The organism is Streptomyces zinciresistens K42 (assembly GCF_000225525.1).
In the GTDB taxonomy this organism is placed as follows: Bacteria; Actinomycetota; Actinomycetes; order Streptomycetales; family Streptomycetaceae; genus Streptomyces; species Streptomyces zinciresistens.
Window position 1 is genome coordinate 1 of the sequence record NZ_AGBF01000038.1, and the last position, 47,412, is coordinate 47,412.

38 protein-coding genes, 1 tRNA gene and 1 pseudogene are annotated in these 47,412 nt (G+C 73.3%); 18 read left to right on the forward strand and 22 right to left on the reverse strand.

What is annotated here, in order from left to right; all coding sequences use genetic code 11:
- Window positions 1-87: 87 nt before the first annotated feature.
- Complete coding sequence (locus tag SZN_RS14340; RefSeq protein WP_043730608.1) at window positions 88-603, reverse strand: NUDIX hydrolase; 516 nt, start codon at window positions 601-603, stop codon at window positions 88-90.
- A 51-nt stretch (window positions 604-654) separates the two neighbouring features.
- Entirely contained in the window at window positions 655-1,554 is a 900-nt protein-coding gene (locus SZN_RS14345; protein WP_007495555.1) for a DMT family transporter, read from the reverse strand.
- A 536-nt stretch (window positions 1,555-2,090) separates the two neighbouring features.
- On the opposite strand from SZN_RS14345, the gene SZN_RS14350 reads away from it, so the two are divergent.
- Window positions 2,091-2,831, forward strand: a complete 741-nt coding sequence (locus tag SZN_RS14350; protein ID WP_007495556.1) for a molybdopterin-dependent oxidoreductase — start codon at window positions 2,091-2,093, stop codon at window positions 2,829-2,831.
- Complete coding sequence (locus tag SZN_RS14355) at window positions 2,815-3,441, forward strand: cytochrome b/b6 domain-containing protein (protein WP_007495557.1); 627 nt, start codon at window positions 2,815-2,817, stop codon at window positions 3,439-3,441. Before SZN_RS14350 ends, SZN_RS14355 begins: the two co-directional genes overlap by 17 nt.
- A 31-nt stretch (window positions 3,442-3,472) precedes the next feature.
- Here SZN_RS14355 and SZN_RS14360 read toward each other — a convergent pair whose 3' ends face one another.
- The 3 genes from SZN_RS14360 to SZN_RS14370 form a co-directional block, all read right to left on the reverse strand.
- The gene (locus SZN_RS14360) at window positions 3,473-3,703 is read right to left on the reverse strand and encodes a hypothetical protein (RefSeq protein ID WP_139063550.1); all 231 of its coding nucleotides are present in this window, start codon (window positions 3,701-3,703) and stop codon (window positions 3,473-3,475) included.
- Between the two features lie 46 nt (window positions 3,704-3,749).
- Window positions 3,750-5,147 (reverse strand): GntP family permease, encoded by a 1,398-nt coding sequence (locus tag SZN_RS14365; RefSeq protein WP_007495559.1) that lies wholly within the window; start codon window positions 5,145-5,147, stop codon window positions 3,750-3,752.
- 88 nt (window positions 5,148-5,235) lie between these two features.
- Window positions 5,236-5,754, reverse strand: a complete 519-nt coding sequence (locus SZN_RS14370; protein ID WP_007495561.1) for a gluconokinase — start codon at window positions 5,752-5,754, stop codon at window positions 5,236-5,238.
- A gap of 137 nt (window positions 5,755-5,891) precedes the next feature.
- On the opposite strand from SZN_RS14370, the gene SZN_RS14375 reads away from it, so the two are divergent.
- The gene (locus SZN_RS14375) at window positions 5,892-6,593 is read left to right on the forward strand and encodes a FadR/GntR family transcriptional regulator (RefSeq protein ID WP_007495563.1); all 702 of its coding nucleotides are present in this window, start codon (window positions 5,892-5,894) and stop codon (window positions 6,591-6,593) included.
- A 2-nt stretch (window positions 6,594-6,595) separates the two neighbouring features.
- On the opposite strand, the gene SZN_RS14380 is transcribed toward SZN_RS14375, so the two are convergent.
- The 4 genes from SZN_RS14380 to SZN_RS14395 form a co-directional block, all read right to left on the reverse strand.
- Window positions 6,596-6,973 (reverse strand): YchJ family protein, encoded by a 378-nt coding sequence (locus SZN_RS14380; protein ID WP_007495565.1) that lies wholly within the window; start codon window positions 6,971-6,973, stop codon window positions 6,596-6,598.
- The gene (locus SZN_RS14385) at window positions 6,970-8,328 is read right to left on the reverse strand and encodes a M1 family metallopeptidase (RefSeq protein WP_043730616.1); all 1,359 of its coding nucleotides are present in this window, start codon (window positions 8,326-8,328) and stop codon (window positions 6,970-6,972) included. The genes SZN_RS14380 and SZN_RS14385 overlap by 4 nt, the downstream gene beginning before the upstream one ends.
- A gap of 77 nt (window positions 8,329-8,405) precedes the next feature.
- On the reverse strand, window positions 8,406-12,275 hold the full coding sequence (locus tag SZN_RS14390) for a Pls/PosA family non-ribosomal peptide synthetase (protein ID WP_007495569.1): 3,870 nt from the start codon (window positions 12,273-12,275) through the stop codon (window positions 8,406-8,408).
- Window positions 12,276-12,546: 271 nt separating this feature from the next.
- Window positions 12,547-12,634, reverse strand: a tRNA-Leu gene (locus SZN_RS14395).
- A gap of 188 nt (window positions 12,635-12,822) precedes the next feature.
- Here SZN_RS14395 and SZN_RS14400 point away from each other — a divergent pair.
- From SZN_RS14400 to SZN_RS41935, 3 genes are all read left to right on the forward strand, one after another.
- Window positions 12,823-14,148, forward strand: a complete 1,326-nt coding sequence (locus SZN_RS14400; RefSeq protein ID WP_007495570.1) for a M20/M25/M40 family metallo-hydrolase — start codon at window positions 12,823-12,825, stop codon at window positions 14,146-14,148.
- 167 nt (window positions 14,149-14,315) lie between these two features.
- Window positions 14,316-14,549: a chaplin ChpH gene (gene chpH / locus SZN_RS14405; RefSeq protein WP_007495571.1), complete on the forward strand. Its 234-nt coding sequence runs from the start codon at window positions 14,316-14,318 to the stop codon at window positions 14,547-14,549.
- Window positions 14,550-14,716: 167 nt separating this feature from the next.
- Window positions 14,717-15,583, forward strand: a complete 867-nt coding sequence (locus SZN_RS41935; RefSeq protein WP_007495572.1) for a chaplin — start codon at window positions 14,717-14,719, stop codon at window positions 15,581-15,583.
- Window positions 15,584-15,753: 170 nt separating this feature from the next.
- On the opposite strand, the gene SZN_RS14415 is transcribed toward SZN_RS41935, so the two are convergent.
- Window positions 15,754-15,942: a DUF5703 family protein gene (locus SZN_RS14415; RefSeq protein WP_005485166.1), complete on the reverse strand. Its 189-nt coding sequence runs from the start codon at window positions 15,940-15,942 to the stop codon at window positions 15,754-15,756.
- Window positions 15,943-15,989: 47 nt separating this feature from the next.
- Here SZN_RS14415 and SZN_RS14420 point away from each other — a divergent pair, with 47 nt between their 5' ends.
- Window positions 15,990-16,724, forward strand: a complete 735-nt coding sequence (locus tag SZN_RS14420) for a hypothetical protein (protein WP_043730620.1) — start codon at window positions 15,990-15,992, stop codon at window positions 16,722-16,724.
- 83 nt (window positions 16,725-16,807) lie between these two features.
- Here SZN_RS14420 and SZN_RS14425 read toward each other — a convergent pair whose 3' ends face one another.
- A complete protein-coding gene (locus tag SZN_RS14425; protein WP_007495575.1) occupies window positions 16,808-19,039 on the reverse strand; it encodes a helix-hairpin-helix domain-containing protein in 2,232 nt (743 codons plus the stop codon).
- Window positions 19,036-20,019: an aldo/keto reductase gene (locus SZN_RS14430; protein ID WP_007495576.1), complete on the reverse strand. Its 984-nt coding sequence runs from the start codon at window positions 20,017-20,019 to the stop codon at window positions 19,036-19,038. Before SZN_RS14430 ends, SZN_RS14425 begins: the two co-directional genes overlap by 4 nt.
- 184 nt (window positions 20,020-20,203) lie before the next feature.
- Here SZN_RS14430 and SZN_RS14435 point away from each other — a divergent pair, with 184 nt between their 5' ends.
- Complete coding sequence (locus SZN_RS14435) at window positions 20,204-21,259, forward strand: LLM class F420-dependent oxidoreductase (RefSeq protein WP_007495577.1); 1,056 nt, start codon at window positions 20,204-20,206, stop codon at window positions 21,257-21,259.
- A 247-nt stretch (window positions 21,260-21,506) separates the two neighbouring features.
- Window positions 21,507-22,295 carry a hypothetical protein gene (locus SZN_RS14440; protein ID WP_007495578.1) on the forward strand — a complete coding sequence of 263 codons (789 nt, stop codon included), beginning with the start codon at window positions 21,507-21,509 and terminating at the stop codon, window positions 22,293-22,295.
- Between the two features lie 3 nt (window positions 22,296-22,298).
- Here SZN_RS14440 and SZN_RS14445 read toward each other — a convergent pair whose 3' ends face one another.
- Entirely contained in the window at window positions 22,299-23,297 is a 999-nt protein-coding gene (locus SZN_RS14445) for a magnesium and cobalt transport protein CorA (protein ID WP_043730642.1), read from the reverse strand.
- Window positions 23,298-23,359: 62 nt separating this feature from the next.
- Here SZN_RS14445 and SZN_RS14450 point away from each other — a divergent pair, with 62 nt between their 5' ends.
- The 5 genes from SZN_RS14450 (at window position 23,360) to SZN_RS41375 (ending at window position 27,338) form a co-directional block, all read left to right on the forward strand.
- Window positions 23,360-24,046 carry a histidine phosphatase family protein gene (locus SZN_RS14450; protein WP_007495580.1) on the forward strand — a complete coding sequence of 229 codons (687 nt, stop codon included), beginning with the start codon at window positions 23,360-23,362 and terminating at the stop codon, window positions 24,044-24,046.
- A 118-nt stretch (window positions 24,047-24,164) separates the two neighbouring features.
- Window positions 24,165-24,755 (forward strand): DUF3090 domain-containing protein, encoded by a 591-nt coding sequence (locus SZN_RS14455; RefSeq protein WP_043730625.1) that lies wholly within the window; start codon window positions 24,165-24,167, stop codon window positions 24,753-24,755.
- The gene (locus SZN_RS14460; protein ID WP_050815063.1) at window positions 24,719-25,537 is read left to right on the forward strand and encodes an SCO1664 family protein; all 819 of its coding nucleotides are present in this window, start codon (window positions 24,719-24,721) and stop codon (window positions 25,535-25,537) included. The genes SZN_RS14455 and SZN_RS14460 overlap by 37 nt, the downstream gene beginning before the upstream one ends.
- A 129-nt stretch (window positions 25,538-25,666) precedes the next feature.
- Complete coding sequence (mshC, locus tag SZN_RS14465; RefSeq protein WP_007495584.1) at window positions 25,667-26,896, forward strand: cysteine--1-D-myo-inosityl 2-amino-2-deoxy-alpha-D-glucopyranoside ligase; 1,230 nt, start codon at window positions 25,667-25,669, stop codon at window positions 26,894-26,896.
- 286 nt (window positions 26,897-27,182) lie between these two features.
- Complete coding sequence (locus SZN_RS41375; protein ID WP_007495585.1) at window positions 27,183-27,338, forward strand: hypothetical protein; 156 nt, start codon at window positions 27,183-27,185, stop codon at window positions 27,336-27,338.
- A 41-nt stretch (window positions 27,339-27,379) separates the two neighbouring features.
- Here the strand turns inward: SZN_RS41375 and SZN_RS14470 are convergent, their stop codons facing one another.
- From SZN_RS14470 to SZN_RS14500, 7 genes are all read right to left on the reverse strand, one after another.
- A complete protein-coding gene (locus tag SZN_RS14470; RefSeq protein WP_007495586.1) occupies window positions 27,380-28,402 on the reverse strand; it encodes a PAC2 family protein in 1,023 nt (340 codons plus the stop codon).
- Window positions 28,403-28,613: 211 nt separating this feature from the next.
- The gene (locus tag SZN_RS14475; protein WP_007495587.1) at window positions 28,614-29,285 is read right to left on the reverse strand and encodes a FadR/GntR family transcriptional regulator; all 672 of its coding nucleotides are present in this window, start codon (window positions 29,283-29,285) and stop codon (window positions 28,614-28,616) included.
- A gap of 136 nt (window positions 29,286-29,421) precedes the next feature.
- A complete protein-coding gene (locus SZN_RS14480) occupies window positions 29,422-32,346 on the reverse strand; it encodes an NACHT domain-containing protein (protein ID WP_007495588.1) in 2,925 nt (974 codons plus the stop codon).
- A 326-nt stretch (window positions 32,347-32,672) separates the two neighbouring features.
- Window positions 32,673-34,289 (reverse strand): glycerol-3-phosphate dehydrogenase/oxidase, encoded by a 1,617-nt coding sequence (locus SZN_RS14485; protein WP_007495599.1) that lies wholly within the window; start codon window positions 34,287-34,289, stop codon window positions 32,673-32,675.
- Between the two features lie 39 nt (window positions 34,290-34,328).
- Entirely contained in the window at window positions 34,329-35,870 is a 1,542-nt protein-coding gene (gene glpK, locus SZN_RS14490) for a glycerol kinase GlpK (protein ID WP_007495601.1), read from the reverse strand.
- A gap of 96 nt (window positions 35,871-35,966) precedes the next feature.
- Window positions 35,967-36,761 (reverse strand): MIP/aquaporin family protein, encoded by a 795-nt coding sequence (locus SZN_RS14495; RefSeq protein WP_007495608.1) that lies wholly within the window; start codon window positions 36,759-36,761, stop codon window positions 35,967-35,969.
- Between the two features lie 489 nt (window positions 36,762-37,250).
- Window positions 37,251-38,015: an IclR family transcriptional regulator gene (locus SZN_RS14500; protein ID WP_007495609.1), complete on the reverse strand. Its 765-nt coding sequence runs from the start codon at window positions 38,013-38,015 to the stop codon at window positions 37,251-37,253.
- Window positions 38,016-38,301: 286 nt separating this feature from the next.
- Here SZN_RS14500 and metH point away from each other — a divergent pair, with 286 nt between their 5' ends.
- The 3 genes from metH (at window position 38,302) to SZN_RS14515 (ending at window position 44,737) form a co-directional block, all read left to right on the forward strand.
- Window positions 38,302-41,832, forward strand: coding sequence for a methionine synthase (metH, locus tag SZN_RS14505; RefSeq protein ID WP_043730634.1), 3,531 nt, complete (start codon window positions 38,302-38,304; stop codon window positions 41,830-41,832).
- A gap of 177 nt (window positions 41,833-42,009) precedes the next feature.
- A complete protein-coding gene (locus SZN_RS14510; RefSeq protein ID WP_007495611.1) occupies window positions 42,010-42,705 on the forward strand; it encodes an HAD family hydrolase in 696 nt (231 codons plus the stop codon).
- Between the two features lie 427 nt (window positions 42,706-43,132).
- Entirely contained in the window at window positions 43,133-44,737 is a 1,605-nt protein-coding gene (locus SZN_RS14515) for an ABC transporter substrate-binding protein (protein ID WP_007495612.1), read from the forward strand.
- Between the two features lie 86 nt (window positions 44,738-44,823).
- Here the strand turns inward: SZN_RS14515 and SZN_RS14520 are convergent, their stop codons facing one another.
- Together SZN_RS14520 and SZN_RS14525 are read right to left on the reverse strand one after the other, a co-directional pair.
- A complete protein-coding gene (locus SZN_RS14520) occupies window positions 44,824-45,495 on the reverse strand; it encodes a response regulator (RefSeq protein ID WP_007495613.1) in 672 nt (223 codons plus the stop codon).
- Window positions 45,496-45,570: 75 nt separating this feature from the next.
- Window positions 45,571-46,551 (reverse strand): RecB family exonuclease, encoded by a 981-nt coding sequence (locus tag SZN_RS14525; protein ID WP_007495621.1) that lies wholly within the window; start codon window positions 46,549-46,551, stop codon window positions 45,571-45,573.
- 173 nt (window positions 46,552-46,724) lie between these two features.
- On the opposite strand from SZN_RS14525, the pseudogene SZN_RS14530 reads away from it, so the two are divergent.
- Window positions 46,725-47,412 (forward strand): annotated as a pseudogene (locus tag SZN_RS14530) (hypothetical protein); the annotation flags it as partial.

Consider the following 47,412-nt stretch of genomic DNA (forward strand, 5'->3'; position numbering starts at 1 on the left):
CGCCGGCCGCGGCAGCTGCGGCGGCGGCTGTCGCTGCGACTGGTACACCCCGCGCGCGGGCTGCCGGCCGGGGGCGCGCGGGACGGGTCAGCCGCCCGCCCGGTGGGCCCGCAGCCGCTCGTGCGCGGCCAGCCCGTCCGGTACCCACTCCCACTCCGTGAGCCGCCGCGCCACCTCGGCGTCGGTCAGGAAGGCGTGCCAGGCGACCTCCTCGGCCTGCGGGCGCACCGGCAGCGGGCAGCGCACCTCGTACACGGCCGACCACCAGCTCTGCCCGGCGCCGCCGTCGTAGAGGAACGTGAACAGGTGCGTCGGCCGCGGCAGCCCGCTCACCCCCAGCTCCTCCTCGGCCTCCCGCAGCGCGGCGTCGTCGTAGGACTCGCCCGCGCCGACCACACCGCCGACGAACAGGTCGTGGCGGGAGGGGAAGACCAGCTTGCCGGCGGTGCGGCGGTGCACGAAGAGGCGGCCCAGCTCGTCGCGGACCTCGACGAAGACGCAGCGGTGGCGCAGTCCCCGGGCGTAGGCCGCGCCGCGGGGGGATCGGCCCACGACCCGGTCCTGTTCGTCGACGATGTCGATCATCTCGTCAGCAGCGCTCATGTGGCCATCCAAGCAGCCGTCCCCGGGCGCGGGCGGACCCCGTCGGGGAGGTCAGCCGGCCCGCACGGGCACCGGCACCGCGCGGGGGGCGCGCACCGCCCCGCTGGGCATCGCCTGGTGCGTGCCGAGCATGATGATGCCGACCACGATCCCGGCGAGCCCCGCCGCTTCCCAGGCCAGCGCCCCGGCGTCGGTGCGCAGGCGGTCGCCGAGGAAGCCCACGCCGCACAGGATGCCGGCCAGCGGCTGGGCCGCGGTCAGCGCGGGCAGGGACATCCGCAGGGACGCCGTCTCGAAGGCGCTCTGGACCAGGATCAGGCCGGTGAGGCCCAGCGCGACCACCGCGTACGGCTGCCAGCCGGTCAGGACCGCCATGATGCCGCCGTCGCTGAAGCGCTGCCCGGTCATCCGGGTCAGGGCGTCCTGGACGCCGTACAGGAGGCCGGCGGCCGTCGCCAGCAGCGCGGGGCCCGCGCGCAGCCGCGAGCGCTTGGCGTACCCGGTCAGGAGCAGGGCCGTGCCGACCATGGCGCCGATGATCAGCCACTGCATGAAGGGGTCGCTGTTCGCCGTGCCGCCCCGAGGCTGTCCGGCGACGATGAACGCCGTCACACCGCCCGCGAGGAGCGCGAGACCCGCCCAGCCCTGGCGGCCCAGCGGCTGCTTGGTCTGGCGGCGGGAGAGCATGAGCGCGAACAGCAGGTTCGTCGCCAGCAGGGGCTCCACCAGCGAGATCTCGCCCTGGCCGAGCGCCATCGCGCCGAGGGCCATGCCGACCACCATCAGGCCGATGCCGCCGAGCCAGCGCGGCACCTTCATCAGGTCGAGCAGCAGCCGGGGCGAGAGATAGTCGTTGAGCGGTGCGCGCCGGGCGGCGTCCTGCTGGAGCACGAAGCCGAAGCCCAGAGCGCAGGCGGCGCCGATGGCGAGTATCAGGATCTGGAGCGACACGCTGCGTACCTCGATCATCCTGCCGGGGAAGGGGACGGGGGGGGGACGGGGTGCGTGGAGGCCGACTGGAGCGGCCCTGGGCCCGGCATGCGCGTCCCACCATCCTGCGCCGCCGCGACGCGAAGCACCATGACGTACGCCACACACTTTCGACAAATCCGACATCACGGGCGCCTCGATTGTCACAACCGCCCCCTCGGTCACGCAAGTTGACGGGTGTAACGCATCGGTGGCCCTTTGATCTGAACCCTGGGTGGGGATTCACTGCGAGTGATCGCCCGATGACAGGCGATGACATGCCGACCCTGCCGACCCTGCCGGCCTGCGGGGATGTCCCTCCTCGCCGCCGACGTGGCCCAGGGCCCGCCGCTGCGCTCGCGCGCCCCGCGGGTCCACACCGCACCGGGCCCGGCAACGGGGCGTTCCAGCTGGAGAAGGCCGCGGAGGGGACGCCGTGACGGCCCCGCGCGCCGCGAAATCCGACGAGAACCCGCGTTCCCCGGCCTCCGGGGGGCCGCGGGTGTTCGAATGAGGGGGTGAACCCCGAACAGCCCGAGGACGAGCAGGGCGAGGGCAAGGGCACACCGATCGGCCGCCGGGTCCTCCTCGGCACCCTCGGTCTGGGCGCCCTCGGCGTGCTCGCCGCACCGGCCCTCCAGCGCGGCACCGAGTCCTTCCTCGCGGGCGCCTCCGACAAGGACCCCACCGGCCTCACCGACCTGCTGCCCAACGGCGGCGGCTTCCGCTACTACTCGGTGACCTCCTCCGTACCCCGCAAGGACGCCGCCGACTACCGCCTGAAGGTGGACGGACTCGTCGCACGCCCCGGCACCTACACCCTCCCCGACCTGCGCGCCCTGCCGCAGACCCGGCTCGTGCGCGACGTCCAGTGCGTCACCGGCTGGCGGGTGCCCGGCACGCCCTTCGAGGGAGTGCGGCTGTCCCGGCTGCTGGACGCCGCCGGTGTGCGCGAGGGCGCCGGCGCGGTCCGCTTCACCTGCTTCGACGGCGCCTACTCCGAGAGCCTCACCCTGCGCCAGGCACGCCGCGCGGACGTCCTGGTCGCCCTGCGGATGCAGGACAAGGACGTCAGCCACGCCCACGGCGGCCCCGTCCGCCTCTACGTCGCCCCCATGTACTTCTACAAGTCCGCCAAGTGGCTCTCCGGCATCACCGTCACCGAGGACGTGCGGCCCGGCTACTGGGAGCGGCGGGGCTACGACGTGGACGCCTGGGTCGGCCGCTCGAACGGACGCGGCGATGCCCCCACGAGCTGACACCCCCGAGCGGACCGAGGCCCGCGTCCACCGCTTCGGCCCCGCCGCCCGCGCCGTGCACCGCGCCACGGCCCTCCTGATGGGCCTGTGCGTGGCGACCGCGGCCTTCCTCTACGTCCCCCAGCTCGCCGAACTCGTCGGCCGCCGCGCCCTGGTCGTCCGGATCCACGAGTGGTCCGGCCTCGCCCTGCCGGTGCCCGTGCTGGTGGGCGCCGCCGCCCGCGCGTTCCGCGCCGAACTGGGCTTCCTGAACCGCTTCGGCCCCCACGACCGGGTCTGGCTGCGCGCCGTCCTGCGCCGCGACAGACGGCCCGCGTCCCGCCCGGCCGGGAAGTTCAACGCCGGCCAGAAGCTCTACGCGGCCTGGATCGCGGGCGCGACCCTCGTGATGCTCGGCACCGGCCTGCTCATGTGGTTCACCCGGCTCACGCCCCTCCAGTGGCGCACCAGCGCCACCTTCGTCCACGACTGGCTGGCGCTGACCATCGGCGTCGTCCTCGCCGGGCACATCGGCATGGCCCTGGGCGATCCGGAGGCCCGCCGGGGGATGCGCACCGGCCGGGTCGGCCGCGCCTGGGCCGAGCGCGAGCACCCCCTGTGGCGGCCCTGACGGCGCGCACCGCCCGGCGGCCCGGCGCCGGTCAGCCGCCGAAGTCCAGCAGCACCTCGCACGACCGGCCGCGGTCCGTCGCTGGCTCGAACGCCGGCGCGGCCTCCGGCACCGCGTGCGGCGCGGCCTCCGGCACCGCGTGCGGCTCGGCCTCCGGCACCGCGTGCGGCGCGGCCTCCGGCACCGCGTGCGGCGCGGCCGACAGGGGCTCGGCGAGCACCGCCCGCCGTACGCGGGCTTCCGGCCGGCACGGCGAAAGCACGCACCGGACGCCGCTCCTTGACGGACGAACCCTGCCCGCCACAGCCCTAGATGACCAGGGAGAGCAGCAGGACCAGGGCGCCCGCGACGACCGAGATGATCGTCTCCATCACGGACCAGGTTTTGAGCGTCTGCCCGACGCTGAGCCCGAAGTACTCCTTGACCAGCCAGAATCCGGCGTCGTTGACATGGCTGAAGAACAGCGAGCCGGCGCCGATGGCGAGGACGAGCAGGGCCGCGTGGGTGGTCGACATGTCGGCCGCGAGGGGGGCGACCAGACCGGCCGCCGAGACCGTGGCGACCGTCGCCGAGCCGGTCGCGAGCCGGATCGCCACCGCGATCAGCCACGCCAGCAGCAGCGCCGGGATCGACCAGTCCTTGGAGAGGTCCAGGACCATCCGGCCCACCCCGGTGTCGATCAGCGTCTGCTTGAAGCCGCCGCCCGCGCCCACGATCAGCAGGATGCCCGCGATGGGGGCGAGGCCCTTCTCCACGAGCGGCGTCAGGCGCTCCCTGCCGAACCCGGCGGGCCGCAGCAGCGTGAAGATGCCGAGGAGCACCGCGGCCAGCAGCGCGATCATCGGGGAGCCGACGACGTCGAACACGCGCTGCACGGTGTTCCCGGGATCGTCGACGACGATGTCGACGAGCGCCTTGGACAGCATCAGCACGACGGGCAGCAGGATCGTCGCCAGCGTCGGACCGAAGCCGGGACGCGTCTTCAGGTCCTCGGAGACCCGCTGGGGGATCATCCGCTCGGGGACGGGGACGTCGACCCAGCGGGCGGCGAACTTCGAGAACACCGGACCGGCGATGACCACCGTCGGGACGGCGACGAGCACACCGAGCGCCAGGGTGACACCGAGGTCGGCGCCGACCGCGTCGATCGCCACCAGCGGGCCGGGGTGCGGCGGGACCAGGCCGTGCATCACGGACAGGCCGGCCAGGGCCGGTATGCCGATGCGCATCAGGGAGTAGTTGCCGCGCTTGGCGACCATCAGCACGACCGGGATCAGCAGGACGACGCCGACCTCGAAGAACAGCGGCAGACCGATCACCGAGGCGATCAGCACCATCGCCCACGGCATCGACCGGCCGCCCGCCCTGGCGAGGATCGTGTCGACGATCTGGTCGGCGCCGCCGGAGTCGGCGAGCATCTTGCCGAGGATCGCGCCGAGCGCGATCAGCACGCCGACGCCGGCGACCGTGGTGCCGAGTCCGGCGGTGAAGCTGAGGATGGCCTTGTCCAGCGGGGCTCCGGCGATCGCTCCCAGCACCAGCGACCCGAGGGTCAGGGCCAGGAAGGCGTGGAGCTTGAACCGGGTGATGAGCAGCACGATGACGGCGATGCCCACCAGGACGGCGATGCCCAGCTGAGCATTGCCGGCCGAGGTGATGGGCTCGGCGGTGTCCGCTGCCAGCATCTCGGCGCTGAGTCTGGTCACGGGGGTTCCCTTGCAGGTACGGAGGCGGGGAAAAGGAGGGCGGCGAAAGGAGGGCGGGGGTGGGAGGCGGGCTTGAGGGCGAGCGGGGCTACACGGTCGGCCCGGAGAGCGCCGTCAGGGCCTCGGCGGCCCGCCCGGCGATCTCCTCGGGGCCGCCCGACACGTCCACGACGACTCCCGCCTCGTCCGCCCCGAGCGGCTGGAGCGTGGCGAACTGGGAGTCGAGCAGCGCGGTCGGCATGAAGTGCCCCTGCCGGTGCGACATCCGGTCCTCGACGACCGCGCGGTCCCCCGCGAGGTGCACGAACACGACGTCCGGCGCGGCGGCCCGCAGCCGGTCGCGGTACGCGCGCTTGAGCGCGGAGCAGCTGACGACCCCGCCGAGCCCGGCCCGGCCGTGCGCCCAGGCGCCGATGGCGTCCAGCCACGGCCACCTGTCGTCGTCGTCGAGCGGGACGCCGGCCGTCATCTTGGCGATGTTCGCCGACGCGTGGAAGTCGTCGCCCTCGGCGTAGGGCACACCGAGCCGGGTGGCGAGCAGGGCACCGATGGTGGTCTTCCCGGTGCCCGCGACGCCCATGACCACGACGACCTGGGGGGTCCTCATCGCTGCCTCACCGTCCGCTGTCCTCGTCGACACGTGATGTCGAGCCACACTGAAGCCCATGAGGTACGACGAATTCAAGAGGCTGTGATGAATAAGTCTGACTTTTTGAACCGTGACCCAGCCCGTACGCTGAGTGCATGAGCACAACGGGCCGGGGGCTGCACGGCCGAGTCCTGGAAACCCTCGGCCCCGCGATCACCGCGGGGGAGTACCCGCCGGGCAGCGTCCTGCGCACCGACGAACTGGCCCAGCGCTTCGACGTGTCCCGCTCCGTCATGCGCGAGGCGGTGCGGGTCCTCGAGTCCATGCACCTGGTGGAGTCCCGCCGCCGCGTCGGCGTGACCGTCCGCCCCGAGGCCGAGTGGAACGTCTACGACCCCCAGGTCATCCGCTGGCGGCTGGCCGGCGCCGACCGCCCCCGGCAACTGCGCTCGCTGACGGTCCTGCGCTCCGCGGTCGAGCCCGTCGCGGCCGGCCTCGCCGCCAAGTACGCCACCGCCGAGCAGTGCGCCGAACTCACCCGCTGCGCCCTCGGCATGGTCGCGCACTCACGCGGCCACCAGCTGGAGGGCTACCTCGTCCACGACATCGCCTTCCACCGCGTCGTCCTCAACGCCTCCGGGAACGAGATGTTCGCCCGCCTCGGCGACGTCGTCGCCGAGGTCCTCGCCGGCCGCACCCACCACGAGATCATGTTCGAGGACCCCGACCCGGCCGCCGTCACCCTGCACGTCCAGGTCGCCGAGGCCGTCCGCACCGGCGACGCCGCCCGCGCCGAGCACCTGACCCGCGAGATCACGGTCGGCGCCCTCCAGGAACTCGACATCCTGGCGCCGTAGCCCTACCGGTCCGTGACGTCGCCGTCCACGTACACCCAGGCCCCGCCGGATCGCTCGAACCGGCTGCGCTCGTGCAGCGCGCCACCGCGGTAGGACGCGCGGAAGGTCACCGTGCCCGTGCTGTGGAACGCCGAGCCGTCCGCGCTCTCCAGGACCTCCAGCCCCGTCCACCGCATCCCCGGGTCCAGCTCCAGCCGCGCCGGACGCGTCCTCGGATGCCAGGTCCGCAGCAGATAGGCGGCGTCGCCCCGGACGAACGCGCTGTAGCGCGCACGCATCAGCGCCTCGGCGGTCGGCGCCGCCGCCGTACCGCGATGGAAGCGGCCGCAGCACTCGCCGTAGGCCCCGGGCAGCCCGCAGGGGCAGTCGCGCGTCGTCATGAGCGCCATTGTCCCGCGGCCGGGTCCGCGCCCGGACCGGGCAGCGGCGGCAGAACCGCACCCTGCACCCACGCCCGGACCAGCTCGTCCACCGGCTCCGCCGCGAACCGGGCCACGTGCGCGGCGAACGCGGCCGTCGTCACCGTGCCGCCCCGGTGCAACTGCGCCCACGCCCGCAGCATCCGGAAGAACGCGGCGTCACCCAGCGCGCACCGCACCGTGTGCAGCACCAGCCCGCCCCGCTCGTAGAGCCGGTCGTCGAACATCGACTTGCGCCCGGGATCAGCCAGCCGCAGATCCTGCGGCAGCGACGCCAGCAACCGGTGCGCCGACGCGGCGAGTTGACGGGCGCTCCGACCGCCCGAGCGCTCCGACCACAGCCACTCCGCGTACTTCGCGAAGCCCTCGTTCAGCCAGATGTGCCGCCAGTCGGCGATGGACACGCTGTTGCCGAACCACTGGTGCGCCAGCTCGTGGGCCACCAGCCGCTCCGAACCCCGCGACCCGTCCACGTGGTTGGCGCCGAACAGCGACAACCCCTGCGCCTCGACCGGCACATCGAGTTCCTCCTCGGTCACCACCACCGCGTACTCGTCGAACGGGTAGGGCCCGAACAGCTCCTGGAAGAAGTCCATCATCTGCGGCTGGCGCGCGAAGTCCCGCGAGAAGTCGCCCAGCAGCTGCGCCGGGATGTGCCCGTGCTGCGGCACCCCGCCCAGCCCCGGATCGCCCAGCAGCACCGTCTGGTACTTGCCGATCGACAGCCCGACCAGATAGCTGGAGGTCGGCGCGGGCTGCTCGTACACCCAGGTCGTCGTGGACGCCTTCGTCGTCCGCGTCAGCAGCCGGCCGCCCGCCACCACGGCGTACGCCGACGGCGTGGTGACCGAGATCTGGTACGACGCCTTGTCCGCCGGCCGGTCGTTGCACGGGTACCACGAGGGCGCCCCGATCGGCTGGCTCGCCACCAGCGCCCCGTCCTCCAGCTCCTCCCAGCCCAGCCCGCCCCAAGGACTGTGCACCGGACGGGGGTTGCCCGACCACTGCACCTCCACCGTGAACGCGGCACCCGCCCGCACCGGCTTGGCCGGCCGCACCCGCAGCCGCCCGCCGCGATGCGTGTAGTGCGGCTGGCGCCCGTCCACCCGCACCCGCCCGACCTTGAGATCGGCCAGGTTCAGCACGAACTCGCCCAGCGCCGCCCGGCCCGCGATCGCGTTGATCCGGGCCGTGCCCGAGAGCCGGTTCGGGCCCGGACGGTAGTCCAGCGCCAGCTCGTAGCGGTGCACCCGGTACCGCGGGTCACCGTGCTCCGGGAAGTACGGGTCCACGCCCGACGCCTGCTGAACTGCCACCGCTGTCTGTGCTCCCTGCGCCGTACCGCTGCCACTCCGTGCCGGCCCGCCCTCCTCCGGCTCCGAGCGGGCCGCGCTCAGCGGCGCCATGCCTCGATCGGATTGCCCAGCCAGCGGGTGTCGTCGGGGACGCTCTCCGCGGCCATGACGAGCGAGGCGGGACCCAGGGTCGTACGGGCCCCGACGGTGCTGCCGGGCAGGACGATCCCGCCAGGACCCAGCGTGGCGCCCTCACGGAGGACCACAGTATCCGTCCGCAAGATCCGGTCGTGGAAGAGGTGCGTCTGCAGCACACAGCCCCGGTTCACCGTCACGGCGTCCTCCAGCCGCACCAGGTCCGCCTCCGGCAGCCAGTAGCTCTCCACCCACGCGCCCCGGCCGATCCGCGCGCCCAGCCCCCGCAGCCACAGCGTCATCAGCGGCGTACCCGGCACCGAGCCCGCCAGCCACGGCACCGCCAGCACCTCCACGAAGGTGTCGGCCAGCTCGTTGCGCCACACGAACGGCGACCACAGCGGATGCTCACCCCTGCGGTGCCGCCCCACCAGCAGCCACTTCGCGACGACCGACCCGGCCCCGGCCGCGGCACCCGCCGCCAGCAGCACCGGCCCCGCCAGCAGCGGCGCCCACGCGCCCAGCGCGCACAGCGCGGCCACGGTCAGCACCGCGAGCCCCGCCGAGCACAGCACCGGCACGATCCGGCACAGCTCCACCAGCCCCCGCGCCCACAGCAGCCGGGCCGGCGGATGGTACGTCCGGCTCTGGTCGCCGCCCGCCGCGGCACGCGGCAGCCGCACCGGCGGCAGCCCCAGGTACGAGGTCCCCTTCTTCGCCTTCTTCGGCGTCGCCGACAGCACCCCGACCAGCCCGCCGTCCGGCACGCTCCGCCCCGGCGCGGTCATCCCCGAGTTCCCCAGGAACGCCCGCCGCCCGATCTCGGCCCGGCCGATCCGCATCCAGCCCCCGCCGAGCTCGTACGGCGCGGTCAGCGTGTCGTCGGCCAGGAACGCGCCCTCGCCCACCGTGGTCAGACCCGGCAGCGCCAGCACGGTCGACACCTCCGCGCCCCGCCCGACCCGCATCCCCAGCAGCCGCAGCCACACCGGTGTCACCAGCCCCGCGTACAGCGGGAACAGCGTCTCGCGCGAGCGGTCCATCAGCTGCGTGACCGTCCACGCCTGCCACCCGGTCCGGCTGTGCGTCGGATACGTCCCCTCCCGCAGCCCCACGCTCAGCACCCGCACCCCCACCACGATCAGCAGCGCGTACGCCAGCCCGAACGCCAGCGTCGCCGGCACCAGCGCCCGCGCGGCCCCGGCCAGCGCGGCCTCCGGCGTGAAGAACACCCGGCCCACGAGGAACGCGGCCAGCCCCGCCGCCACCGGCAGCGCGCCCAGCGCGAACCCCGTGACGCCGTACATCACCCGCCAGTACGTCCCCCGGCGCGGCCGCTCACCGGGCCAGTTGCGCTTCGCCCTGCCCAGCTTCACCGCGGGCGCGCCCGCCCAGCGCTGCCCGGTCGGCACCTGCCCCGTCACCGCCGAACCCGGCGCCACCTCGGCCCGCTTGCCCACCCGGGCCCCCGGGAAGAGCACACTGCGCGTCCCGACGACCGCGTGCGCCCCCACCTTCACCGCGCCGATCTCCAGCCGGTCCCCGTCCAGCCAGTACCCCGACAGATCCACCTCGGACTCCACCGCCGCCCCGCGCCCCAGCTTGAGCAGCCCGGTGACCGGCGGCAGCGAGTGCAGGTCCACGTCCTGCCCGACCTTCGCGCCCAGCGCCCGCGCGTACCGCTCCAGCCACGCCCCGGTCAGCGAGGCCGCCCCGCTGAACTCGGCCAGCCGCTCGGCCGTCCACAGCCGCAGATGCACCCGGCCCCCGCGCGGGTACCGGCCCGGCCGCACCCCCCGCAGCAGCAGCCGCGCCCCGCCCGCGGCCAGCGCGAGCCGCCCCGGCGGGCTGAACAGGACGACCGCCCCGGCCAGCACCAGCCACCACGGCGCCGTCGGCAGCCACCCGTAGGCGGGCAGCAGATTGCCGAGCGCGGCCAGCGCGAGAGTCCAGCGCAGCCCCAGCAGGCCGAACAGCGGCACGAGGAGCAGCGTCTGGGCCACCTGCGTCCGGCGCGGCACCGGCACGACCGTGCGCCGCGCCCCGTCGTCGTGCGCCGACGCCTCCAGCCGCCGGGCCAGCTTGCGCAGCACCGGCTGCTGGTAGACGTCCAGCACGGCGGCGGCCGGATAGCGCGTGCGCAGCCGGCTCGTGAGCTGCGCCGCGGCCAGGCTGCCGCCGCCGATCGCGAAGAAGTCGTCGGACGCGGCGGTCACGGGCACGCCCAGCACCTGCGTCCACTGCTCGGCGAGCCACGCCTCGGTGCCGTGGAGCCGCTGCGCCGGGCCGTCCTGCTCCAGGTCCGCCAGCGGCCAGGGCAGCGCGGCCCGGTCCACCTTGCCCGACGTACGCGTCGGCAGCTCCGCCACCGGCGCGAGCAGCGGCACCAGCGCCGCGGGCAGCGCCGCCCGCAGCCTCTCCACGGCCGCCGCCCGGTCCCAGCCCTCCTGGGTGACGACGTACCCGACGAGCAGTTCGTTGCCGCCGCGCGCCGTGCGCACCGCGGCCGCCGCCCCGGCGACCCCGGGCAGCGCCTGGAGCGCCGCGTCCACCTCGCCCAGCTCGATCCGCCGCCCGCCCAGCTTGATCTGCTCGTCGGCCCGCCCGAGGAACACCAGCCCCTCGGGCTCGGCCCGCACCAGGTCACCGCTGCGGTACGCCCGCTCCCAGCCCAGCGACGGCAGCGGCGCGTACTTCTCCGCGTCCTTCCCGGCGTCCAGGTACCGGGCCAGCCCGACCCCGCCGATCACCAGCTCCCCGCTGCCGCCCATCGGCACCGGCTCCCCGGCCCCGTCGACGACGGCCAGCTCCCAGCCGTCCAGCGGCAGCCCGATGCGCACCGGCTCCGCCCCGCTCATCAGCGCCGCGCAGGCCACCACGGTCGCCTCGGTGGGCCCGTAGGTGTTCCAGACCTCGCGGCCCTCGGTGACCAGGCGCTGCGCCAGCTCCGGCGGGCACGCCTCACCGCCGAAGATCAGCAGCCGTACGTCGTTGAGGGTCTCCGGCTCCCACAGCGCCGCCAGCGTGGGCACCGTGGACACCACGGTGATCTCCTGCTCGACCAGCCAGGGCCCCAGATCGGCACCGCTCCTGACCTGGGAGCGCGGCACCGGCACCAGGCAGGCGCCGTACCGCCAGGCCAGCCACATCTCCTCGCAGGACGCGTCGAACGCGACCGACAGCCCCGCCATCACCCGGTCCCCGGGCCCGATCGGCTCCTCGGTGAGGAACAGCGCGGCCTCGGCGTCCACGAAGGCGGCGGCGCCGCGGTGGGAGACGGCGACCCCCTTCGGCCGGCCGGTGGAGCCGGAGGTGAAGATGATCCACGCGTCGTGGTCGGCCCCGGGCCGCCCGGCGGGGCGCCCGGCCCCGCCGCCGCGCACGGCGATCTCGTGCCGGGCGCCGATCACCGCCCGTACCCCCGCCTCGCCGAACACCAGCTCGGCCCGCTCGTCGGGGTCCTCGGCGTCGACGGGGACGTAGGCGGCGCCTGCGGCGAGCACGGCGAGGATCGCCACGTACAGATCGTTGGTGCCGGAGGGGACCCGTACGCCCACCCGGTCGCCGAGCCCGACCCCCGAGGCCGCCAGCCGGCGCCGCAGCCGCTGCACCTCGACGGCCAGCTCGCGATAGGTGAGCACGGTGGTGCCGTCGTCCAGGGCGGGCTCCTGCGGGCAGGACCGCACGGACGCCTCGAAGATGTCCACGAGCGTGCGCGGCGAGGCCGCCGGACGTCCGGAGAAACGGGCCGTGTCCCCCAACCGCCGGTGGATCCCGTCGCCGAGCTCGTCGTCGAGCAGGCCGAGAGCGTCGCTCTCCTGTATGGCTGCCATCCGGTCCTCGCGTCTAGAGCCCGGATGCCTCCGGGGCGCTGGCGGGCCCGCAGGTTTGCCTGGGGTTGTCCGGGTCCAGCTCCGTAACAAGCCGGAAATTTTAGTACGACGCTAGGTTCGCCCCCCGGTGACGGCCACCCGGGGCGGCCGTCCGAGGGGCGGGAAGGCACCGGGGGAGCGGCGCTGACCTGGCGATCTTCACGGCGGACGAGACTTCGCCCACACACGGCGAAAAGGGCCCCGACCTCACGGCCGGGGCCCTTTTCCCGTCTGGTGTCCGAGGGGGGACTTGAACCCCCACGCCCGATAAAGGGCACTAGCACCTCAAGCTAGCGCGTCTGCCATTCCGCCACCCGGACCAGGTGTCTGCCGCGCGGGTCCTGCCCGCGGCGACAGGGAAACAGTACCAGGCTTTCCAGGGGCGCCCGATCACTCCTGTCGCGGCGTGAACAGGGTGTGACGTGCCGCTGCCGGTCTTGGGCGAGGCCGCGGGGAGGGGGAGGATGAGGGGGGAACCACCAGCAGCGACAGCGCGGGAGGAAGCAGCGTGAGCGAGACGGACACGGCCAGGGGCGTCACCGGCGAGGACGAGGTCGTGGACCTCTGCCGCGAGCTGATCCAGATCGACACCAGCAACTACGGCGACCACTCCGGCCCCGGTGAGCGCGCGGCCGCCGAGTACGTGGCCGCGAAGCTCGCGGAGGTCGGACTCGAACCGCGGATCTTCGAGTCGCGTCCGGGACGCGCCTCCACCGTGGCGCGGATCGAGGGGGAGGACCCGTCCCGGCCCGCGCTGCTGATCCACGGCCACACCGACGTGGTGCCGGCCAACGCCGCCGACTGGACCCACCACCCCTTCTCGGGCGAGATCGCCGACGGGTGCGTGTGGGGGCGCGGGGCCGTCGACATGAAGGACATGGACGCGATGACCCTGGCGGTCGTCCGCGACCGGCTGCGCAGCGGGCGCCGGCCGCCGCGGGACATCGTGCTCGCGTTCCTCGCGGACGAGGAGGCGGGCGGCACGTTCGGCGCCCGGTTCCTCGTCGACGAGCACCCCGACCTCTTCGAGGGCGTCACCGAGGCGATCAGCGAGGTCGGCGGGTTCTCGTTCACGGTGAACGAGCAGCGGCGGCTCTATCTGATCCAGACGGCCGAGAAGGGCATGCACTGGATGAAGCTGACCGTGGCCGGCACGGCCGGGCACGGCTCGATGATCCACCGGGACAACGCCATCACCGAGCTCTCCGAGGCCGTCGCCCGGCTGGGCCGGCACCGCTTCCCGGTGCGCGTCACCAAGACCACCCGCGCCTTCCTCGACGAACTCGGCGACGCCCTCGGCATCGCACTCGACCCGGAGGACATGGAGGGCACGCTCGCCCGGCTCGGCGGTATCGCCAAGCTCATCGGCGCCACCCTCAGCAACACGGCCAACCCCACCCAGCTGAACGCCGGCTACAAGGTCAACGTCATCCCCGGCGAGGCCACCGCGCACGTCGACGGCCGCTTCCTGCCCGGGTACGAGGAGGAGTTCCTCGCCGACGTCGACCGCATCCTCGGTCCGCACGTGCGCCGCGAGGACGTGCACGCCGACAAGGCCGTCGAGACCGGGTTCGACGGGGCGCTGGTGGCGGCGATGCAGTCCGCGCTGGTGGCCGAGGACCCGGCCGCCAGGGCGATCCCGTACATGCTCTCCGGCGGCACCGACGCCAAGTCCTTCGACGACCTGGGCATCCGGGGCTTCGGCTTCGCCCCGCTGAGGCTGCCGCCGGAGCTGGACTTCGCCGGCATGTTCCACGGCGTGGACGAGCGGGTGCCGGTGGACGGCCTGAAGTTCGGGGTCCGGGTGCTCGACCGGTTCCTCGACGCGTCCTGATACGGCACGGAACGACCCGCTGAATCGACACTTCCGAATTCGCCCAGGCGTACGGGACATGGCTGGAGAGGGTGAACGCACTCGTAGGGTCGTAGCCCTATTAATTCCTCCTCGTTACAGGTGATGCGATCAGCTACACGAGATCGCATTGCCAACAAGGAGGAACAATGATCAAGAAGGTCGTCGCCGCTGCGGCTGCCACCGGTGGACTGGTTCTCGCGAGCGCGGGCCTGGCCGTCGCCGACTCGGGTGCCCAGGGTGCCGCGCTGGGTTCCCCGGGCGTCCTGTCCGGCAACGTCGTCCAGGTGCCGGTTCACGTCCCCGTGAACGTCTGCGGCAACACGGTCTCCGTGATCGGGCTGCTGAACCCCGCCTTCGGCAACACCTGCATCAACAAGTGACGTTGTGTCTCGCCCCCTGAGCCGGGGCTGAGCCCGTCGGCCCCGGAGCGCGTGCCATGCGTTCCGGGGCCGACCGGCCTTTTCGGGGCGCCGGTCGAACGGCCGGCGTCGTCTTTTCGGAACAAGGTCGAATTTTCGGAACAAGGTCGAAGGCAGGTAAGCAGCACATGCGACAGGTCACCCGCAAGGGCCTGATGACCGTGGCCGCCGCGACGGGCGTCCTCGCCGCCGCGAGCGGTGCCGCCCACGCCACCGGTTCGGGTGCGCACGGCTCCACCTCGAACTCGCCCGGCGTGCTGTCGGGCAACACCGTGCAGGTGCCGGTGTACGCGCCGGTGAACGTCTGCGGCAACACCGTGAACGTGGTCGGGTTGCTGAACCCGGCGAGCGGCAACAGCTGCTCCAACCGCGGCGGGTCCGGCGGTGGCCCGGGGGCGCAGGCGCACGGCGGTGCCAAGAACTCGCCCGGCGTCGGCTCGGGCAACACCGTGCAGGTACCGGTCAACGTCCCGGTCAACCTGTGCGGCAACACCGTGGACATCGTCGGTATCGGCAACCCCGCCACGGGCAACTCCTGCTCCAACGGCGGCGGCAAGGGAGGAAACCCGGGGCACCCTGGGAATCCGGGGAACCCTGGCAACCCGGGGAACCCCGGCAACCCTGGTAATCCGGGGAACCCTGGCAACCCGGGTAATCCGGGTAACCCCGGGAACCCGGGTAACCCCGGCAACCCTGGCAATCCGGGGAACCCGGGTAATCCTGGCAACCCCGGCAACCCCGGCAACCCCGGCAACCCCGGCAACCCCGGCAACCCCGGCAACCCTGGTAACCCGGGCAACCCCGGTACCCCCAGCAACCCGGGCACGCCGGGTGGCAACCAGCCGGGTACCGACCTCGTCACCCAGCCGAAGGGCGGGGCGCAGCTCGCCCAGACCGGAAGCGGCCTGCCCATGGGCCTGGTCCTGCCGGCCGGCGCGGGCACGCTCATCGCGGGAGCGGTGCTCTACCGCAGGGCGCGCGCCTCTGCGTCCTAGGGCGTGTCGAAAGTCCCACCTGCCCTGCGGGCGGACGACGCTGCTTTCGAAACACGCCGTAGCGCCGCGACGACCTGGTGCCGCGGACGACCCCGGGCCCGGCGCGGACGGAGCGGGCACCGCTGTGCGCGGTGCCCGCTCCGGCGTCGTCCGCTCCCGTTCGCCTCAGGTCACCAGGTGGCCCGGACCTGGCGGATGATCCGGCGGCGCAGCCGCACCCTGCGGCTGCCGTCGCGCAGCAGGCTCAGGCGGTCCAACTCCCAGTGTCCGTACTCGGCATGGTCCGTCAGCAGGCGCGTGGCGTCCTTGCGGGAGACCCCGCGCGGCACGTACACGTCGACAAATTCGTATTCCGGCATCGCATCTATTGTGCGGGCTGGGGCCCGGTACGGATAGCGTCTGCACTATGTCTGATGCTGTGCAGCCCACCGCTGCCGAGGTACGCGCCGCCGCCGAGGCGGTCAAGACCGCGCTCGACCGCCACCTGGCCGCCGTCGAAAGCCGGTCGGGGGAGGACGACCCGGCCGTCTACGAGGCGTTCAACGAGCTCGCCGCGGCCGCCGAGGTCTACGACGAGCTGCTCTACGACCGCTACGACGAGGTCACCCCCTTCGAGATCCCCGGTACCGAGGACGCGCTGCCGCCCTACACCGGCCCCGAGGAGCCCGGCGCGGTGAGCGTGCTCATCCGGCGCGACTACGCCGTGGCGGAACCGCAGCGGCTGATGGCGCAGGCCGGGCGGGTCGAGGCCGCGGACTACGACGAGGGCACGGACGGGGAGGTCTCCGGCACCGTGCACGGCGCGCTGGGCATCCTGTTCGGCGAGTTCGAACCGGACGAGATCGCCTCCCGGCACAAGGAGTTCGGACTGGAGGAGGGGGACTCCACCCTCTGGGTCACCGCCTCCGACGAGCAGCCCGAGCCCGGTGAGTGGCTGGAGGCGCCCTTCGACGCCGTCGACCCGCAGCGCGTGGTCTGCCGCTTCGACGTCAGCACGGTCTTCGACGACGAGATGGACGCCGACCTCGACGAGGACGCCGAGGAGGACCTGGACGAGGACGCCGAGGAGGATCTGGAGGACGCCCTCGACGCCGAACTGGACGAGGACGACCTCGAACCCCTGGACGCCGACCGCCGCTGAGGCGGACGGCACCCGACCGGCCACGGCGGGGGCGGGCCCGGAACCACTCCGGGGCCGCCCCCGCCGTCCGCCGGCGGGGTCCGTCAGGCCGTCGGCGGCACCTGCGGCGCAAGCAGGGCCGGCAGCCGGGTCGTGCGGGGCTTCGCCGGCACCTCGGCGACGGCCCGGGGAAGCGCCTGCTCGACACCCTGGACCACGGACAGATGGCGCTCGGCCAGGCCGAAGGCCGTGTAGACCCACGGGCGGCTCAGGGCCTGGACCGCGTCGCCGGGCAGGACCGCGACCACGGCCGGCCACCGGCCGCCCGCCGCCTGGTGCGCGGTCAGCGCCCACCCGTGGCGTACGGACTGCTCCACCCGGTCCTTCGGCACGACCACGGCCTCACCGCCGCACGACAGATGCAGCCCCGCGGCGTCGGCCTTGACCACCTGCCCCAGCACCGTACGGCCAGGCGCGGGGGAGTGGGCCACCCGGTCGCCGGGATCGAACCCGCCGAAGCGCCCGGGGCCGGGGTTGAGCCGCTCCTTGAGCGCCGCGTTCAGGGCGCGCGTCCCGGCGGCCCCGCCGTGGCCCGGCGTGATCACCTGGGTCTGCTCGGCCGGGACCCCGATCGCCCTGGGCACCGAGTCCGCGACGAGCTGCACCGTGCGGTGCACCGCCTCGCCCGCGTCCCGCACCGGCACGATCACGATCTCCTTGCCGGGCGCCTCGACCTGGTTCAGCTCGCCGACGCCCACCCCGGACACCAGCTCGCCGAGCGGCCCCGGATCGGGGCACCGCGAGGCGATCTGCGGGCAGGCCCGCGCCGTCAGCAGATCGGCGAACACCCGGCCGGGCCCCGCCGACCACAGCACGCCCGGATCGCCCGCCAGCACCAGCCGCGCACCGTCCGGCAGGGACTCCGCCAGCAGGGCCGCGCTCTCCACGTCCAGCTGCGGCGCGTCGAGCACGACCAGCAGATCGAGGTCGAGGGCGCCGTCGGCGTCGCGGCCGGGGCCCTCCGACCCGGACAGCAGCCCGGCGAGCGTGGCGACGGCCGGTGCGGCCTCCGGCTCCGGGCCGCCTGACGCAGCGAGCAGCGCCCCGAACCGGGTCCGGCCGAGGGCGCTGTGGGTGGCCGCCCAGGCGCGCAGTCCGAGGCCGCGCGCCGTGCGCAGCAGCGCCGCGGGTTCGGCGCGGGACGCCTCCCCGCCGGTGTGCAGCACCAGGCCGTTCGCCGCGACGGCGCGGATCAGGTCGGCCGCGGAGTCCGCGCCGGCCGCGGCCCGCTCCCAGTCCTCGGCCGAACCGTCCTGCCTCGGGGCCGAGTTGACCAGCCGGGCCAGCGCGTCGGCGAGGCTCTCCTCGGCGAGGGCGTAGCGCTCCAGGCCGACGAGGACACGCACCGGCCGCTCCGCCTCCTGCCCGGACTCCTCCTCCTCGCCCCGCGCGGCGGGGGCGCCGGGCTCGTCCAGGGCGTCCTGGAAGGCCAGGGCGTCCCCCTCGGCCAGCGCGTGCTGGACGGCCTCGCCGGGATCGGGCACCCCCTGACCGGCGAGCGCGGCGGTGAGCGCCGGCATCTCCAGCGCCGTGTGCCCGGCGAGCGCGGCCTGCTCCAGCAGCCACACCGTGACCGCGCGCCCGCGCCGCTCGTCGTCCGGCCCGCACTCCGCCCCCAGAAGCGCCCGCGCGAAACCGTCCGCCTGGTCGGGGCGGACGCCCGCGACGCGCAGCAGCTGCCAGGGGTCCCCACGCAGCAGGTCCGCCGCGCCCTCGCCGAACAGTGCCGCGACCTGCGGGGCGAGCGCCTCCGGAGCGCCTCCGTCCGCCAGGGCCCGGCGCACCGCCTCGACGGTCTCCGGCGCGGTCGCCGCGGGCGCCCCGGGCTCGGCCCGCGGCCGGCGCACCGGCTCGGGGGCGGGGCGGCGCGGCGGCTCCGGCTCACCGAACACCGTGGCCGCAGGCTTGGCACCGCCCTCCACGGCCCGGACGGCGGCGAGCAGGTCGGCGGCCGTCCCGCTGAGCTTCGCCCCGCTGTCGATGGGCGCCTCCCGCTCGGACCTGCGCCGCTCGATCCGCTCCCGCTCGACCCGCTGGGCGGCGAGCTCCGCCTCCGCCTCGGACGGCTGCCCGGCCCGGTCCCCGTCACCGTCCCCGGTACCCCCGCCCGGCCCGGTCCCCGTACCCCCGCCCGGCCCGGTCCCCGTACCCGCGTCCCGGTCCCCCGTGTCCGGCCCGGTTCCCGCGTCCCCGTCGGCGGGCCCGTCCCCGGCGTCTGCGGCGCGCGGTGTCCCCGGCTCGGTGTCCTCCGTGGTCTCGGGCGGCTCCGTGCTCACAGCGTGCTCCAGTCGTGATCGGGATAGCGGTGCACGGGCGCCGACACGTCGTCGAGCGCCCGGCAGATCTCGTCAGGAAGACTAAGGGCCTCCACTGACAACGCCGCCGTGAGCTGCTGGGCGTTGCGCGCGCCTATGACGGGGGCGGCCACCCCGGGCCGGTCCCGGACCCAGGCGAGGGCGACCTGGAGCGGGGAGACCGCCAGCCCGTCGGCGGCCGTCCGCACGGCGTCCACGATGCGGCTCGCGGTGTCGTCGAGGTAGGGCTCGACGAAGGGCGCCAGCTGCTCCGAGGCGCCGCGCGAGTCGACCGGGGTGGCGTTGCGGTACTTGGCCGTCAGCACACCACGGCCGAGCGGCGACGAGGGCAGCAGACCGATGCCGAGGTCGAGCGCGGCCGGCAGCACCTCGCGCTCCACGCCCCGCTGCAGCAGCGAGTACTCCAGCTGCGTGCTCGCGAGCCTGGTCCGGGTGCCCGGCGCCGCGAGCTGCCACGTCGCCGCCTTGGCGAGCTGCCAGCCGCAGAAGTTGGACACGCCCGCGTACCGGGCCCGGCCGCTGGCGACCGCGAGATCGAGGGCCTGGAGCGTCTCCTCCAGCGGCGTGTGGGGGTCGTAGGAGTGGATGTGCCAGACGTCGACGTGGTCCGTGCCCAGCCGGGCCAGTGAGGCGTCCAGGGCGGAGAGCAGATGGCCGCGGGAGCCGTCGACGCGGCGCTCCGGGTCGGGCACGCTGCCGGCCTTGGTCGAGATGACGAGGTCCCGGCGCGGGATCAGCCCCTCCATGAGCCGGCCCAGCAGGTACTCGGCCTCCCCGTCGCCGTACACGTCGGCCGTGTCGACGAGGGTGCCGCCCGCCTCCCAGAACGTCTTCAAGAGGTCCGCGGCGTCGTGCTCGTCGGTGTCCCTGCCCCAGGTGAGGGTGCCGAGCCCGATCCGGGACACACGCAGGCCGGTGCGGCCGAGATGCCTCTGCTCCATGAACGCCGAGATTACTGGCCAGAACCTGCCACGTGGGTGCCTGTGGATAACCAGTTTCACCGGTGGCGGCCGGCGGCGCGGGCCGCCGCGCGGGCGACGCCCCTCACACCGGACTCCCCGCGGCAGCCGCCCCGCGCTAAGGTCTGGCCCACAAGGGACGTTACTGATCGGTAAGGGGATCGGCATGCAGCTCGGCATCAACCTCGGCTACTGGGGCGCGGGCATGGACGCGGACAATCTCGCCGTCGCTCAGGAGGCCGACCGGCTCGGGTACGCCGTGTGCTGGGCCGCCGAGGCGTACGGGTCGGACGCGGCCACCGTGCTCAGCTGGGTCGCCGCCCAGACCGAGCGCATCGACGTCGGATCCGCCATCTTCCAGATCCCGGCCCGTCAGCCCGCGATGACCGCCATGACCGCCGCCACCCTGGACTCCCTGTCCGGCGGCCGCTTCCGGCTCGGCCTCGGGGTCTCCGGACCGCAGGTCTCCGAGGGCTGGTACGGCGTCAAGTTCGACAAGCCGCTGGCGCGCACGCGGGAGTACGTCGAGATCGTCCGCCGGGCGATGACCCGCGAGCGCCTGTCGTACACGGGCGAGCACTGGACGCTGCCGCTGCCCGACGGCCCCGGCAAGCCGATCAAGCTGACCGTGCACCCCACGCGCGAGCACATCCCGCTGTACATCGCCGCCATCGGCCCGAAGAACCTGGAGCAGACCGGCGAGATCGCCGACGGCGCCCTCGTCATCTTCCCCTCGGCCGAACACCTCGAGGACACGACCGTCAGGCATCTGCGCGCGGGGCGCGAGAAGGCGGGCAAGACCCTCGACGGCTTCGACCTCTGCCCGACCCTGCCGCTCGCCGTCGGGGACGACAAGGACCTGGCCGCCCTCGCCGACACCTTCCGCCCGTACACCGCGCTGTACGTCGGCGGCATGGGCAGCGCCCGGCAGAACTTCTACAACCAGCTCGCCCGGCGCATGGGCTACGAGAAGGAAGCGGCCGAGATCCAGGCCACGTACCTCGCGGGCGACAAGCAGGGCGCCGCGGCCGCCGTACCGCACGAGCTGATCGACCGGACCACCCTGCTCGGGTCGGTGGACCGGATCGCCGACCGGATGACGGCCTACGCCGCCGCCGGTGTCACCACGCTGTCCCTCGCCCCCGCGGGCTTCACGCTCGACGAGCGGCTCGCCTCGCTCCGCGCCGGCACCGAGGCCCTGGAGCGCGCCGGACTCGCGTGACCGCGGCGCGCGCCCGGCAGGGCTCGGCGGGAGGTTTCAGCGGCCGTGGTGGGGGCTCGGGGGTCTACCCCGCCACGGCCGTCACGCAGCACAACGCGCCGGTGGCCCCCGCGGTTACGCCCGGACGCGACCCGGATGGTCATTCTTTTGGCGGAGTTGTCCGGCACAGCTGTTGCAGCACCTCCCGTGGCGCATTTGACTCGGTCTTCGCGGAGTCCTGCGGCGTTCTGCAGAGAGGTGGCCCACGATGCTTTCGGCCAAGAGCCTGTTCCAGGAGATCCTCGACAACGACGACTCCTTCCGCCTGTTCTGCTCCATCGCGGCCGGCGGCGAGGCCCAGGGCGGCTGGGAGAACGCCCGGATCGCCGCGCTCGTCCCCGAGAGCGAACGCCCCCTGGCACCCAAGATCACCCGGCACGGCGCCGACGAGGACAAGCACGGGCGGATCTTCAACGCCCTGCTGAAGAAGCGCGGCCTCGAACCCGTCCCCGTCCCGCCCGACACCGACTACACCATGCTCCTGGAGAGCGACGGCATCGGTCTCGCCCACGACAGGCTCAGGTCCGACGTCCCGCTCACCGTGCAGGACATCGTCGTCTACCTGGCCCACAGCCGCGTCACCGAGCAGCGCGCCTCCGAGCAGATGGACCTGCTGCGCAAGCACTTCGCGGACGACCCCGGCATCGGCCGCGCCGTCAGGATGATCTCCGCCGACGAGGACAACCACCTCGCCTACTGCCACGAGGAACTGCTGCGCTTCGCCGCCGAGGGACACGGCCGCGCCATCCAGCGCACCCTGCGCGCGTGCGCGCTCGCCGAGATCCGGGTCTACCGGGACGTCAGCCTCGCCGTCATGGACCACATGGGACGCCTCCTCGGCTGGTCGCGGCCCAAGGCGGCCGTACTCGCCGCCGGCATCCGTGCCGTGTACGCGTGGGAGCGGTTCGCGGGCTGGCGCCGCATGGTGACGCTGAGGATGCCCGAGCGCCGGGACGCGCTCGGCGGCCCCGCCGCCTCCGCGCCCGAGTTCGCCTGACGGCTACAGCCAGCCCCGGCGCTTGAACAGCCGGTACAGGAGCACCTCCACGACGACCAGGGCCGCGATCAGGGCCGGGTAGGACCCGACCCAGTCCAGTTCCGGCATGTGCGTGAAGTTCATGCCGTAGATCCCCGCGACCATCGTGGGGACCGCGGCCATGGCCGCCCACGCGGAGATCTTCCGCATGTCGTCGTTCTGCCGCACGCTCATCTGCGCGAGATGCGCCGACAGGACGTCGGAGACCAGCCGGTCCAGCCCCTCCACGGACTCGTTCACGCGCGTGAGGTGATCGCTGACGTCACGGAAGAAGGGCTGCGCCTCCCCCTGCACGAAGGGCACCCGCGCTCCGGCCGGGCCGGACCCCGCGAGCTTGGCCAGCGGCTGCGCGAGCGGCCCCGTCGCCCTGCGGAACTCAAGGACCTGGCGCTTGAAGCCGTAGATGCGCGAGGCCGTGTTCCGCGAGCCGCCCGCAGACGGCGAGAACACCTCCGTCTCCAGCTCCTCCAGGTCGGTGCCCAACTCGCGCGCCACGTCGAGGTAGTGGTCGACCACGGCGTCGGCGATCGTGTACAGCACCGCCGTCGGACCGTGCCGCAGCATCTCCGGCTCGTGCTCCAGCCGGGTGCGCACGTCACTCAGCGGGGACTCCTCTCCGTGCCGGACGGTCACCACGAACGAGTCGCCGATGAAGACCATGACCTCGCCGGAGGTCACCACGTCGCTCCTGGGCTCGTAGCCGACCGGCTTGAGCACCACGAACAGCGAGTCGTCGTACACCTCCAGCTTGGGCCGCTGGTGGGCGTTGAGGGCGTCCTCCACGGCCAGCGGATGCAGCCCGAAGTCCCGGGTGACCCGCTCGAACTCGTCCTCCGTCGGCTCGTACAGGCCGATCCAGACGAACGCGCCGTCCTGGAGGCGGCACAGACCGAGGGCGTCGGAGAGGTCCTGCGGCCCCTCGGCGCGGCGCCCGTCCCGGTAGATGGCGCAGTCCACGATCACGGAGCGCATTCTCCCGCCGTCCGCGCGCGGGCGCACCCGCCCGTGCGCCTACCCTGGGCCGCATGCCCACGCTGATCCTGGTCCGGCACGGACGTTCCACCGCCAACACCGAGGGAGTGCTCGCCGGGTGGACGCCCGGCGTCGCCCTGGACGCGCGCGGCACCGAGCAGGCCGCCGCCCTCCCCGGGCGGCTCGCCCGGCTGCCGCTCTCCGAAGTCGTCACCAGCCCGCTGCAGCGCTGCCGGGAGACGGTCCGCCCGCTCCTGGACGCCCGCCCCGGCCTGCCCGTCCACACCGACGACCGGATCGGTGAGTGCGACTACGGCGACTGGTCCGGCCGCAAACTCGCCGAACTGAAGGACGAGCCGCTCATGGAGGTCGTCCAGGCGCACCCCTCGGCGGCGGCCTTCCCCGGCGGGGAGTCGATGCGCGCCATGCAGACCCGCGCCGCGGAGGCGGTGCGCGAGTGGAACGCGCGCGTGGAGCGCGACCACGGGGCCGACGCCGTGTATCTCCTGTGCTCGCACGGTGACATCATCAAGTCGCTCGTCGCGGACGCGCTCGGTCTTCATCTCGACCTCTTCCAGAGGATCTCCGTAGAACCGTGTTCCATCACCGCGATCCGCTACACCCGTCTGAGGCCCTTCCTCGTACGGCTCGGCGACACCGGCGACTTCGCGTCGCTGGCCCCGCGGGAGGAACCCCCGGCGGGCGACGCGACGGTCGGGGGCGGCGCGGGCGCACCGTGATCGGCGGGCGCAGTAGGGTGAAGCGGTCGCAGCGACGCGGCACGCACGGTGCGCGGTGAGCGCGCTCCGCCGCCGCACTCCCGATCCGCCGTACTCCCGATCCCCATGGAGACAGGACGTGTCCCGTCAGGTGTTCCTCTACGACCCCCCGGACCGCTTCGTGGCCGGTACGGTCGGACTGCCCGGACGCCGTACGTTCTTCCTCCAGGCCACCGCCGGCCCCCGGGTGACCAGCGTGGCCCTGGAGAAGACACAGGTCGCCGCTCTCGCCGAGCGCATGGACGAACTGCTCGACGAGGTCGTACGGCGCAGCGGCGGCAACGCCGCGGTGCCCGCCCTCTCGCCCTCCGAGGCCGGTGACACCGGCCCGCTGGACACCCCCGTCGAGGAGGAGTTCCGCGTCGGCACCATGGCCCTGGCCTGGGACGGCGAGGAGCAGCGCATGATCGTCGAGGCGCAGGCCCTCGTGGAGCTCGACGCCGAGTCCGAGGAGGACCTGGCCGAGGCCGAGGAGCGCCTCCTCCAGGACGAGGAGAACGGACCCCCCATGCTGCGGGTCCGGCTCACCGGCGCCCAGGCGCGGGCCTTCGCCAAGCGCGCCCTGGACGTCGTCAACGCCGGGCGCCCGCCCTGCCCGCTGTGCAGCCTGCCGCTCGACCCGGAAGGACACGTATGTCCGCGCCAGAACGGATACCGCCGCGGAGCGTGACCCCCGTGGACCTGCTCACCGAGGGTGAGCTGACCGTGCGCGGCCGCATCAGCGAGGCGTCCAACGCGGCGCTCCTGTGCACCGTCCTCCTCGACGGCCGGGAGGCGTCCTGCGTCTACAAGCCCGTCGCGGGCGAGCGGCCGCTGTGGGACTTCCCCGACGGCACCCTCGCGGAGCGCGAGGCCGCCGCCTACGCGGTCTCCGAGGCGACCGGCTGGGGGCTCGTACCGCCCACCGTGCTGCGCGACGGCCCGTACGGCGAGGGCATGGTCCAGCTGTGGATCGAGGTGTCGGCCGAGGCGGAACTGCTGGCCCTGGTGGACGGCGAGGAGCCCGCCGAGGGCTGGAAGGCGATCGGCTTCGCCGAGGTCGGCGAGGGCCGCACCGCCCTGCTCGTGCACGCCGACGACGAACGGCTGCGGCGCCTGGCCGTCCTGGACGCCGTCCTCAACAACGCCGACCGCAAGGGCGGCCATCTGCTGCCGACCGGGGACGGCCGGCTCTACGGCATCGACCACGGCGTCACCTTCCACACCGAGGACAAGCTGCGCACCCTGCTGTGGGGCTGGGCGGGGGAGCCGCTGACCGCGGAGGCCCTGCGGGTGCTCGGCACCCTCCAGGAGGCGCTGGAGGAGGGCGGCGCCCTGGCGGTGCGGCTCGCCGGGCTGCTCACCGGGGCCGAGGTGGCCGCCACGCGCGCGCGGGTCGGCGCGCTGCTCGCCACCGGCCGCCACCCGCAGCCGGGCGGCGAGTGGCCCGCCATCCCCTGGCCCCCCGTCTAGCGCGGTGACCGGGCGTCCCGGCGGCACCGGCCGCGCAGCACGGCGGCCGGTGTCCCGCAAGGGCGCCTTACCGGTCATCCGGCCTGGTCCGGTTCGTGTACGGAACATCCGTCCGGTTAGGCTCATGACATGTATGCCTGGCCCGCTTCTGAGGTCCCCGCCCTGCCCGGTCAGGGCCGCGACCTGAGGATCCACGACACCGCGACCGGGGAGCAGGTCACCCTGGACCCCGGCCCCGTCGCCCGTATCTACGTCTGCGGCATCACGCCGTACGACGCGACCCATCTGGGGCACGCGGCGACCTACAACGCGTTCGACCTCGTCCAGCGCGTGTGGCTCGACACCAAGCGCCAGGTCCACTACGTCCAGAACGTCACCGACGTCGACGATCCGCTCCTGGAGCGGGCGCGGCGCGACGCCGTCGACTGGGTGGCCCTCGCGGAGAAGGAGACCGCCCTCTTCCGCGAGGACATGACCGCCCTGCGCATGCTGCCGCCGCGGCACTACGTCGGCGCCGTCGAGGCCATACCCGGCATCGTCCCGCTGGTCGAGCGGCTGCGGGACGCCGGCGCCGCCTACGAACTCGACGGCGACGTCTACTTCTCCGTCGAGTCCGACCCGGACTTCGGCAAGGTGTCGAACCTCGACGCCGCCGCCATGCGGCTGCTGTCCGCCGAGCGCGGCGGCGACCCCGACCGGCCCGGCAAGAAGAACGCCCTCGACCCGATGCTGTGGATGGCGGCCCGCGAGGGCGAGCCCAGCTGGGACGGCGGTTCGCTCGGCCCCGGCCGGCCCGGCTGGCACATCGAGTGCGTCGCCATCGCCCTGGACCACCTCGGCATGGGCTTCGACGTCCAGGGCGGCGGCTCCGACCTGGCCTTCCCGCACCACGAGATGGGCGCCTCGCACGCCCAGGTGCTGACCGGCGAGTTCCCCATGGCCAAGGCGTACGTGCACGCGGGCATGGTCGGACTGCACGGCGAGAAGATGTCCAAGTCCAAGGGCAACCTCGTCTTCGTGTCGCGGCTGCGCCGCGACGGCGTCGACCCCGCCGCCATCCGGCTCGCCCTGCTGGCCCACCACTACCGCTCCGACTGGGAGTGGACCGACCAGGTGCTCCAGGACGCCGTCGCCCGCCTGGAGCGCTGGCGTGCCGCCGTCTCCCGCCCCGACGGGCCGCCCGCCGAGGCGCTCGTCGAGGAGATCCGCGACGCCCTCGCCGACGACCTCGACGCACCCGCCGCGCTCGCCGCGGTGGACCGCTGGGCCGAAGCGCAGCGCGAGCGGGGCGGCACGGACACGGGTGCCCCCGGTGTGGTGTCGCGGGCCGTGGACGCGCTGCTGGGCGTCGCCCTCTAGCGAGCCGTACCAGCCCTGTGAGGGCGCTTCCTCCCGGCCTGTCCCCGGCGCCGGAGGGAGCGCCCTCTTCGCGCCCGGCCCCTCGGCGCCCGTCCGTCCAGAAGCGGGCGGGGCGGGCGTTCGGGCGGTCCGTACGGCTGCCGATGCCGCGCTCCCGTGCCGGGCGGATGCCGCACGTCCCTGTCGAGACGCCGTCGACGGCCCCGGGGGCGGCCCGGCTGTGGTGGGGTGGGGGCAGCCGACCCGGACCCGCGGTCGGCCGGTCCCGTACGCGGAACGACGCTCCGTGGCCCCCGAACACCGCTCCTTCGCGCCGCAGTTCACCCGCCGCCGGCTCCTCACGGCCGCCGCGTACCGGGGCTGCCTCTACCTCCCCAACGCCCGCTCCACCACCCCGCCGGCGCCGGAGACGACGTACGAGGTGCTCTCGGTCCCGGCGTGAGACCAGTGCCGGGGGCGGTGCGCCGCACCGACCCCGGCCCGTCAGTCCTCCGACGAGTCGTCGTCCTCGTCGCCGCCCCGGTCCCGTTCCCGGTCCGTGTCCCGGCCGCCCGGCTTCGGCGGCCTGGACGGGCGCGTGCGGCCGCCGGGACTGTCCCGCAGATACGGGGTACCGGGCCCGGCGTCCCCGCCGTCGGCCGTGGCGTGCCCGCTGGCCGGGGGGCCGCCGTCCCGCCGCCGCAGATAGCGCTCGAACTCCCGGGCGATCGCCTCGCCCGACGCCTCCGGCAGCTCCGCGGTGTCCCGGGCCTCCTCCAGCGTCTGCACGTACTCCGCGACCTCGCTGTCCTCGGCGGCCAGCTGGTCCACGCCCACCTGCCAGGCGCGCGCGTCCTCGGGCAGCTCGCCCAGCGGGATGCGCACGTCGATCAGGTCCTCGAGCCGGTTGATCAGGGCCAGCGTCGCCTTCGGGTTGGGCGGCTGGGAGACGTAGTGCGGTACGGCGGCCCACAGCGAGACCGCCGGTACGCCCGCGTGCGTGCACGCCTCCTGGAGGATGCCGACGATGCCCGTGGGCCCCTCGTACTTGGTCTCCTCCAGGTCCATCCGCCGGGCCAGGTCCGCGTCGGACGTGGTCCCGCTGATCGGGACCGGACGCGTGTGCGGGGTGTCGCCGAGCAGGGCACCCAGGATCACCACCAGCTCCACGCCCAGCTCGTGCGCGAAGCCCAGGAGCTCGTTGCAGAACGAGCGCCACCGCATGGACGGTTCGATACCGCGGACCAGGACGAGGTCGCGCGGTTTGTCACCGCCGACGCGGACCACCGACAGCCGCGTCGTCGGCCACGTGATCTTGCGCACTCCGCCGTCCAGCCACACCGTGGGGCGGTTCACCTGGAAGTCGTAGTAGTCCTCGGCGTCCAGCGCCGCGAACACCTCGCCCTTCCACTCCCTGTCGAGATGCGCGACCGCGGTGGAGGCGGCGTCGCCGGCGTCGTTCCAGCCCTCGAACGCGGCCACCATGACCGGGTCGATCAGCTCGGGAACCCCCTCGAGCTCGATCACCCAGCGCCTCCTTCCGACGTGCCCTCGCCTGACCACACAACCTTACGGCGTGCGGCGGGGGCGCCCGCAGCCCCCTGCGCGGGGGATGAACGGATCACTGCCCCGTTCACGACCCCGGAACACCCGCCGAGAGATCCGATGTCCGGCGAAAGCCACAGGGTGTGATGAAGGGGACGCCGGGGGTGCGCCGAAGGCCGTCGCGGCCGCCCGGTCACAGGGACGCGCGCAGCCACTGCTCCACGCTCGCGATGTGCGCCGTCGCCCACGACCGCGCTGCCTCCGCGTCCCGGTCCCGCAGCGCCGCCAGGATCGCCCGGTGCTCGTGCAGGGTGCGGCTGACCGCGTCCTCCTGGGTCAGTCCCCGCCACACGCGCGCGCGGGTCGTCGGCCCCGACAGCCCGTCGAGCAGCGAGCACAGCACCGAGTTGCCCGAGGTCTGCACGATGCCCCGGTGGAACTCCAGGTCGCCCGCGACGAGTTCCTCCACCGACGGGGCGTCGCCGAGCCGGTCCAGCTGCCCGGCGAGCACGTCCAGTTGCTGCTCGCTGATGCGCGCGGCGGCCATCGCGGTCGCGGCCGGCTCCAGGATGCGCCGCACGGCGAGGAACTCCAGCACCGTGTCGTCCCGGTGGAAGTCGACGACGAAACTCAGCGCCTCCAGCAGCAGTTGCGGGTCCAGGCTCGTGACGTAGGTGCCGTCGCCCTGCCGCACGTCCAGGATGCGGATCAGCGACAGGGCCCGTACCGCCTCCCGCAGCGAGTTGCGGGACAGCCCCAGTGCGGCGGCGAGCTCGCTCTCCTTGGGCAGCCGGTCGCCGGGCCGCAGCGCGCCTGAGACGATCATGCCCTTGATCTTCTCGATCGCCTCGTCGGTGACTGCCATGCCCCGGCCTCCGTGTCCTTCAGGACGTCGTCCCAGACGTCCGACGTCTCACGTCATTATGCGGGCTCCGCCCCCGGTGCCGACGGCCTCGCGGCAGCCGTGGGCACCGGCCCCGCACGCCGTCGCGCGGCCGGTGTCAGCCCCCGACGCCCAGAGGCCGGTCCGCCGGGCACGCGACCGGCTCCGCGGCCAGCTGCCGCTGGAGCCGCAGATGCCGGAACTCGTAGTACGCCCCCGACTGCCGCAGCACGCCCCGGCGGTGCGCCTCGTCCAGGAACGCCATGCACCGCCATGGCATACGGCCCGACGCCGCGAGCCAGATCCGGGCGACCGCGAGCCGCCCCCAGGCGCTGAGGGCGAGCGCGGCCGTGCCCACCGGAACCCACAGCTGGGTGCCCGCCTGCACGAACCCGCCCCAGTCCCGGGACATCGTCACGACCGGCACGCAGACGACCGCGGTCGCCAGGGCGGCGAGCGCGCCGCGCGCCAGGGACGCCGTGCGGTCGGTGCGCAGCGAGGACCGGGGCCCGGCCGCGCGCATCACGTCGGACGGCGTGCTCAGGGCGTGGTACACCCCGCAGACGCAGCCGCCGACCAGGCCCACCAGCACACCGGCGGCCAGGATCGGCGGCAGCAGCCGCCCGGCCGTGCCCCGGGACGAGCCCTCGGTGAGCCAGTCGCGGGCCCGCGGCGGAAGCTCCGACCGCAGGCCCGCCGCGTCGGCCGTGCGCAGGCCGTCCCGGGTCGCCAGCCGTACGACGACGGCGCCGTCCCGTGCCTCGAACGCCGTGCGCCGGGCGGTGAAGGCGTCGCAGGACCGCCCGGTCACCAGGGGCAGCCGGCAGTTCGGCGGGGACGTCCGCCGCGGATAGGCCACGGGACGGGCGTCGCGCGCCGGATACAGCAGCGTGCCCCGCAGCGGCCGCCCGGTCGTCGCGAAGCGCACCCCGTGCCGCTCCCGGAACTCCCAGCCGCCGATCCGCCGCCCGTCCAGCCCCTCCTTCGGCGCCGACTTGAGCACGGTCACGCCCACCGCCGCCAGGCCCCCGGCGGTCGTGGCGGCCACCCCGACCAGCAGGGCGGCGGCGGTGCCCCGCACCAGCCGGGCCGCGAGGCCCCGGACGACCCGGCCGGGCCGGGCCAGCGGCGCGCTGTCCCGCTCCGCACGCCGGGTGGCACCCAGCAGCAGGACACCCCCGGCGACGCCGCAGACCGTCCCGAACAGCGCCGTCCAGGGACTGTCCGCCACCCCGGCGAGCACGGCCGTGAGCACCGCCGCCCCGAGCGCCGCCAGGGCGCCCCCGCAGCCGCGCGCCGCCGCACGGCCCCGGTGGCCGCCCGCCCAGGGCAGGCTGAGCGGGCGGGGACGCCGGGACAGCCCGGCGATCCCGAAGAACAGGCAGAACAGCAGGGCGAAGAGGCAGCCGGCGAGCAGGTCGGGCAGCCATCCGTCGGTCACCGCGCCGAAGCGGAAGCCGAACCGCAGATCGTCGGTGAACGCGAACCCCGCCCACAGCACCGCGGCGGCCGCCGTCGCGACCGCCAACTGGCGGCGCAGGAAGGCCGCCCGGGGCACCCTGCCGCCGGCCGGGGGCAGCAGGAACGCCACGCCGAAGGCATAGCCCAGGCTCTGGCCCACGAGTGTCATCAGCAGCGAGGCGGAGTCGTCCACCGTGGCCGGATCGCTCCACGCCCGGCTCAGCAGCGCGGGGATCAGCAGGAGCGCGTTGACCACGATCGCGACCAGTCCCGGCGCGTACACGCGCAGCAGCCGGGGCGTCATCGACTCCAGCTCCCACCAGCCGAACCGGGCCGTCCCGCGCCGGTCCAGCTCCCGCGCCAGCCGCCCGAGCCGGCGCTTCGCCTCCGCGGCGCCGTGCGCCCCGGTGTCGGTGAACGCGGCGGGCACGAACGCCTCCAGCAGGTGCTCCTCGATGTGCGCGCCCGTGGGGAAGCGCACCCGGTCCAGCAGTTCGGCCGGGTCCCGGGTCCGGTCGCCGTAGACGGTCCGGGCCAGCGCCACCATCAGCGGAACCGTCAGCACCGCCGCCAGCTGGTCGTCCGGGTCCCGGGCCAGCCGCTCCAGCACGGGCGTCCACACCGTCGTACGGAGGGCTCCGGCGGCGGGCAGCGGCCGGGCCGTGCGCTCCAGATGCGCCGCCGACTGCCCGATCTCCAGCGGCAGCAGCCGGACCACCTGCGCGGCGGTGAGGACGTCGCCCTCGTCGACCGCGGTCCGCCAGGCCCGGGGACGGCTCGTGAGCAACAGCGGCAGATCGTCGTCGAGTTCGGAGTTGATCCGCCGTACGGCCATCCCGTACACGTCCTCGGGCAGTTCGTCGAACCCGTCCAGGACGGGCAGCACCAGTCCGCTGTCCAGCAGGGCGCGCGCCAGGGTGCGCTGTCCGCCGGCGGGCAGCGCCAGCGGGCGGTGCTCGGCGGCCAGCCGCTCGGCGAGCCAGTCGCGCAGCCCGGTGTGGCGGGGGTCCCACCCGGCCGGCTGGAAGATCACCGGGACGGGGCCGCCGGCCTGCCGCTCGGCGAGCCTGCCCAGCGTGAACCGCAGGGCGAGCACGGTCTTGCCCGAGCCGGGACCGCCCAGCACCACCAGCCGGCGGCCCGGCACGCTCCCGAACGCGGCCACGACGTCGCCGAGTCGCCGCTCGCCGTCACGCTGCGTGGGGATGCGGCGGACGTTCTCCGGGTGGTCGGCGAGCCGCGGGTCCGCCGCCGTCCAGCGCACGTCCACCGGCTCCGGGTCCTGGAGCCTGCGCAGCCGGAACTCCGCAGCCCACTGCTCCCGTACGGCGTCGGCCAGTTGGTCGGCGGCCCGGCGCCGTACGTCGTCGCCCGGCTGCGGCGGCGGGTCGGCGTCGCCGCGCAACACGTCGGCCAGCAGCGCCGCCACGGACACCACGGCGCCGATCACGGAGACGAGGACGCTCTCGGAGGCCACGTCGTCGATCGTGCGCAGCACGCTCGCCAGCGCCACCAGGGCCGCCCCGCACACCCCGAACATCACGCGGCGGCGCAGTCGCGCGCCCCGCCATCCGCCACTCATGTCCCCCGACGCTCCCCGTGCAGACCGAACCGTGCTCAAGCACCGTTCTAGCGGCCCCGTCACCTGCGGGCCGGTCATTCCACGGGAGGCGGGAGGGGCGCACGGGAGCAGTCCGAGGGCTGCCGGAAGCCAGCCGCGGCGGACTTGGAGCATGTGTTCCACAGGTGGACGAAAGGGGCGGCTCCCCGTGCGGGAGACCGCCCCCTCGGCGGTGGTCGGCCCCGGTGCACGGGGCCGCGCCCGTGCGGTCCGGTCCGGCCGGGGCGGTGGCCGCGCCGGCGCCGCGCGGGACGCGTCCGGCGGTGTACCCGCGCGGCGCCTCGGGGTCACTTCCCGTCGAGCAGGCCCTGCACCTTCGCGCGGACGTCGTCCGAGGCCAGGCCGCGGATGGTGAGGGTGGTGCGGCGGCGCAGCACGTCGTCGGCGGTCTCGGCCCACTCGTGGTCCCGGGCGTAGACGACCTGGGCCCAGATCTCCGGGGCGTCCGGGTGGACGCGCTCGCCCAGCTCCGGGTCGTCGTTGGCGATCCGGGCGATGTCGAAGGCCAGCGAGCCGTAGTGGGTGGCCAGGTGCCGGGCGGTGTCGGCGCCCATGCGCGGGCCCGGCGCCGGCCGGTCCGTCAGCAGGCGGTGCGCGACCGCGCGCGGGTTGGCGATACCGGGCAGCGGGAGCTTCTTCGGCAGCGAGGCGATCGGCTCGAAGTCGTCGCCCAGCGGGTGGCCCGGCAGCGTCTCCAGCTTCTTCATGATCGTGCGGCCGATGTGCCGGAAGGTGGTCCACTTGCCGCCCGCGACGGACAGCATCCCGCCCCGGCCCTCGGTGACCACGGTCTCGCGCTTGGCCTTCGCGGTGGCACCGGGGCCTCCGGGCAGCACCCGCAGACCGGCGAAGGCGTACGTGATCAGATCGCGGTCCAGCTGCTGGTCCCGGACGGAGAACGCGGCCTCGTCCAGGATCTGGGCTATGTCCCTGTCGTTGACCGCGACGTCCGCCGGGTCGCCCTCGAACTCCTCGTCCGTGGTGCCGAGCAGCAGCATGTCCTCCCACGGCAGGGCGAAGGTGATGCGGTACTTGTCGATCGGGGTCGCGAGCGCCGCCTTCCACGGGGCGGTCCTCTTCAGGACCAGGTGCGCGCCCTTCGACAGCCGGATCGACGGTGCCGCGTTCGGGTCCTCCATCGCGCGCAGGTGGTCGACCCACGGCCCGGTCGCGTTCAGCACCAGGCGGGCGCTCACCCCGAACTCGTCCCCGGACAGGCGGTCCTTGAGGTCGGCGCCGGTGACCCGGCCCTTGGTGAAGCGCAGGCCGGTGACCTCCGCGTGGTTCAGCACGACGGCGCCGGACTCGGCGGCCGCGCGGACCGTCATCAGCGCCATGCGGGCGTCGTTCATCTGGTCGTCGCCGTACACGGCCACGGCCCTGAGGTTCTCGGTGCGCAGCTCGGGCACGTCCTGCGCGGCCTTGGCGGGCGAGAGCAGATGCCCCACGCCGTCGCCGAAGGCCGACAGGGCGGAGTAGGCGAAGACGCCCGCCCCGAGCTTCGCCGCGCCGTGCGGCCCGCCCTTGTACACGGGGAGGTAGAACGTGAGCGGGTTCGCCAGGTGGGGAGCCACCTGGCGGGAGACCGCACGGCGCTCGAAGTGGTTCTCCGCCACCAGCTTCACCGCGCCGGTCTGCAGGTAGCGCAGCCCGCCGTGCAGCAGCTTGGAGGAGGCGGAGGAGGTGGCGCCGGCGAAGTCGCCGGCGTCGACCAGAGCCACCCTGAGGCCGGACTGCGCGGCGTGCCAGGCGGTGGAGATGCCCAGGATGCCGCCGCCGATCACGAGTAGGTCGTACGACGCCTTGGAGAGCTGCTCCCGGGTCTGGGCGCGGCTCGGGTGGGAGCCGGAGGCCGGGTGCGTGCCGAGGGCGGGCACGGACTGCAGGGTGGTCTGACTGGTCATGTCGGGTTCTTACTCCTCATCAGAGTTCGAGAGCTGGGGTCAGTTCTCGTCGTCCTCGAGCCAGCCCATGGTCCGCTCGACGGCCTTGAGCCAGTTCTTGTACTCACGGTCGCGGGTCTCCGCGTCCATGCGGGGGGTCCACTCGGCGGCCCGGCGCCAGTTGGCGCGCAGCTCGTCGGTGCTGGTCCAGAAGCCGACGGCGAGACCGGCGGCGTAGGCGGCGCCGAGGCAGGTGGTCTCCGCGACCATCGGGCGCACCACGGGCGCGTCCAGGACGTCGGAGAGGGTCTGCATCAGCAGGTTGTTGGCGGTCATGCCGCCGTCGACCTTGAGGGTGGCGAGCTCGACGCCGGAGTCCTTCGTCATGGCGTCGGCGATCTCGCGGGTCTGCCAGGCGGTGGCCTCCAGGACGGCGCGCGCGAGGTGCGCCTTGGTGACGTACCGGGTCAGGCCGGCGATCACCCCGCGGGCGTCGGAGCGCCAGTGCGGGGCGAACAGGCCGGAGAAGGCCGGCACGAAGTAGGCGCCGCCGTTGTCCTCGACCGACAGCGCGAGCGTCTCGATCTCGGCGGCGGTGGAGATCAGGCCCATCTGGTCGCGCATCCACTGCACCAGGGACCCGGTGACGGCGATCGAGCCCTCCAGGGCGTAGACCGTGTCCTGGTCGCCGATCTTGTAGCCGACGGTGGTGAGCAGACCGGCGTACGAGTTGATGATCTTGTCGCCGGTGTTCATCACCATGAAGGTGCCGGTGCCGTACGTCGACTTGGTCTCGCCCTCGGCGAAGCAGGTCTGGCCGAACAGGGCGGCCTGCTGGTCGCCGAGCGCGGAGGCGACCGGGATGCCGCCGAGCAGCTCGCCCAGCTCGCCGCCGGTGATCTCGCCGTAGACCTCGGCGGAGGAGCGGATCTCGGGGAGCAGCTGGAGGGGCACCCCGATCGACTCGGCGATCTTCTCGTCCCACTCCATGGTGTGCAGGTTCATCAGCATGGTGCGGGAGGCGTTGGTGACGTCCGTGACGTGGCGGCCGCCGTCGACACCGCCGGTCAGGTTCCAGATGACCCAGGTGTCCATGGTGCCGAAGAGGATGTCGCCGGCCTCGGCGCGCTCCTTGAGGCCCTCGACGTTGTCCAGCAGCCAGCGGGCCTTGGGGCCGGCGAAGTACGAGGCGAGGGGCAGGCCGGTCTCGCGGCGGAAGCGGTCCTGGCCGACGTTGCGGCCGAGCTCCCGGCACAGGGCGTCGGTGCGGGTGTCCTGCCAGACGATCGCGTGGTGGACGGGCTCACCGGTGTTCTTGTCCCACAGCACGGTGGTCTCGCGCTGGTTGGTGATGCCGATGGCCTTGATGTCGTCACGGGTGATGCCGGCCTTGGCGACGGCGCCGGCGACGACCTCCTGGACGTTGGTCCAGATCTCGGTGGCGTCGTGCTCGACCCAGCCGGGCTTCGGGAAGATCTGCTCGTGCTCCTTCTGGTCGACGGCGACGATGCGCCCGTCGCGGTCGAAGACGATGCAGCGGGACGAGGTCGTGCCCTGGTCGATGGCGGCGATGAAGGGGCCGGCGGTGTGGGCGTCGGTCACAGTGAGCTCCTGGAAGTTCCGTGGTTATGGGGCTTTACGTACGGCGCGCGCTGAGAGTTTCGGTACTGATCACCCGGACGGGTGAACCTTGCTCTCCTAGGCGAAGGCGACGTTGTAGATGCCTGCCGCGATGGCGCCGCCGATGAGCGGACCGGCCACCGGGATCCAGGCGTAGCCCCAGTCGGAGCCGCCCTTGTTGGGCAGCGGCAGCAGGGCGTGCACGATGCGCGGACCGAGGTCGCGGGCGGGGTTGATGGCGTACCCGGTCGGACCGCCGAGCGACAGGCCGATCGAGACGACCACGAGCGCGGTGATCAGGGCGCCCAGGGCGCCGAGGCCCTTGCCGCTGTCGTTGAGGCCCTGGGTCAGGATGGCGAGGACCAGGACGACGGTGCCGATGACCTCGGTGAGGAGGTTCTGCACCGCGTGGCGGATCTCGGGACCGGTGGAGAAGACGCCGAGGACCGGGCCCGCGCCCTTCTCCTGGGCCTCGACGGCCTTGGCGGTGGTGGACTGGGCGCCCGGACCGCCGACGATCTCCCTGTCGGTGAGGTGGGCGTGGAACTGGCCGTAGTAGGCGACCCAGACCAGTGCCGCGCCGATCATGGCGCCGAGGAGCTGTCCGGCGAAGTACGTCGGGACGTTGCCCCAGTCGTTGTCCTTGATCGCGATGGCGAGGGTCACGGCCGGGTTCAGATGGGCACCGGACAGCGGCGCCGAGGTGTAGACCGCCGTGAGCACCGCGAAGCCCCACCCGAAGGCGATGGCGAGCCAGCCGGCGTTGCGGGCCTTGGATGCCTTGAGCGTGACGGCCGCGCAGACGCCGCCGCCGAGCAGGATGAGTATGGCGGTACCGATGGTCTCGCCGATGAAGATGTCGGAGCTGGACACCCGCGACTCCTTTGTCCTTCGTCCAGGGGAAGCCGAACCCCGGGGTCCCACCGGTGGTTCGCGTTGCCCTCGGGGTGAGGGCGATGCCGGCCCTTGGCACTGTCACACTCTACCTCGTATTGCCGATAGCTGTTCGACAATGCCGACCGATGGACGGGAGCTTGCCTCTGGCGTCAGGCGCGCGTCAAGGGTCGTGTCGTCGAATGCTCGATCGTTATCGGATGTGTTGATCTGTCGACATCGTGAGAGGTGTGTGCGTACGGTCGCGTCGGCGTCACCCTGGGTGTGCGACGCGGCCCGCCGCTCGTCGACCGTTCTCCGGTGTCCGGGCACGCCGGCGACCGGAACGCGGGCCTCGCGTCCCGGTCGCCGCTCCCTGCCTTCAGCGCGCTGCCGTCAGCGCCCGGCTCTCAGCGTCCTGCCGCCACAGCCCTGCCGCCACAGCCCGGCCGTCGGTGCCCGGTTCCGGCACCCTGTCCCCGGCCGGTCTCAGAACCGTCCGGCGCCCAGGTCGCGGGAGACCGCGCGGGCGCAGTCCCGCACCGCCGCGATCAGCTCGGGGCGCAGCTCGCCGTCGCGGCACAGCCGCTCCACGGCGCCGGTGATGCCGACCGATCCGACCGGCATCCGGCGCCGGTTGTGGATGGGGGCCGCGACGGACGCGACGCCCTCCCAGGTCTCCTCGACGTCGGCCGCGTACCCGCGCGCGCGGGTCATGTCGAGGATGTGCTCGAAGTCGTCCGGCTCGCACACCGTGCGCTCCGTGAACGCCTTGCGGTCCGCCTCGACGGCCTCGCTGTGCGCCACCGGGTCGTAGGCCGACAGGACCTTGCCGAGCGCCGTGGAGTGCAGCGGCTGCATGGCCCCTATCTCCAGCACCTGCCGGCTGTCGTCCGGGCGGAAGACGTGGTGCACGATCAGTACGCCCTGCTGGTGCAGCACGCCGAGGTAGACGCTCTCCCCGCTGGAGCGCGCCAGGTCGTCCGTCCACACGAGCGCGCGTGCCCGCAGTTCGTGCACGTCCAGATAGGTGGTGCCGAGCCGCAGCAGCTCCGCGCCCAGCTGGTAGCGCCCGGAGGCGTCGTCCTGCTCGACGAAGCCCTCCTGCTGCAAGGTGCGCAGGATGCCGTGCGCGGTGCCCTTCGCGAGACCCAGCGACGAGGCGATGTCCGACAGGCCGAGACGCCGCTCGCCACCTGCGAGGAGCCGCAGCATCGCGGCCGCCCGTTCGAGCGACTGGATGTTCCGTGCCATCGCCGTACTGCCTCCGTCCGTCCCCTTCGACCGTCGACCACGCGACGTCGCTGCCGTTCGGCAATGTCGAACACTACCGGTCGTCGCCGACCTCTCGCCAATGATCCGTCCGACCCCCGGCCCCACGGCGTGTCACCCGCCCCGCGGCCCGGCCCGGCCGTCCCGCGTCGTGGACCCCCTGACCATTCCCGCGTGGTCCCGGCTACCCTGGCGGCGTGCGCCCGCCGTGGGAAGAGTCCACCAGGGGCGCAAAGCCGACAGCCGTCGCACTCCAGGGAGCCCTTACATGGCCTCGTTGCCACCGACCCCTTCCGCCGACAGCCGGACCCGTGTGTCCGCGCTCCGCGAGGCGCTCGCCACCCGAGTGGTGGTCGCCGACGGAGCCATGGGCACCATGTTGCAGGCCCAGGACCCGACGCTCGAGGACTTCGAGAACCTCGAGGGCTGCAACGAGATCCTCAACGTCACCCGCCCCGACATCGTCCGCTCCGTCCACGACGCGTACTTCTCCGTGGGCGTCGACTGTGTCGAGACCAACACCTTCGGGGCCAACCACACCGCGGCGGCGGAGTACGACATCGCCGACCGCGTGCACGAACTGTCCGAGACCGGCGCCCGTATCGCCCGCGAGGCCGCCGACGAGCACACCGCCCGCGACGGCCGCCCGCGCTGGGTGCTCGGCTCGATCGGCCCAGGCACCAAGCTGCCCACCCTCGGCCACGTCGGCTACGCCGTCATCCGCGACGGGTACCAGGCCAACGCCGAGGGACTGCTCGCCGGCGGCGCCGACGCGCTGATCGTGGAGACCACCCAGGACCTCCTCCAGACCAAGGCGTCCGTCCTGGGCGCCCGCCGCGCCCTGGAGGCCACCGGCGCCGACGTGCCGCTGGTCGTCTCGATGGCCTTCGAGACGACCGGCACGATGCTGCTCGGCTCCGAGATCGGCGCGGCCCTCACGGCCCTGGAGCCGCTCGGCATCGACATGATCGGCCTGAACTGCTCCACCGGCCCCGCCGAGATGAGCGAGCACCTGCGCTACCTCAACCGGCACTCCCGCATCCCGCTGCTCTGCATGCCCAACGCCGGCCTGCCGATCCTCACCAAGGACGGCGCCCACTTCCCGCTCGGCCCCGAGGGACTGGCCGACGCCCAGGAGAACTTCGTCCGCGACTACGGCCTCTCCCTGATCGGCGGCTGCTGCGGCACCACCCCCGAGCACCTGCGCCAGGTCGTCGAGCGCGTCCGCGGCCTCACGCCCACCGAGCGCTCCCCGCGCCCGGAACCGGGCGCGGCCTCCCTCTACCAGACGGTCGCCTTCCGCCAGGACACCTCGTACCTGGCCATCGGCGAGCGCACCAACGCCAACGGCTCCAAGAAGTTCCGCGAGGCCATGCTCGCAGCGCGCTGGGACGACTGCGTGGAGATCGCGCGCGAGCAGATCCGCGAGGGCGCGCACATGCTCGACCTGTGCGTGGACTACGTCGGCCGCGACGGCGTCGCCGACATGCAGGAGCTGGCCGGCCGCTTCGCCACCGCCTCCACCCTGCCGATCGTGCTGGACTCCACCGAGGTCGGCGTCATCCGGGCCGGCCTGGAGAAGCTCGGCGGGCGCGCCGTCATCAACTCCGTCAACTACGAGGACGGCGACGGCCCCGAGTCCCGGTTCGCGCAGGTCACCGCGCTGGCGCGGGAGCACGGCGCCGCCCTGATCGCGCTGACCATCGACGAGGAGGGCCAGGCCCGCACCCCGGAGAAGAAGGTCGAGATCGCCGAGCGGCTGATCGAGGACCTGACGGGCACCTGGGGCATCCACGAGTCGGACATCCTCATCGACACCCTGACCTTCACCATCTGTACCGGCCAGGAGGAGTCCCGGGGAGACGGCGTCGCCACCATCGAGGCGATCCGCGAGCTCAAGCGCCGCCACCCGGACGTCCAGACCACCCTCGGTCTGTCCAACATCTCCTTCGGCCTCAACCCGGCCGCCCGCATCCTGCTCAACTCCGTCTTCCTCGACGAGTGCGTCAAGGCGGGCCTGGACTCGGCGATCGTGCACGCCTCGAAGATCCTGCCGATCGCCCGGTTCAGCGAGGAGGAGGTGCAGACCGCCCTCGACCTGATCCACGACCGCCGCCGCGAGGGCTACGACCCCCTCCAGAAGCTCATGCAGCTCTTCGAGGGCGCCACCGCCAAGTCCCTCAAGGCCGGCAAGGCCGAGGAACTGGCCGCCCTGCCCCTGGAGGAGCGCCTCAAGCGCCGCATCATCGACGGTGAGCGCAACGGCCTGGAGGCCGACCTCGACACCGCACTCCAGGACCGCCCCGCCCTCGACATCGTCAACGAGACCCTCCTGGACGGCATGAAGGTCGTCGGCGAACTCTTCGGCTCCGGCCAGATGCAGCTGCCGTTCGTCCTCCAGTCCGCCGAGGTCATGAAGGCCGCCGTCGCCCATCTCGAACCGCACATGGAGAAGAGCGCCGACGGCGAAGGAGGGGCCGGCAAGGGCACCATCGTGCTGGCCACCGTGCGCGGCGACGTGCACGACATCGGCAAGAACCTCGTGGACATCATCCTGTCCAACAACGGCTACAACGTCGTCAACCTCGGCATCAAGCAGCCCGTCTCCGCGATCCTGGAGGCCGCCGAGGAGCACCGCGCCGACGTCATCGGCATGTCCGGCCTGCTGGTGAAGTCCACGGTGATCATGAAGGAGAACCTGGAGGAGCTCAACTCCCGTGGCATGGCCGCCGACTACCCGGTCATCCTCGGCGGTGCCGCCCTGACCCGGGCGTACGTCGAGCAGGACCTGCACGAGATCTACGAGGGCGAAGTCCGCTACGCCCGCGACGCGTTCGAGGGGCTGCGCCTGATGGACGCCCTCGTCGGCGTCAAGCGCGGGGTGCCCGGCGCCCGGCTGCCCGAACTCAAGCAGCGCCGGGTGAGGGCCGCCACCGCCGCCGCCGTCCTGGACGAGCGCCCGGAGGAGGGCCACGTCCGCTCCGACGTCGCCGTCGACAACCCCGTCCCCGAGCCGCCGTTCCGCGGCACCCGCGTCATCAAGGGCATCCAGCTCAAGGAGTACGCCTCCTGGCTCGACGAGGGCGCCCTGTTCAAGGGCCAGTGGGGCCTGAAGGAGACGCGCAGCGGCGAGGGCCCGTCCTACCGGGAACTCGTCGAGTCCGAGGGCCGGCCGCGGCTGCGCGGTCTGCTCGACCGGCTCCAGACGGAGAACCTGCTGGAGGCCGCCGTCGTCTACGGCTACTTCCCCTGCGTCTCCAAGGACGACGACCTGGTCATCCTGGACGAGCACGGCAACGAGCGCACCCGCTTCACCTTCCCGCGCCAGCGCCGCGGCCGGCGGCTGTGCCTCGCGGACTTCTTCCGCCCCCAGGAGTCCGGCGAGACCGACGTCGTCGGCCTCCAGGTCGTCACGGTCGGCTCCCGCATCGGGGAGGAGACGGCCCGGCTCTTCGAGTCGAACTCCTACCGCGACTACCTCGAACTGCACGGGCTGTCCGTGCAGCTGGCCGAGGCCCTCGCCGAGTACTGGCACGCGCGCGTGCGCTCGGAACTCGGCTTCGCCGGGGAGGACCCGGCCGGGATCGAGGACATGTTCGCGCTGAAGTACCGGGGTGCGCGCTTCTCGCTGGGCTACGGCGCCTGCCCCAACCTGGAGGACCGCTCCAAGATCGCGGACCTGCTGCGGCCGGAGCGCATCGGCGTCCAGCTGTCCGAGGAGTTCCAGCTGCACCCGGAGCAGTCCACGGACGCGATCGTCATCCACCACCCGGAGGCGAAGTACTTCAACGCCCGCTGACCTCCCGCGCGGGCACACCGGTGCCGGCCGGGCCCCACCCCGGCCGGCACCGCGTGCCCCGCGGCACAGCGGCCGCACCAGGCGTCCCTCCGGGTCACGTCGTACACTGGACGGTCCACCGCAGGCCGGTTCCCTCCGTGGGAACCGGCCTGATCGTCCCTTCAAGGAGGTACGTGGATGACCAGCACGGTCCCCGCGCCAGCAACCCGTACGGCCGACGGCTCGGCCCTTCAGGCGGTGCTCCTGGACATGGACGGCACCCTGGTGGACACCGAGGGCTTCTGGTGGGACACCGAGGTCGAGGTCTTCGCCGCCCTCGGCCACACCCTCGACGAGACCTGGCGGCACGTCGTGGTCGGCGGTCCCATGACCCGCAGCGCGGGCTTCCTCATCGAGGCCACCGGCGCCGACATCGCCCTCGCCGAGCTCACGGTCCTGCTGAACCAGGGCTTCGAGGACCGTATCGACCGGGCCCTGCCGCTGATGCCCGGGGCGGCCAGGCTGCTGGCGGAGCTCGCCGAGTACGAGATCCCGACGGCCCTCGTCTCCGCCTCGCACCGCCGCATCATCGACCGCGTGCTCACCTCGCTCGGCCCGCAGCACTTCGCGCTCACCGTCGCCGGCGACGAGGTGGCCCGCACCAAGCCGCACCCCGACCCCTATCTGTTCGCCGCGGCGGGACTGGGCGCGGATCCGGCCAGGTGCGCCGTCGTCGAGGACACCGCCACGGGCGTCGCCGCCGGCGAGGCGGCCGGCTGCCATGTCGTGGCCGTGCCGTCCGTCGCCCCCATCACCCCGGCCGCCCGGCGCACCGTGGTGACGTCCCTCGAACACGTCGATCTGGCTTTTCTGCGCGCGCTGATGGCGGTCTGACAACGCAAATGCGCCGACCGTTCACCCAGCGTGCGGCATCGGCCGGCCGCTGAATTCCGCAAGGGAATTCGAGCGCGTCCGACGGGCCGAATTCCACTGCCGGTTCCGCTTGTTCCGTTTGTGATGTTCGCCACTCGGCAAGGGGTCGACAGGTGCCCCGCACTGTGCCCTCCCTCCCCTGGGTGGGGCTTTCGGCGCACCCTTGTGTCCCGATTGGTGAAACGGTGCACGAAACCTTCCCTGGGAAGGTTTTCGTTGCGTCCGCGCCCGGTTCCGCAGCGTGATGGAGCCTCAACTCCGGTGGCTTCGGACCCTCCTGCGGGCGCGGACTAATCTCGTCGCGAGAACCTCGCCCCTACCCCCGTGATCCGTCGCAACACCCCCTGCATGCCGGGTACACGGAGTCGACAGCTGGAGAAACCCGAGCATGAACCGCAAGACTTTGGTGCTGCCGGCCGCCATCGGCCTGCTCGCGCCGGTCCTCGCCGCCTGCGGCGGAACCGACAGCGGTAGCGGCAGTGGTGACGCGATCGTCGTCGGCACCACCGACTCCTTCACGGCCTCGGCCGAGGCTCCCGCGCTGGTCGACCCGGCGTACGCGTACGACGTCGGTACCTGGAACATCCTGCGGCAGACGGTGCAGACCCTGATGATCCAGCCGCGCGGGGAGGGCAACCCCGTGCCGGAGGCGGCCGAGAGCTGCGGCTTCACCGACAGCGGCAACGAGCGCTACGCCTGCACGCTGCGCGCGGGCCTGAAGTTCGCCAACGGCGACCCCATCACCGCGGCCGACGTGAAGTACTCCGTCGAGCGCGCCCTGAGCCTGAAGGCCGACAGCGGTGTCTTCGCGCTGCTGTCCGGCGTCGACACGGTCGAGACCAAGGGCGACCGCGAGGTCATCTTCCACCTCAAGCGAGCCGACGCCACCTTCCCGTTCAAGCTGTCGACGCCCGTCGCGGGCATCGTCAACGCGAAGGACTACAGCAAGAAGTCCCTGCGCAACGGCTTCAAGATCGACGGCTCCGGCCCGTACAGCTTCAAGGCCGAGGTGGACGGCGACAAGCTCGTCTCCGCCACGTTCACCAAGAACCCCAACTACAAGGGGAGTCTCAAGGTGAACAACGACAAGGTGCAGCTGCGCAACTTCAAGAACGCGGAGGAGATGGGCAGCGCCCTGGACAAGGGTGACATCGACGTCATGACCCGCGCGATGTCGCCGTCGCAGATCCAGAAGCTGTCCACCAACTCCAACGACAAGATCGACATGGTCGACATGGCCGGCCTGGAGATCCGCTACCTGGCCTTCAACACCAACGACACGACCGTGCGCAGCAAGGCCGTCCGCCAGGCGATGGCCCAGATCGTCGACCGCGGGGAGCTCGTCTCCAAGGTCTACGGCTCGCAGGCGGAGCCGCTGTACTCGGTGGTCCCCGCCAGCATCACCGGCCACTCCAACTCGTTCTTCAACAAGTACGGCGACCCCAGCGTCGGCAAGGCCAGGACCATGCTGCAGAAGGCGGGCATCACCACGCCCGTCAAGCTGACGATGTACTACACCACCGACCACTACGGCTCGGCCACGAAGAAGGAGTTCGAGCTGCTGCAGAAGCAGCTCAACCGCAGCGGCCTGTTCGACGTCGCCATCAAGGGCGTCCCGTGGACGAAGTTCCGGATCGCGGAGAAGAAGGGCGACTACCAGGTCTACGGCATGGGCTGGTTCCCGGACTTCCCGGACGCGGACAACTACATCGCGCCCTTCCTCGACAAGGACAACTTCCTCGGCCTCCCCTACAACAACCCCAACATCCGCAACAACCTCATCCCCGAGTCCCGCCGCGTCGCCGACCGCCTGGCGGCCTCCAGCAGCCTGACGGAGATCCAGGACATCGTCGCCTCCGACGTCCCACTCCTGCCGCTGTGGCAGGGCAAGCAGTTCGTCGCCGCCGGGGACGACATCACGGGCACCCCCTACGTGCTCAACTCCTCCTCGACCCTCCAGCTGTGGGAGCTCAACCGCGGCGTGAGCGGCTGACGGAAGGCCACACGGACGAGGGCGCCCCTTCCCTGCGGAAGGGGCGCCCTCGTCCGTCACAGCGCCTCACACGCGCCTCGCGCACCTCACTGGGCTCCCGGGCGCACCAGACCGCTCTCGTAGGCGTACACCGCCGCCTGCACCCGGTCCCGCAGCCCCAGCTTGGTCAGCACATGCCCCACATGTGTCTTCACCGTGGTCTCGCTGACGAACAGGTCGGCCGCGATCTCGGCGTTCGACAGGCCGCGCGCCACCAGCTTGAGCACCTCCACCTCCCGCTCGGTCAGCGTGTGCAGGGTGTCCGGGACCGGCTCCTCGCCCGAGGGCAGGTGCGTGGCGTACTTGTCCAGCAGCCGGCGCGTGATGCTCGGCGCGAGCATCGCCTCGCCCCCCGCGACCACCCGGATCGCCTGCACCAGCTCGTGGGCCGGCGCGTCCTTCAGCAGGAAGCCGCTGGCGCCCGCCTTCAGCGCCTCCACCACGTACTCGTCGAGATCGAAGGTCGTCAGCACCAGCACCTTCGCCGGGCCGTCGCGACCGGGCCCGGTGATCTGCCGCGTGGCCTCCACCCCGTCCATCCGGGGCATCCGGATGTCCATCAGGACCACGTCGGGCTGCAGGGCCCGCACCTGGTCGAGGGCCTGGAGGCCGTCGCCGGCCTCGCCCACGACCGCGATTTCCTGCTCCGCCTCCAGGATCATCCGGAAGCCGGTACGCAGCAGCGGCTGGTCGTCGACCAGTAGGACGCGGATGGCCACGTGAGTCTCCTTCGCTCGTCCGGCCCCATTCTGCCCTGCGCGCCCCCGCCGGACGCGCCCGCCCCGACCCCGCGCCTACCGCGGCACCGCCCCCGCGGCGTCCCCCTCCGCCGCGCGCAGCGGCAGCGGATACGGCGGGGGAGTGCCGCCGAACTCCGGGCAGTGGGCCCGGTGGTCGCACCAGCCGCACAGCTTGGTCGGCCGCGGCCGCCACTCGCCCGTCTCCGTCGCCTGCCGGATCGCCTCCCACAGGGCCAGCAGCTTGCGCTCGACCCGCTCCAGGTCGGCGAGGAGCGGGTCGTACGTCAGCACGTCGCCGCTGCCCAGGTACACCAGCTGGAGCCGGCGCGGGACGACCCCCTTCAGCCGCCACACCACCAGGGCGTAGAACTTCATCTGGAACAGCGCGCCCTCCGCGTACTCCGGGCGGGGCGCCTTGCCGGTCTTGTAGTCGACGATCCGCACCTCACCGGTGGGCGCGACGTCGACCCGGTCGATGATGCCGCGCAGCCGCAGCCCCGACTCCAGCTCGGCCTCGACGAACAGCTCACGCTCGGCCGGCTCCAGCCGCGTCGGGTCCTCCAGCCCGAACCACCGCTCGACCAGCTGCTCGGCCTCGCCCAGCCAGGCCGCCAGCCGCTCGCCCTCGGGATCGTCCGCGAACAGCTCCACGACCTCGGGCCTGCTCTCCCGCAGCCGGTCCCACTGCCCGGGGATCAGCGACTTCGCCCGGGGAGCCGTCCGCTCGGCGGCCGGCGCGTCGAACAGCCGCTCAAGCACCGCGTGCACCAGCGTGCCCTTGGTGGCCGCGGCGCTCGGCTTCTCCGGCAACCGGTCGATCACCCGGAACCGGTACAGCAACGGGCACTGCATGAAGTCACTGGCACGCGAGGGCGACAACGAGGCCCGCGCTCTCGCGGGAGCGGCGGCCGGCTCCGCGGCCTCCCCGCCCGCCGCGGCGCCGCCCGCCCCCGCCGGGTACTCGTCCGCCACCGGTGCCGTGACCGGCGCGCTGCCGCCGCCGTCCGCGGCGGCGCCCTCCGTGCTCGTCTCCATGACCCCAGACCATACGGCCCGCGACTGACAGTGACCCAGCCGCAGGCGTCACGATCGGCCCGCGGTGGGAACTCGGGGGGTGCCGGGGCGAGACCGGTCACCCCGGCCGCATACCATCGACCAGAGACCGACCGCCCGGCAGGCGCGGACGACGCTTCGAACGAGGGGACACCGTGGACGAGAGCGGCGGGAGCGGCCAGCCGCGCTCCGGTACCGACGAGTCGACCGAGCGCCGAGCAGACCGCGCGACTTCGAGCACCGACCCCGCACGCCCCGAACAGCCCGGCGCGACACGGCGATCCGAGGAAGCGGCCGACGCCCCGCCGCCGAAGCCCGCCGGGCCCCACGCGGACGGCGATTCCGGTGCGGACGCCGAGACTCGTACGGACGGCGAGCACCGCGGGGACGGCGAGTCCGGTACGGACGGCGAGACTGCTACGGAAGGCGAGCACCGCGGGGACGACAGGCCCAGTGCGGGCGGCGAGGCCGCGCAGGCGTCGCCGAACGCCCCCACTGCGGCCGCCCCCACCGCGAAGGCGCCCGCCCCTGCTCCCGTCGACACCCCCGCCCGGCAGGACGGCACGGCGGAGCGGGAACCGGCACCCGCGGACACGGGCGCACATGCCGAGGCGCCCGACCGTCCGGCCGCGGACAACCGTCCGGCCGCGGACAACCGTCCGGCCGCGGACAACCGCCCGGACACGGTCAAGCGGCCCGCAGCGGCCGGGCGTCCGGAGGCCGCCCAACAGCCGGCCGGGAACTCGCGTCCGGACTTGGCCGAGCGCCCCGCCGCCGACGAGCGCCCGGGAGCCGCCGAGCGCCCCGGCGCGGTCACGCGCCCGTACGCGGACGAGCGGCCGG

What these genes read in the sequence shown, in the direction of transcription:
- SZN_RS14340 (WP_043730608.1), bottom strand. Translation starts at nt 603, where the DNA reads ATGAGCGCTGCTGACGAGATGATCGACATCGTCGACGAACAGGACCGG.
- SZN_RS14355 (WP_007495557.1), top strand. Translation starts at nt 2,815, where the DNA reads ATGCCCCCACGAGCTGACACCCCCGAGCGGACCGAGGCCCGCGTCCAC.
- SZN_RS14370 (WP_007495561.1), bottom strand. Translation starts at nt 5,754, where the DNA reads ATGAGGACCCCCCAGGTCGTCGTGGTCATGGGCGTCGCGGGCACCGGG.
- SZN_RS14375 (WP_007495563.1), top strand. Translation starts at nt 5,892, where the DNA reads ATGAGCACAACGGGCCGGGGGCTGCACGGCCGAGTCCTGGAAACCCTC.
- SZN_RS14380 (WP_007495565.1), bottom strand. Translation starts at nt 6,973, where the DNA reads ATGACGACGCGCGACTGCCCCTGCGGGCTGCCCGGGGCCTACGGCGAG.
- SZN_RS14390 (WP_007495569.1), bottom strand. Translation starts at nt 12,275, where the DNA reads ATGGCAGCCATACAGGAGAGCGACGCTCTCGGCCTGCTCGACGACGAG.
- chpH (WP_007495571.1), top strand. Translation starts at nt 14,316, where the DNA reads ATGATCAAGAAGGTCGTCGCCGCTGCGGCTGCCACCGGTGGACTGGTT.
- SZN_RS41935 (WP_007495572.1), top strand. Translation starts at nt 14,717, where the DNA reads ATGCGACAGGTCACCCGCAAGGGCCTGATGACCGTGGCCGCCGCGACG.
- SZN_RS14415 (WP_005485166.1), bottom strand. Translation starts at nt 15,942, where the DNA reads ATGCCGGAATACGAATTTGTCGACGTGTACGTGCCGCGCGGGGTCTCC.
- SZN_RS14420 (WP_043730620.1), top strand. Translation starts at nt 15,990, where the DNA reads ATGTCTGATGCTGTGCAGCCCACCGCTGCCGAGGTACGCGCCGCCGCC.
- SZN_RS14430 (WP_007495576.1), bottom strand. Translation starts at nt 20,019, where the DNA reads ATGGAGCAGAGGCATCTCGGCCGCACCGGCCTGCGTGTGTCCCGGATC.
- SZN_RS14435 (WP_007495577.1), top strand. Translation starts at nt 20,204, where the DNA reads ATGCAGCTCGGCATCAACCTCGGCTACTGGGGCGCGGGCATGGACGCG.
- SZN_RS14440 (WP_007495578.1), top strand. Translation starts at nt 21,507, where the DNA reads ATGCTTTCGGCCAAGAGCCTGTTCCAGGAGATCCTCGACAACGACGAC.
- SZN_RS14450 (WP_007495580.1), top strand. Translation starts at nt 23,360, where the DNA reads ATGCCCACGCTGATCCTGGTCCGGCACGGACGTTCCACCGCCAACACC.
- SZN_RS14460 (WP_050815063.1), top strand. Translation starts at nt 24,719, where the DNA reads ATGTCCGCGCCAGAACGGATACCGCCGCGGAGCGTGACCCCCGTGGAC.
- mshC (WP_007495584.1), top strand. Translation starts at nt 25,667, where the DNA reads ATGTATGCCTGGCCCGCTTCTGAGGTCCCCGCCCTGCCCGGTCAGGGC.
- SZN_RS14475 (WP_007495587.1), bottom strand. Translation starts at nt 29,285, where the DNA reads ATGGCAGTCACCGACGAGGCGATCGAGAAGATCAAGGGCATGATCGTC.
- SZN_RS14480 (WP_007495588.1), bottom strand. Translation starts at nt 32,346, where the DNA reads ATGAGTGGCGGATGGCGGGGCGCGCGACTGCGCCGCCGCGTGATGTTC.
- SZN_RS14485 (WP_007495599.1), bottom strand. Translation starts at nt 34,289, where the DNA reads ATGACCAGTCAGACCACCCTGCAGTCCGTGCCCGCCCTCGGCACGCAC.
- SZN_RS14500 (WP_007495609.1), bottom strand. Translation starts at nt 38,015, where the DNA reads ATGGCACGGAACATCCAGTCGCTCGAACGGGCGGCCGCGATGCTGCGG.
- metH (WP_043730634.1), top strand. Translation starts at nt 38,302, where the DNA reads ATGGCCTCGTTGCCACCGACCCCTTCCGCCGACAGCCGGACCCGTGTG.
- SZN_RS14510 (WP_007495611.1), top strand. Translation starts at nt 42,010, where the DNA reads ATGACCAGCACGGTCCCCGCGCCAGCAACCCGTACGGCCGACGGCTCG.
- SZN_RS14515 (WP_007495612.1), top strand. Translation starts at nt 43,133, where the DNA reads ATGAACCGCAAGACTTTGGTGCTGCCGGCCGCCATCGGCCTGCTCGCG.
- SZN_RS14525 (WP_007495621.1), bottom strand. Translation starts at nt 46,551, where the DNA reads ATGGAGACGAGCACGGAGGGCGCCGCCGCGGACGGCGGCGGCAGCGCG.